The organism is Idiomarina sp. 28-8 (assembly GCF_000320945.2).
In the GTDB taxonomy this organism is placed as follows: domain Bacteria; phylum Pseudomonadota; class Gammaproteobacteria; order Enterobacterales; family Alteromonadaceae; genus Idiomarina; species Idiomarina loihiensis.
The window spans coordinates 811,328-868,998 of the sequence record NZ_DF266789.1; the positions used below are offsets into that span (position 1 = coordinate 811,328).

53 protein-coding genes and 1 tRNA gene (1 of these 54 cut by a window edge) are annotated in these 57,671 nt (G+C 46.9%); 20 read left to right on the forward strand and 34 right to left on the reverse strand.

Annotated features, from left to right (window positions below):
• The coding region (locus tag RJ32_RS04035) for a hypothetical protein (protein WP_034819285.1) at positions 1-2,415 on the forward strand (2,415 nt) is incomplete at its 5' end.
• On the opposite strand, the gene RJ32_RS04040 is transcribed toward RJ32_RS04035, so the two are convergent.
• Complete coding sequence (locus tag RJ32_RS04040; protein ID WP_145914811.1) at positions 2,402-3,661, reverse strand: hypothetical protein; 1,260 nt, start codon at positions 3,659-3,661, stop codon at positions 2,402-2,404. The genes RJ32_RS04035 and RJ32_RS04040 overlap by 14 nt on opposite strands.
• 400 nt (positions 3,662-4,061) lie before the next feature.
• The gene (locus tag RJ32_RS15345; RefSeq protein WP_268766507.1) at positions 4,062-4,190 is read right to left on the reverse strand and encodes a hypothetical protein; all 129 of its coding nucleotides are present in this window, start codon (positions 4,188-4,190) and stop codon (positions 4,062-4,064) included.
• A gap of 168 nt (positions 4,191-4,358) precedes the next feature.
• Here RJ32_RS15345 and RJ32_RS04045 point away from each other — a divergent pair, with 168 nt between their 5' ends.
• Entirely contained in the window at positions 4,359-5,552 is a 1,194-nt protein-coding gene (locus RJ32_RS04045; protein ID WP_034819289.1) for a hypothetical protein, read from the forward strand.
• A 114-nt stretch (positions 5,553-5,666) separates the two neighbouring features.
• Here the strand turns inward: RJ32_RS04045 and RJ32_RS04050 are convergent, their stop codons facing one another.
• The 7 genes from RJ32_RS04050 to RJ32_RS04080 all read right to left on the reverse strand — a co-directional run bounded on the left by RJ32_RS04050 (position 5,667) and on the right by RJ32_RS04080 (position 13,888).
• Positions 5,667-7,550 (reverse strand): UvrD-helicase domain-containing protein, encoded by a 1,884-nt coding sequence (locus RJ32_RS04050; RefSeq protein WP_034819291.1) that lies wholly within the window; start codon positions 7,548-7,550, stop codon positions 5,667-5,669.
• A complete protein-coding gene (locus RJ32_RS04055; protein ID WP_034819293.1) occupies positions 7,550-9,745 on the reverse strand; it encodes an ATP-dependent endonuclease in 2,196 nt (731 codons plus the stop codon). The genes RJ32_RS04050 and RJ32_RS04055 overlap by 1 nt, the downstream gene beginning before the upstream one ends.
• Positions 9,746-10,328: 583 nt before the next feature.
• Positions 10,329-10,859, reverse strand: a complete 531-nt coding sequence (locus tag RJ32_RS04060) for a hypothetical protein (RefSeq protein ID WP_034819296.1) — start codon at positions 10,857-10,859, stop codon at positions 10,329-10,331.
• 69 nt (positions 10,860-10,928) lie between these two features.
• Positions 10,929-11,456 (reverse strand): DNA-binding protein, encoded by a 528-nt coding sequence (locus RJ32_RS04065; RefSeq protein WP_034819298.1) that lies wholly within the window; start codon positions 11,454-11,456, stop codon positions 10,929-10,931.
• A 57-nt stretch (positions 11,457-11,513) separates the two neighbouring features.
• A complete protein-coding gene (locus RJ32_RS04070; protein ID WP_034819300.1) occupies positions 11,514-12,428 on the reverse strand; it encodes a hypothetical protein in 915 nt (304 codons plus the stop codon).
• 55 nt (positions 12,429-12,483) lie between these two features.
• The gene (locus RJ32_RS04075) at positions 12,484-13,662 is read right to left on the reverse strand and encodes an Arm DNA-binding domain-containing protein (protein WP_034819302.1); all 1,179 of its coding nucleotides are present in this window, start codon (positions 13,660-13,662) and stop codon (positions 12,484-12,486) included.
• Positions 13,655-13,888: a hypothetical protein gene (locus RJ32_RS04080; RefSeq protein ID WP_006954074.1), complete on the reverse strand. Its 234-nt coding sequence runs from the start codon at positions 13,886-13,888 to the stop codon at positions 13,655-13,657. Before RJ32_RS04080 ends, RJ32_RS04075 begins: the two co-directional genes overlap by 8 nt.
• A 116-nt stretch (positions 13,889-14,004) precedes the next feature.
• On the opposite strand from RJ32_RS04080, the gene RJ32_RS04085 reads away from it, so the two are divergent.
• Positions 14,005-14,208: a helix-turn-helix transcriptional regulator gene (locus tag RJ32_RS04085; protein WP_034819304.1), complete on the forward strand. Its 204-nt coding sequence runs from the start codon at positions 14,005-14,007 to the stop codon at positions 14,206-14,208.
• Between the two features lie 237 nt (positions 14,209-14,445).
• On the opposite strand, the gene RJ32_RS04090 is transcribed toward RJ32_RS04085, so the two are convergent.
• Complete coding sequence (locus RJ32_RS04090) at positions 14,446-15,546, reverse strand: bifunctional 2-polyprenyl-6-hydroxyphenol methylase/3-demethylubiquinol 3-O-methyltransferase UbiG (RefSeq protein WP_051018725.1); 1,101 nt, start codon at positions 15,544-15,546, stop codon at positions 14,446-14,448.
• A 2-nt stretch (positions 15,547-15,548) separates the two neighbouring features.
• Positions 15,549-16,673 carry a cysteine desulfurase DndA gene (dndA, locus tag RJ32_RS04095; protein WP_034819306.1) on the reverse strand — a complete coding sequence of 375 codons (1,125 nt, stop codon included), beginning with the start codon at positions 16,671-16,673 and terminating at the stop codon, positions 15,549-15,551.
• 136 nt (positions 16,674-16,809) lie between these two features.
• On the opposite strand from dndA, the gene dndB reads away from it, so the two are divergent.
• Genes dndB through dndE form a run of 4 tightly spaced genes read left to right on the forward strand, consistent with a single transcriptional unit; the run spans position 16,810 to position 21,871 of the window.
• Entirely contained in the window at positions 16,810-17,901 is a 1,092-nt protein-coding gene (dndB, locus tag RJ32_RS04100; protein WP_034819308.1) for a DNA sulfur modification protein DndB, read from the forward strand.
• Entirely contained in the window at positions 17,891-19,558 is a 1,668-nt protein-coding gene (gene dndC / locus RJ32_RS04105; protein WP_034819310.1) for a DNA phosphorothioation system sulfurtransferase DndC, read from the forward strand. Before dndB ends, dndC begins: the two co-directional genes overlap by 11 nt.
• Positions 19,548-21,506 carry a DNA sulfur modification protein DndD gene (dndD, locus tag RJ32_RS04110; protein ID WP_034819312.1) on the forward strand — a complete coding sequence of 653 codons (1,959 nt, stop codon included), beginning with the start codon at positions 19,548-19,550 and terminating at the stop codon, positions 21,504-21,506. The genes dndC and dndD overlap by 11 nt, the downstream gene beginning before the upstream one ends.
• On the forward strand, positions 21,506-21,871 hold the full coding sequence (dndE, locus tag RJ32_RS04115; protein ID WP_235598914.1) for a DNA sulfur modification protein DndE: 366 nt from the start codon (positions 21,506-21,508) through the stop codon (positions 21,869-21,871). Before dndD ends, dndE begins: the two co-directional genes overlap by 1 nt.
• A gap of 43 nt (positions 21,872-21,914) precedes the next feature.
• On the opposite strand, the gene RJ32_RS04120 is transcribed toward dndE, so the two are convergent.
• The 4 genes from RJ32_RS04120 to RJ32_RS04135 form a co-directional block, all read right to left on the reverse strand.
• Entirely contained in the window at positions 21,915-23,054 is a 1,140-nt protein-coding gene (locus RJ32_RS04120; RefSeq protein ID WP_034819314.1) for a potassium channel family protein, read from the reverse strand.
• Positions 23,055-23,056: 2 nt separating this feature from the next.
• A complete protein-coding gene (locus RJ32_RS04125) occupies positions 23,057-24,085 on the reverse strand; it encodes a hypothetical protein (RefSeq protein ID WP_201029209.1) in 1,029 nt (342 codons plus the stop codon).
• A gap of 421 nt (positions 24,086-24,506) precedes the next feature.
• A tRNA-Arg gene (locus RJ32_RS04130) sits at positions 24,507-24,583 on the reverse strand.
• 175 nt (positions 24,584-24,758) lie between these two features.
• Positions 24,759-25,703 (reverse strand): YafY family protein, encoded by a 945-nt coding sequence (locus tag RJ32_RS04135; RefSeq protein ID WP_034819316.1) that lies wholly within the window; start codon positions 25,701-25,703, stop codon positions 24,759-24,761.
• Positions 25,704-25,829: 126 nt separating this feature from the next.
• Here RJ32_RS04135 and RJ32_RS04140 point away from each other — a divergent pair, with 126 nt between their 5' ends.
• Positions 25,830-26,468: a glutathione S-transferase family protein gene (locus RJ32_RS04140; protein ID WP_034819318.1), complete on the forward strand. Its 639-nt coding sequence runs from the start codon at positions 25,830-25,832 to the stop codon at positions 26,466-26,468.
• Positions 26,469-26,513: 45 nt separating this feature from the next.
• On the opposite strand, the gene RJ32_RS04145 is transcribed toward RJ32_RS04140, so the two are convergent.
• The 4 genes from RJ32_RS04145 to alr form a co-directional block, all read right to left on the reverse strand.
• Positions 26,514-28,073, reverse strand: coding sequence for a serine hydrolase (locus tag RJ32_RS04145; RefSeq protein ID WP_034819320.1), 1,560 nt, complete (start codon positions 28,071-28,073; stop codon positions 26,514-26,516).
• Positions 28,074-28,221: 148 nt separating this feature from the next.
• Complete coding sequence (cydB, locus tag RJ32_RS04150) at positions 28,222-29,223, reverse strand: cytochrome d ubiquinol oxidase subunit II (RefSeq protein ID WP_034819322.1); 1,002 nt, start codon at positions 29,221-29,223, stop codon at positions 28,222-28,224.
• Positions 29,224-29,226: 3 nt separating this feature from the next.
• A complete protein-coding gene (locus RJ32_RS04155) occupies positions 29,227-30,615 on the reverse strand; it encodes a cytochrome ubiquinol oxidase subunit I (RefSeq protein ID WP_034819324.1) in 1,389 nt (462 codons plus the stop codon).
• A 132-nt stretch (positions 30,616-30,747) separates the two neighbouring features.
• Positions 30,748-31,839, reverse strand: coding sequence for an alanine racemase (gene alr / locus RJ32_RS04160; RefSeq protein ID WP_034819326.1), 1,092 nt, complete (start codon positions 31,837-31,839; stop codon positions 30,748-30,750).
• Positions 31,840-31,978: 139 nt separating this feature from the next.
• Between alr and RJ32_RS04165 the strand changes: the two genes are divergently transcribed.
• From RJ32_RS04165 to RJ32_RS04175, 3 genes are read left to right on the forward strand one after another with little or no spacing between them, the layout of a single operon-like run.
• Complete coding sequence (locus RJ32_RS04165; RefSeq protein ID WP_034819328.1) at positions 31,979-34,018, forward strand: S9 family peptidase; 2,040 nt, start codon at positions 31,979-31,981, stop codon at positions 34,016-34,018.
• The gene (locus RJ32_RS04170; RefSeq protein WP_034819330.1) at positions 34,015-34,836 is read left to right on the forward strand and encodes a prephenate dehydratase domain-containing protein; all 822 of its coding nucleotides are present in this window, start codon (positions 34,015-34,017) and stop codon (positions 34,834-34,836) included. Before RJ32_RS04165 ends, RJ32_RS04170 begins: the two co-directional genes overlap by 4 nt.
• Positions 34,836-35,486, forward strand: a complete 651-nt coding sequence (locus RJ32_RS04175; RefSeq protein ID WP_034819333.1) for an alpha/beta hydrolase — start codon at positions 34,836-34,838, stop codon at positions 35,484-35,486. Before RJ32_RS04170 ends, RJ32_RS04175 begins: the two co-directional genes overlap by 1 nt.
• 36 nt (positions 35,487-35,522) lie before the next feature.
• Here RJ32_RS04175 and RJ32_RS04180 read toward each other — a convergent pair whose 3' ends face one another.
• Positions 35,523-36,611, reverse strand: a complete 1,089-nt coding sequence (locus RJ32_RS04180) for an ATP-grasp domain-containing protein (protein ID WP_011233300.1) — start codon at positions 36,609-36,611, stop codon at positions 35,523-35,525.
• Positions 36,608-37,099, reverse strand: a complete 492-nt coding sequence (gene purE, locus RJ32_RS04185; RefSeq protein ID WP_011233299.1) for a 5-(carboxyamino)imidazole ribonucleotide mutase — start codon at positions 37,097-37,099, stop codon at positions 36,608-36,610. The genes RJ32_RS04180 and purE overlap by 4 nt, the downstream gene beginning before the upstream one ends.
• A 186-nt stretch (positions 37,100-37,285) precedes the next feature.
• Here purE and RJ32_RS04190 point away from each other — a divergent pair, with 186 nt between their 5' ends.
• From RJ32_RS04190 to RJ32_RS04200, 3 genes are all read left to right on the forward strand, one after another.
• Entirely contained in the window at positions 37,286-37,831 is a 546-nt protein-coding gene (locus RJ32_RS04190; protein WP_034819335.1) for a hydrolase, read from the forward strand.
• 183 nt (positions 37,832-38,014) lie between these two features.
• Positions 38,015-38,221: a cold-shock protein gene (locus tag RJ32_RS04195; protein WP_011233297.1), complete on the forward strand. Its 207-nt coding sequence runs from the start codon at positions 38,015-38,017 to the stop codon at positions 38,219-38,221.
• Positions 38,222-38,389: 168 nt separating this feature from the next.
• Positions 38,390-39,961, forward strand: a complete 1,572-nt coding sequence (locus tag RJ32_RS04200; RefSeq protein WP_034819338.1) for a PAS domain-containing methyl-accepting chemotaxis protein — start codon at positions 38,390-38,392, stop codon at positions 39,959-39,961.
• On the opposite strand, the gene cysE is transcribed toward RJ32_RS04200, so the two are convergent.
• The 4 genes from cysE to RJ32_RS04220 form a co-directional block, all read right to left on the reverse strand.
• Entirely contained in the window at positions 39,958-40,785 is an 828-nt protein-coding gene (cysE, locus tag RJ32_RS04205) for a serine O-acetyltransferase (protein ID WP_034819341.1), read from the reverse strand. The two genes, RJ32_RS04200 and cysE, sit on opposite strands and share 4 nt — an antisense overlap.
• Positions 40,786-40,794: 9 nt before the next feature.
• Positions 40,795-41,253 (reverse strand): DUF2489 domain-containing protein, encoded by a 459-nt coding sequence (locus tag RJ32_RS04210; RefSeq protein WP_034819343.1) that lies wholly within the window; start codon positions 41,251-41,253, stop codon positions 40,795-40,797.
• Positions 41,253-41,666 carry a GTPase-activating protein gene (locus tag RJ32_RS04215; RefSeq protein ID WP_034819346.1) on the reverse strand — a complete coding sequence of 138 codons (414 nt, stop codon included), beginning with the start codon at positions 41,664-41,666 and terminating at the stop codon, positions 41,253-41,255. Before RJ32_RS04215 ends, RJ32_RS04210 begins: the two co-directional genes overlap by 1 nt.
• A 610-nt stretch (positions 41,667-42,276) precedes the next feature.
• On the reverse strand, positions 42,277-42,903 hold the full coding sequence (locus RJ32_RS04220; RefSeq protein ID WP_034819357.1) for a cytochrome c: 627 nt from the start codon (positions 42,901-42,903) through the stop codon (positions 42,277-42,279).
• 195 nt (positions 42,904-43,098) lie between these two features.
• Between RJ32_RS04220 and yihA the strand changes: the two genes are divergently transcribed.
• Positions 43,099-43,719 carry a ribosome biogenesis GTP-binding protein YihA/YsxC gene (gene yihA, locus RJ32_RS04225; RefSeq protein ID WP_011233291.1) on the forward strand — a complete coding sequence of 207 codons (621 nt, stop codon included), beginning with the start codon at positions 43,099-43,101 and terminating at the stop codon, positions 43,717-43,719.
• On the forward strand, positions 43,706-44,617 hold the full coding sequence (locus RJ32_RS04230; protein ID WP_034819359.1) for a DMT family transporter: 912 nt from the start codon (positions 43,706-43,708) through the stop codon (positions 44,615-44,617). Before yihA ends, RJ32_RS04230 begins: the two co-directional genes overlap by 14 nt.
• A gap of 127 nt (positions 44,618-44,744) precedes the next feature.
• Here RJ32_RS04230 and polA read toward each other — a convergent pair whose 3' ends face one another.
• From polA to dprA, 7 genes are all read right to left on the reverse strand, one after another.
• A complete protein-coding gene (gene polA / locus RJ32_RS04235; protein WP_034819361.1) occupies positions 44,745-47,510 on the reverse strand; it encodes a DNA polymerase I in 2,766 nt (921 codons plus the stop codon).
• Between the two features lie 399 nt (positions 47,511-47,909).
• Positions 47,910-48,749 carry a shikimate dehydrogenase gene (gene aroE, locus RJ32_RS04240; RefSeq protein ID WP_034819363.1) on the reverse strand — a complete coding sequence of 280 codons (840 nt, stop codon included), beginning with the start codon at positions 48,747-48,749 and terminating at the stop codon, positions 47,910-47,912.
• A complete protein-coding gene (gene hemF / locus RJ32_RS04245; RefSeq protein WP_034819364.1) occupies positions 48,746-49,660 on the reverse strand; it encodes an oxygen-dependent coproporphyrinogen oxidase in 915 nt (304 codons plus the stop codon). Before hemF ends, aroE begins: the two co-directional genes overlap by 4 nt.
• On the reverse strand, positions 49,653-50,213 hold the full coding sequence (locus RJ32_RS04250) for an L-threonylcarbamoyladenylate synthase (protein ID WP_034819366.1): 561 nt from the start codon (positions 50,211-50,213) through the stop codon (positions 49,653-49,655). Before RJ32_RS04250 ends, hemF begins: the two co-directional genes overlap by 8 nt.
• 27 nt (positions 50,214-50,240) lie before the next feature.
• The gene (locus RJ32_RS04255) at positions 50,241-50,753 is read right to left on the reverse strand and encodes a type I DNA topoisomerase (protein WP_034819369.1); all 513 of its coding nucleotides are present in this window, start codon (positions 50,751-50,753) and stop codon (positions 50,241-50,243) included.
• Positions 50,753-51,226, reverse strand: a complete 474-nt coding sequence (locus tag RJ32_RS04260) for a DUF494 family protein (RefSeq protein ID WP_034819371.1) — start codon at positions 51,224-51,226, stop codon at positions 50,753-50,755. The genes RJ32_RS04255 and RJ32_RS04260 overlap by 1 nt, the downstream gene beginning before the upstream one ends.
• A gap of 3 nt (positions 51,227-51,229) precedes the next feature.
• Positions 51,230-52,267, reverse strand: coding sequence for a DNA-processing protein DprA (dprA, locus tag RJ32_RS04265; RefSeq protein ID WP_235598915.1), 1,038 nt, complete (start codon positions 52,265-52,267; stop codon positions 51,230-51,232).
• A 62-nt stretch (positions 52,268-52,329) separates the two neighbouring features.
• Between dprA and def the strand changes: the two genes are divergently transcribed.
• From def to trkA, 4 genes are read left to right on the forward strand one after another with little or no spacing between them, the layout of a single operon-like run.
• Entirely contained in the window at positions 52,330-52,854 is a 525-nt protein-coding gene (gene def, locus RJ32_RS04270; RefSeq protein WP_034819375.1) for a peptide deformylase, read from the forward strand.
• Positions 52,854-53,804 (forward strand): methionyl-tRNA formyltransferase, encoded by a 951-nt coding sequence (gene fmt, locus RJ32_RS04275; RefSeq protein ID WP_034819377.1) that lies wholly within the window; start codon positions 52,854-52,856, stop codon positions 53,802-53,804. Before def ends, fmt begins: the two co-directional genes overlap by 1 nt.
• A complete protein-coding gene (gene rsmB, locus RJ32_RS04280; RefSeq protein WP_034819379.1) occupies positions 53,801-55,129 on the forward strand; it encodes a 16S rRNA (cytosine(967)-C(5))-methyltransferase RsmB in 1,329 nt (442 codons plus the stop codon). The genes fmt and rsmB overlap by 4 nt, the downstream gene beginning before the upstream one ends.
• The gene (trkA, locus tag RJ32_RS04285; protein WP_011233279.1) at positions 55,126-56,502 is read left to right on the forward strand and encodes a Trk system potassium transporter TrkA; all 1,377 of its coding nucleotides are present in this window, start codon (positions 55,126-55,128) and stop codon (positions 56,500-56,502) included. Before rsmB ends, trkA begins: the two co-directional genes overlap by 4 nt.
• Here trkA and RJ32_RS04290 read toward each other — a convergent pair.
• Entirely contained in the window at positions 56,499-57,116 is a 618-nt protein-coding gene (locus tag RJ32_RS04290) for a YigZ family protein (protein ID WP_034819380.1), read from the reverse strand. The two genes, trkA and RJ32_RS04290, sit on opposite strands and share 4 nt — an antisense overlap.
• Positions 57,109-57,671, reverse strand: the end of a protein-coding gene (gene pepQ, locus RJ32_RS04295) for a Xaa-Pro dipeptidase (RefSeq protein ID WP_034819381.1). The gene runs 796 nt beyond the window's last position; 563 of the gene's 1,359 nt are visible here — the last part of the coding sequence; its start codon lies beyond the right edge, outside the window; it ends in the stop codon at positions 57,109-57,111. The genes RJ32_RS04290 and pepQ overlap by 8 nt, the downstream gene beginning before the upstream one ends.

Genomic DNA, 57,671 nt, shown 5'->3' on the forward strand with positions numbered 1-57,671 from the left:
CACACAACAAATTTTAAAACAGACAATGCGATGGCTCGGATTAAGGACTTCCTTGCTGAGATTCTGAACGACCGGGAACTTAAAAAAATCACCAACCAACGTCTCACCGACGCGCTATCACTGCTCTTCTTCCGGCGAGAAGGTGGGCGAGTTCCAGTATTCATTCAACATTATGCCGCCGGCCGAGCAAATAACGCATCGACGTTCGATGAATGCCTGCTGTCTCTGAATACACGTCATTGCATAACAAAACGCACGAGGCCAGTCACTAAGAAAGACGGGAAGATCCTAAATAAGCGTGATTTGCAAACAACCTCGGATGCTTTGCTTTATGAAATAGCCGATATTTATAAGCGTTTCATAGGGCGCGACGATGAAAGCGCACTTATCGAAAATGCTCTCATAAAACTACGAGACCAAGGCCAATTTAGTGCTAAAGCGGCAAAACCCATGCTCAGTTGGTTTATTTGGAAATTCCAAGCCGGCAAATGGACATGCGGAGCTTCTGGTAAACGCACGCTAAGCTGCCTTGGGAAGGTCTGGCTCTATTTAACCGAAAACATTGGAGCGGAGGGATTGGAAGGGTTAGATCAAACAGACTGCTCATTACTGTATACAAAATTACGAGCTTTTGAGTCTGGCGCGGATTCAACATTCCCATCCACCCTCAGGCATTTTTGGCTGTATATGCATAATCACCTGGGCTTCGAAATTCCTGAACAACTGGCTGACTTTGTCAGTGGTACCAAGTTTGTTCGTTGCGCAATTCCGAGTTGCCATCAGATAAGACAACTGCTAATTGACGTGCCTGACGCCTATAGTCACAGCACTCAACATGTCATCGAAACCGTAACCGCAATGACCTTGTTGATGGCCAGACTTGGCTTACGCCCCGATGAAGCCATAAACCTTGAAGTGTCGGATATTGACTTGAGAGGAGATGGCCTAGTTTTTATCAGACCCAATGAGCATTTCAATCTGAAAACATATAGCGCACAGCGTACACTGCCACTCATGCTGTTTCTGATGCCCGACGAGGAAGAGTTCATACGATATTACTGCCGGCGCCGACAGTTAGAAACGGTGGCGAGAACAAATGCGCTGTTATTTTCAGAGTATGAGCTCGCTGACATATTCATCAACTATGACACTCTCAGCACAAACATTACTCACTTGCTGAGCGCCTACTTGAATGTACATACGAATACCTACCAGCTGCGTCATTACGCGTTGACTACATGCCAATTAATTTGCTTTGCCAGCAGCGAGCGCGCTCAACAACTAACTGGCTACTCAGCTGAGCAGATAGAGGCTATTCGGAACTACTTTAACGGCGCTAATCATGACGATGTTCTATCCGAGATAGCAGAATTTGCAGGTCATTTAAATACCGAAACATCGACCAGTACATACTTTCACCTGACTGATCTGTTGCGTTTTGAGGCCGCAATGAGCGGATCTCAGAAGTACGACGTCTCGTTTATAACAAAACTAACATCGCTTCAAGGAGGAAGATTGAGACGGCTAGCCCAAGAAAACGGTGGCACTGAAATGCTCGATAATAAATCGTTGATGGCGGTGCTAGACGACGTATTCAAAACCGAACGCACGCATTGGGTTAAATACCTTCGCCCTCAAAATAGTCTGACAAAGAGCAAGATACCAACTTTCAATACAAACACGAAACGCCGTGCGGAGTACGTTGAAAAAATTCTGCACGCGCACGACAACGGAGTTTCCAACCATGAGTTAGCTGACGTTTACAATCTGGACATCCTTTGGATTAATGAGGTTATCCAAGCCGCTTATTTCTATCGTGATGACCCTAGGTTTCAGACAGGAGAGAATAAGCCCCGGCTCTACTCTGAGGAGGCATCAAGTGGTCTTACAATCGCTATGCCCGCTACAAATATTCAGAAATTGGAGTCCATTGATATTTTACAACGATTAAAAGAACTCCAAGGTGTCACGTCTAATCGAGCCGCCAAAGCGGCAAACATTATTTTAGAGAAAACGACTAATAATAGGACGTATATACGACTAAGCTCCAGAGCCGAACTGCGAAAAATCGCAAGAGGATTAGATGGTGTAGTATTGCCGGATCGTTGGCTACTCAAAGTTCACGTCAAACAGAGAAAAGAACCTGAAGACTCGGAAAAGCTCAACTATTGGCGAACAGCATTGCCAGCAGGAGCCACCATCAAAATAATTAACAGCAAGGACGCTAACGATTCGCGCTACGGAAAAGCTCATCTTTCATATCGTGATTCGACTCTCAGTGAGAAAAGAGCGGCATTTTTGAAAACAAGAGGTGTCGAGGATAGCAGCTCCAGAGCTTTGCTCTCAGCACTACATAAATACATGATTTTTATCCGGGCTGAGGAGGCGTATTTAAAGCTCCTTAAGTCCTCTTGAATATCTCAAACGCCATTCGGACCGCCTCTTCTGAATCATCGAAGCCGCGATGCCAACGCACCGGAATGGCGTTATGGTTCGCCCATGAAATAAGCTTTTTAAACTCACGCCACTTATTATTTTTTGCACAAGCTGCTGCGAAATCGTTCACAAGCAAGTATTTCTCTTTGCCGATCTGGTACTTTGAAAATTCAAATGCTCGCTTGTAATGTTCATATGCGGCATTGTGTTCATCACTTCTGCTGCAACGGGTTGCCAATAGCCACTCAACTAACCAGCGCAGCTCATCATCAAAACCATTTTCAACCACCAGAGCCTGGTAGTTTTCTAACTCAGAAGCTGTAAGGTCACGACGCTTCTGAAGCTCAAGTCCCTGCATATATAACGTTAAAAAAGTCAGCTGAGAATTGTCCGGAGCGTATCGCTTTTGCCGAATGGTCATTGAAATGAAAAACGGATCAAATTGGGTAAGCAACTTCTTGGCGTCTGTAATTGATAGGGGCTCTTCTGCCTGAAAGCACTCCATTTCTTGCATAACCTGCGAATCTCGTATGAGCTTCGTCGAGTAGTTGCTCCAGAAAGCACTCGCTTCATCACGCCAGCTTCGACGCGCATGGTTTTCATCTTTAAAAGCCACATTAGCAAGTCGGGCCTCAAGATCAATTTTGACTTTGCGGTGGAACTTTGTGAGTCGACGATTCTGAGCTTTCACTTGTTGAGTCAGTTTTTTCGCATAACCGGTACCGTAAGCGTCCGTGATCCGCCGAAATATATCTGTACTCATTCGTGCAAAAAACAACACAACTCTAAAACTGTTAATAAGTTCTGGGGCCAGTTCTCGCTGGTATTTTTTATTTCTGCAGTCTGCAAGAAGTTCAACTGACGTATTCAAATTGCTTTGAAGCCCACTCCAACTTGGAAGTTGATCAGTATGAAACCAATTTGAGGCATTCTCGGAATTCTGAGCTCCACGAGGGTCAATACCATCCGGATTATGGAAGCGGGTCTGAGTGGTATTTACCTGCTCATACACCCAACGCCAAGCTCTTTCCAAAGGAGTTACGACACGCTCGCCAAAATGAGGAAGCCACCAATCATTGTTCGTGGGGTAGTCCAGCCCCTCTTTATCTAAGCTGAACATTAGCGAGTATTTTTGGGCTGATTTAATAAACAAGTCCGGTAACCAACAATCCAGCATCCACTTTACGGTGGCTTCTTTTGAAAGGTAGGTACCTTCTTGCTTCAATGTGTTCTGATAAGCACCGTGGATATCTGCGAGCGTTTGGACACTTGCCGCAAGAACCGTGGGATTCTGAACCGCCTCCAGTAGTAAGTAAGAAAAGTCGCTGATTAACTCCGATATCGATTTATCAAGGTCGCCTTCGCCTTTAGCAAGTCGAGCCAATTTCGTTTGAATGCTTTTCTTCAGTCTCTCGTCAGTTAGCTTCTCCGACTGCCCGTGCTTCTGGGCTAGCAAACCCGATACGTCGAAAAGAAACTTAAATGCTTCACCAATAGAGGGAAAACTAGTGTTCGATGCCGCCATCCTACTTCTCAAATCCGTTTGATTATTAGGTAAAATCTATAATCGTTGACAAGGCAGTGGAGTGCAACAGCACTCCACGCCTTTTTACAGAATGTGGCAATCACTTGCCTTTTGCGTTCCCTCGGTTACCGCCGGAAACTTTACCTGGGTTTTGTGATGGCCAGTTCCCGCCCGGTCCAGGGTGAGTAGATGGGCCGCGACCGCCTGATTTGCCATTGCTTTTAGCCATATTCTTTCTCCTTGAAATTTAAAATTTAAAAAGCCAGCGATTGAGCTTAAAACCCAATCAACTGGTAAGGTAAAGATAGTGGAACTGAGGAATCCGGTCATTGGGCTTTTTGGCGACGTTAATTTAATAACTTGAGTTAAGCTGTCTAATAATGCAAAGGAGATAGCAATGACACCTAAAGATTTAGAACCAATAATTCTTAGCGAACAGGTTGGCGTCTGGGCATATGTGGATCCCGATTCAGAGTCATCCGTTATCGTCATAAAAGCTGCAGGTACTGCTGCTAAATCGATAAGTAGAGGAGCGGCCGTTGAGCTCTACTTAGGTGTCGCCGGTAGCAGTAAGTTGTTTTTAGGTGGCGGCTTAAAAATCTATGACACTCATGATAACCCCCTGTTGATCCCAATCTTTGCAAGAACAGAATCTGAAGTCGTTGGTTGGCGAAATATTGTGAACACAGACAGTTTTCGAGTTGTCGTCATGGATGAGTTTGATGCTCCAGTTCTTCGAGGGACTGGATACTTGAATAGAGTGAGTCACACGCTCCCCAAAGTATTAGCGACCGCGTCTTGGATATCTAATGTACAAGCACTAGCTCCGTTTATCGAAGCAATCTGCAATGCAATTGATCCACGTTATAAGCACTCTAGTTCAATGCCAGCCCACGTCCATGACCTAGAATTACAGCTTGAGCTGAAGCAGACGTTGATTATCTCGGCTTCTGAAAGCGGCACATTTCAGTATGATTTGAATGACATGGATGAAGGGACAACCCAAGAGAAGCATCTTCATCAACACCTACATCTAAGTTTTGGTGATAACGTATTTTTATCACCCCAAATTGAAAGAGGAAAAAAGATAAGAGAGCTTACCGATGTCCTTGTCGTATCGAAAGAATCAACTTTATTTTTTGAATCGAAAGCGCTTTGCTTAAATGACTCAAAAGATGAATCCGATTACGAACGACGAGTAGGAAAAGTGATTAGCCACGCCAAGAAAGCAGTAGGTCAGCTGGAAGGAGCAGTAAAAAGCTACCGCAAGACAGAATATAAAGTAATGAACAGTATGGGCATTGAACTACCCCATTCAGATTCACCAAATCAAACTGCTATTGTGGTTATCTCAGAGTTTGTGCCCCATGAAAACTGGGAGTCTATTCTTAAACTCATTCGCCACGCCTACCTGAAGTCTGATGTTCGAATCGTTGTAATAGATCTTACTGAATTAATGCGGCTGCTAAAAATCAGCAGCTACCGCAAAAGGAATTTAGGTTTTCTGCTAAATCAACGGTTTATCGCAAGCTTAGAGGGCGACACTTTAAACATACGCAGTGAGGATTCATCCCTACCGTTTAATTTGTAAGAATAGCTAGGCAATCGATAAGATGGCTACCAGCGACTTTCGCTTTCTACCTCACTCGCAAATCAGGGCTGTAGATAAACCTGCTTTTTGTTGATTAACATTATTATTATGTTGCTAGTCTAAGATATGAACACTTTCTGGTTCAAAAAAACCCTTATCCAGCAGTGCATCACGCATCTGACGTGTGTTCTCTGCAAATATCACCACAACAAGATCAGAAAGTGCCCGCGAGCAACAGACGTAGAATAAGCGCCGAGTTCGGTCAATCGTGGAATCTTTTCCGGTAGCAATATTCTCTGCGTCTGTATCCGATAGATCCGTCACACCAAAATACTTTCCATACGAGAAAGTAGTTGTTCGCCCTTCCTGGTCATCAACGACAACAAGCACCTTATCGAACTCTGCACCCTTTATACCCTGCTGAGTCGCAAAAGGAGACATCTTCTCTATATACTTTCGGTAACCCCAAAGTTCCGCTACTTCACATTGCATAAAACGAAGTGCGGCATTATTAGTTGTCTGGTCAACAACTGGCTCAGGCATTTCAACATAGACATTGATTAGCTCAATAAGGCGCTCATCTATGGTCATAAGATTGTGGTCTCTTACAAAGCGTAAAATATCGCCGATGCGCACCCCTTCACTAGCTTCCAGCAATTCTACCAGTTCACAAACCTGCGTTTTTAAGTCATTTAACACTACTACCACGTCAGTATTAGCCAAAGAGTCGGGCTGCAAAAGCGGACTATGCTGACGAAGTAAACGCATAACTTCAAACTCCTGTCCTTCACGCCGAGCCAATACCAACGGCAAAATGCTGGATAAAAAAGGACGTACCACCCATGCCGTTCCATCTATCAACCCGGAGCTAAGCTCTTCAGGGGAGCGATCATTGAGTGCACTGTACAAATTGGGAAATCCAAGTCGAGCTGCGGCCATCCTATGGACCAACACCAAGAGCCTTAGCGCCTTTTCATCCTCATCTTCCAGCCAGCTGTCATCGCCATCCTGTTCAGCTAGCCAAGAACGAGATTCTTCCAAGCGTTCCTGTCGACGATCATCCGCAGGCAAAATTAGTACTCTGGCCGATCCTTCGACAGGAGTTTCCTCCCCGTCGACATAAATGTGACGCCCTCGTGTTTGCTCTAGTCCATCGTCTTCTGCTCTGATTCTATTAATAACCCTGAGTACAGCTTGCGGACACCTGAAGTTCTCCGGTTTCTCTATCGTTTCCCATCCCTCCTCTGTGGGAATGGCACCGGCCCCTTGCATGTATATTTTTTGCATAGGATCACCAAAAAAACCAAGGCAAAAGCGTAACGGAGTCACCCGAGCCACCTTGCGCAGAGCATCAACAAATGCCGGATTAGTGTCTTGGCTTTCATCAACAAAAATGACCGGAAATCGGCGAGCCAAGACCGTCTGCATCAGTTCATGCTCTGCAATAAAATCAGGGCCAATCTTCAGTATGTCGCTGTGTCCGAGAACGCCGTTTGAATAGTCGCTACCAGTCCCGTACCGGAAGCTTCTTACCAAATCAATTTCCGCGTGCTGGCCACGATAGCGTTCAATGAGTTCAACCGCTCGCTCTTTTGTGGCCGCTCTAGTCCTCGGGTTCTCGATTTTTTCCTGCTGTTCTGTAATCTTCTCTTGCAACCGGTTACTGACCCATTCCCGGAGATTATTTTGAAACGGCTTAATGAGTGTCCAGAGAAAACTGTGAATCGTAGAGACGTGGAAAAGTTCATCATTACCAACATCACCTCGAATTTCCTTCTCAGCTACTTCGGTATAAGTGATGCAGGCGATTTGTTGCCCGTTTTTACGCAGGGCGCGCCCTTGAGTGAGTTCAATCTGTGCAAGGGCCTTCACCAGCGAGGTTGTTTTTCCTGAACCAGCTCCTGCAACCATTACAAAGTGCCGGCAGCCATCATCAGCGAGGCGCTCGTGTAGTGCTACGTCGGTATCTGTATTAGGCTTTCCGATACGGTTTGTCATTACTCTTCGCCTTCCTGCTTGTTATCGCCTACTGGTTCCGCTACGCCCAATGCAGTCTCGAGCCATTCCAGGCCTTCTGCAATGTATTTGGGGACATTCCAAGTTTCCGGATCCTTGGCGAGCAGTGCGAGCGCAAAGTCAGTTTTCTTATAATTTGAGCTATGCACCTTGTTGTGAAGCTTCTGTGCAAGATCTTCAACATCTCGCGGTGTACGCACCTTTAGCCTCAGCTCTTGATTAGCTGCATCTTGTGTCCACTCCAAGTTATCGAATGCGAAGGCGACTTCAAGCGTACGGCCAGCACGTTCAATTTGTAAACCGTCTTGCTCAATAGTCACGGCGCAGGGATAGGTCACGCGAATAGCTCCAAGGCCGAACTCATCTGCTGCTCTCGTCTTTGCCTCAGCGCCAGCATTTAAGAGTTCGTCAATTCTATTTATACCAGGTAGCCACTGCGCAAGCATTTGGTTTGATGTCACCGCGCCCAGAGTTTCAGGCGTGCAAGTGCTGCGTGGCGAAGCTTCATCCTCACCGTCATCTCCCTGTTCAGCTGGCTCGATTCCGTCATTGTCCCCCACTTGCCCCCTTACACTGTCTAGATCAGTAACGATGAGCGTTGTAATACTGAGAAATTCAATGAGTGTACGGAACAGGTGAGCGTACGCTCCACCGATCTCAAGCACGCTTAGGTAGCATGACCGGAGACCCGGCGCCGCTTTCTCAATCATCTGAGGCATAACCAGTCGCTCGACATTACCCTCAACGAGAACTGCTCCATCAGCAAAAAATATATCGCAGTGCGTTAGCCTTAAATACCGCTCAAGAAAATCTCGGCTCGGGTTCTCTGTCGTTTGATAGAACGTTGACAAGTTCCGAATCTTTGACGACTGCTCAATCCCCGCCCCCTCTCTCCGGAAATAACGAATAGGCTGAAAGCCCCGTTCATAGAGGATGTGCGGAGAATGGGTCGTCAAAATAAGCTGCGTATGGAAACCATCAGGCACTTCATCTTCCGACGCCAGAATTTCCAAAACTTTGTTGACGAAAACTTGCTGTAACTGAGCATGTAAATGGGCTTCTGGCTCCTCGACAAAGACTAGGTGTAGAGGTGGACGCTTTTCATCTGTTGCATGCCACTGTGCGTGAAGATCAAGAAGTTCAACGACCATGTAAATGAGGTTCTTGAAGCCTAGCCCGTTATATTTGTCAGGGAGCGTCAACCCATCATCGTCTAAAGCATAGTGAACATGGGTGCCATCTTGACTATTCATAACGGTGGCTGGATTAAGCGCTGATTTAATCATCAAGCGCGGATTGTTCAGACCTGGATATCCTAGTTGGCTTAGACGCTGAAGAGTGCTGGTGAACACTTGCTCTAGATGTTGATTAAGCAAGGCCTCCGACTCTGCAAGCACTCTGAGCGCGTAGTGGTCTTCACCACGACGCTCCAGATTTCGTTGGTAATAACGACTGAGATGTCGGGAAAGCTCCTCCGAGCGATTGCCACCCTCACTGTCTGACAAATGACGCTGGGCGTGCAAAAAGTCAACTTTAATCAGAGAGTTGACTATATCTCTCCCTGTTCGACCTTTGTCTCGAAGCAGCTCTTGAGGTTCGTACCCATCGTTGGGCTCAAGTTCATCATTGAACTCAGATTGATCGAGGACAAAATATTTAAATTCATATTCTTTTCGGATGTCCTCTTCGAGAAACTCACGTAGCGTCCTCGGAGGAGCAATGTAGGGCTCGTCGTCAGGTGTCTGCACCACCCCTGCGGCTTCTTGAGCCCGCGCATGCCGTTCTCGGAAGTGAGCCAATGTTTCATCTTCATTACGCGGTGCAAAGGCAATACGGACACCGACTTTCGAACCTTGCCAGTCAAGGTTAGGAAGCAGATCAACAACACGGTGAAGGTCTGCTTGTGAAACCTCAAACCACAGGTCAATTGATAAAACGGGAAGCGAAATTCCTTGTTGCCCTGCTTCAAATGCGTCAATATCGCTCCACCGGCATGCGCTGATGTCATGAAAACGAAAGCGATCCCTAGAGCCACCGATAAAGAAGTGCATCGCATTTGCGACAGACGTCTTACCGCTGTTATTAGAACCCACAAAGATTGAAATTTCGTTATCTAAATCGATCGTCACATCAGAAAGACGGCGGTAATTTTTTAACCTGATCGCACTTAAAAACATTCGTTTATTCCTATATGGAAATCATCTTTTTCAATGATTTTTCGGCACCCATTAAATAGTCGTAAGCAGATAAAACAAGATTAAACACGCCAATAAGATAAAGCCTAATTTTTTAGACACGGTTTGAGGGTGTCAGAGCGTTTTATTCTGTCCATGCCTACTTCTATGGTGGCTATGGAGACTGTCCTAAAACTCAAAAAGATCACTACTTTTTAGGAAGTAGAAGAAATTGAGCCTATCGCAAGTGTAGCTTCTATCCTTTTTCATCAAGCAGTGACTATGACAATTCCTTTACATAAGCGCAAATTGTCCTAGGCTGAATATGCCACTATCGGCAAGTCTAATTAAGGAAAATGATATGGCTGTGCGACACACACCACCAGACTCTGGAGAAAGCGTTGTTCATAAAGGTCAAAAAGGTGGTACAACGGGGTGCGGTGAGAATACGAACGACCATCCTTCACACTGGAGCAACACTACTGCACCGGTTACTTGCAAACGCAATGGATGTAAGAATTAACTAAGAAGGGGCTAATAGCAGTACCAGCCCCGTTTAACTGAATTAATGCCGAATCACTGAATTTCAGCTGTGTAGAAACTTCCCTCCGAATAATGACCGACCCGTCCCGCCTTGGATTGGCAGCGTTTTGAAATGAGAAATGATATCTGTCGAAATTGAGCGCGATAGAGCATACCGGTTGATGAAGTCGTTCATCATAAACCTATATCGTACGAATTCATTACTGTATTCAAACTCCCGAAAGGCGGTGCGTACACGGCCGTCATAATCTAGGTTTAGCCTCATTTCTGCCGCGTTGAGTGCATAATGATAAGACAGTTCTTCGGACTTCAGTGGCCAATCCTCCAGATTTTCGGGGAGTAGTGAATACGCAAGGCGGTATTGAGAGTAAACGCACCCCGAGTCCGAAAAATACTGCAATAGCGCCTGGACATCCGAACGCGGCCAAGCAAGGTTGTATCCGCGAAACGTTTGCTGACGGTAATGGAAAAGTTCGCCATCGGTTTGCTCGAGCTGAGCTTGTATTTCATCTTCAGCTGCTTTTAACAGGCTCATTGGGGCGAGCTTAATGAAGCTAATGGGCGTTAGAGTCATAAGAACTTCCTACTGATAGGTGAATACTGGAGTGACAAAAAAAGCAGCCGGCGCAAGGCTCTAGTTGGTTCAACTTTTAACTGCTTCAAGCTTACCCCGCATTTCCGCGTTTTCGATCAATAATTTTGCGTTTTGCTGAGCAAGACCATCGAGCTCGACCTGTAACTCATCAAGTTCAGCTTCCAATTTCTGAACGCATTCATCGGCAGCGTTTTCACTTTCTCTGTAATGTTTAAGCGTCTGCTCATGGGAATTTTCAAGACTTTTTAGGCGTCGCTCAAAGAGCTTCTGAGCATCAATGTAGCCGGCAATCGCCATCTGCTTCATTGCATGGACGACTTTATCAATCAGGGTTTGAGCGTTATCAGCGTAATGAGTAGGGAGTGAATCGAACGTTAGACTCTCTTTGCTGGATTCATAAAGTGGGTCATCTCGGTTGTCGCTGTACGCCTCCCAGATACTCTTAATGCGAGCGAGCCCGCCACGGTCGCCAAGCGCCTTGCGGATAGCGCCCGGATTCGGGCGCCTTCCTCGTTTTTCCAGTGCTAAGCCAGCATCGATAATTTCCTGCTCCGTGACTTCCGGGTGACGAGCCATAGCAGTCTCCTTTTACGAAATTAATTTAATTAATGAAATTAAAGTTTCGCAAAGCGTCTATGCGAAAGTAGGCGTATCAATATCGGCCTCAGCAAGAAATGCCATCGATTGCTGACTCACCATACTGCTTTTGACTGAGCGAGCGAGGACGTCATAAAGCAAGGCGTGGTTTTGACTGCATGTGTGCTCGCGAAAAACGCCAGACGTCCAGATATGACGCAATTGGTTAGCCAGCGATGGTGAGTGATACTCGAGGTTATCTAGCGCATCAGCACATACCTCGAGTGTCAGCAACTCAGGCTCGACCAGAGTACCCAGGGCGGTTCTCGTAGCACCAGCAGTCAGCGTTCGTGTTTTACCGACGGCATGCAGTAGCGCAGCGACAACCGCAACATCACGCTCAATATCAGTCAGCGCATGAACACCTGACACATTCCAGGCAACCTCAACAGCATGCTCAATTAGGCCTCCGACATATGCGTGATGCGACCTAAGGCTTGCCGGGCATTGCAGGAATGAGATCCCGATTTTGGGCTGGAGCAACACATCATCGATAAAGCGCCGCATTAACGTTGATTGGATGCGAGCATATAGCACCAGAAAGGCTTGAAACACCGCGGGCCGAGGGCATTGAGAAATTGGGAGAGCCGACAAGCTATTACCCAGACGCTTGCTGGCTGCAGCGCAAGTTAAATTCTTACATACCCGAACAGTTCCAACGCGAGTTGGTAGCGCTGCAACTTCAACATGGATCATGGTGTGCTCAAGAATCACCTCATCTGCAATTTGGTCATGTCGTGCAATAACTGTAAGGTCGCAAGAGCTATCAGAAAGCGTCAGTTCAAACACGTCATTGTCTCGCTCAGGCGAAACCGCCTTTAAAGCCGAAAGATAATAACGTCCGATAAAACGGCGGTAAGTGCTAGCATCAATCAAAAGCGGCTGTACAGTTTCACGAGTTGTTGTATTCATAGTCATTCTCCAAGAAATATTAAATCGTTAACGTGATGAGAGCGAAGCGCTGCGCTTACTCACCATCTGTCTTAAAGTCATTGAAATTTGATTTGAGCAGCCGCTCGAAAGCCGAGCCGTCGCGGCGCGTCAAATTGGGTACGTAACGTGAGTACACCCGAAACAACATTTCTGTTGTTGAGTGGCCCATTTGACGGGCAATCCATTCAGGGCTCTCACCTGCTGCCAGCCAGAGTGTGGCTGCGGTGTGGCGGGATTGATAAGGACGTCTTTTAGTTAGCCCCAAATGCCTAAGCAGTGGGTACCAGACGCGTTTAGTGACATTGTTATGCGACAGCGGCGAGCCATTGCGAGTACAAAAGACAAACTTCATATCTCCTGTTGCCTGGTGCTGTCGCCTAAGCGCATCGAATACCAAGTGGCTCATTTCGATCGCGCGGAACGAGCCATCGGTTTTGGTGCTTTGGATTTCACCATTGACGATAGTGCTTCGAACCATGATCTGCCGACGCTCAAAATCGACTGCGTCCCACTGAAGCCCATCGATTTCCGCGGTTCGCATGCCAGTGAAAAAACGCACCGTGTAGTAGTCGCGAAAATCGGGACGTACCTTTTCGATAATGAGACGAACCTCATCTAACGTGAATGGCTCAACATCCGTACGCGGAACCTTAAGCGATTTAATTCCTTGGTAAGGTGAGCTAAAATTGTAGCGGTTGGCTGCTTCATTCGAAATCATGCGCAATGGCGTCATGATGTGGTTTATCCGCGACGGCGATAACTGCTTGTTGCTTCGAGTCGTCACTTTGGCGAGGGATGCTCGAAACTCCAAGATGTCGGCTTTGGTGATGCGGCCAACCTCTTTATCTCCAAACGCTGGAAGCAAATAGCCATTCAGCGTTCTTCTAACCGTATCTGCGTGAGATGTCCGCCACTGAATACGCATTTCAGCAAACCAAGTTTCCGCGAAATCACTGAAAAGCGGCGTGTCTAAATGCTGACTGCGCACCTGCATTTCCTTGAATTGCTGCGCCTTAGTGCTGCCCGGAAAGTGCTTGGCATAATCAAAGGTGCCTAACGTAATCTCCGCTTCAATCCGGTCGAGGAACTTCTGAACTCGCTTGCGGTTCTCCTTGGTATCCTCAAGAGAAGTTTGTTCGCGACAGCGTTTGCCACGGTAACTGAAGTCAATAACCAAACGGTTATTTTCCTTCCGTGCGTACATTCTAGCCATGAGCAAGACCTCCACGCGCCATTGGGATAGCCAATGAGTTTGAGGAAGCCCCCATCATGTCCCGCTGAATAGCCTCCCAAATGAAGAGGAGTTTTCGGCCTCCGAAAGGACGAACGTAATGGATGCCCTCCAACAAAACAGAGTCTTTCAGCTGCTCTCTGATCGTTCTGGGATCGTATTTAATACGCTCAGATAATTCTTCAGTGGTCAGGTATGTTTCGTTCATGCTATTCTCCTAGTATCTTAAGAGAGCAATAATGATGCTCTAGAGATACATTATACACCTATTGATAACTTGTCAACGGTTTTTGTATCTCTAGAGAGTTAAAATGGGTCGCTAAAATGATAAAATGCAACTTTGCGGAATTATTGGGCGCGCGAAAACTGAAGGTCGCAGATGTCGTCAGGGATACCGGAATTAACCGCAGTACCTTGACTCGCCTGTATCACGAAACAACGTCACGAATTGACTTCGAGACGCTGGAAACGCTTTGTCGATATTTGGAGTGTGATGTTGGTGAGTTATTGGAGGTCGTTGATGAATAATAGTATTCCTAAATGTCACTATCTTAAATGGGCTGAGAAAATGGTTGATTTAAAGAGCTGAGATCACCTACCTAAATGTTTTCAACGATGATCGCAACGTTCAGATCAAGCGAGGTCTATCGCGAGCATTATTCAACTTGAATACTAAAGAGGCATCGAGACAGGTTATGGGGTCGAATTACACAAACTTTTATTTGCTAGCTTACGAAGAGAATGAGTGCAAGCTCCCTAGGGAAACTACTTAGTTATTTTGTACACCGTCCAATTGACTCCTTCCCTCTTTAAGAGATCAGTATTGCCATTCAGCTTCTCAGCCTTTGCACCAAATTCAGACAGAACCCTACTAAAATCAGGCGTTAACGAGCACACAGCATTATTAGTATCATCCGTTTTAATTGTAATAATAGCAGTCCCTCCCTCGTTAAGTAGTTTAACTATTGTTCGTATACTTGCACTTTGCTCTTCTTCACTTAACAGCATCAGTACCGCACTACACAATATAAAATCAAAGCTACCCAGTTCAGCTGTGCTTAAACTCTTTAAGTCAGGCAAAGAGTCAAGAAGCCAAAGGATTTTATTCTCGCCATGCTTTTGCTTAGCTAATCTCAACATTTCATATGAGCTATCTACAGCTACTACAAATTGCGCGCCTCTAGATGCAAAATAAACAGCATCTCTTCCACTGCCAGCTCCAATATCAAGTACTCTTTTATATTCAAAATTAAAAGATGATACCCAACTTGCATGCACATTTTCAGTATTTAAGGACTCATAGAGTTGAAAGTTTTGCTCAATATTACTTTTCTCAGTCAATACTTTTCCCTTAGATTTTGGTGATCCTATATCCAATCCAAACGGAAGTTTGGGCATATTTTGGAGACGTTTCCAACCACTATTGTAGTTTATATCCGATGGCTCAAAAGAGTTACTTTTTGCAGTCTCAAACATTTCCTCTAAAAAGCGCATTAAATATTGGCTCTCTTTCTCGTCCAAGGTTGGGTTATCCGCTCTCCTTGTTTTTTGAGCTATATTATTAAAAACACTATGGGCACGGCGGTGATATTCATCCTTTTTCCTTGCGTTTTGTACAAATCCGACCAAAGAAAAATATAAAGCTCCTAGTCCCCCAATCAAAGATAACAATACGTCCCAGCGACTAAAAAACGGACAACTTTTGGCCAAAATAGTAGATGCTATGGGCAAAATGATTAAAAAAGATATGATTATTTCGTAACGGACTACTTTTTTAGAGGCTTCCTCTGCAGCTTCTAAATTTGCTAAAGCGTTGTGACGAGCCCTAAGCCAAATATCACCAAACTTTTTATTGTATTTGTGCATATTTATCTTAATTGCCCCAATTTTTCGACAATCGCCTTAACTGGTAACGATTTAGTCATAGGTCCCCAGGATACCCTTATAGCGCCAGCAATGCGGTCGTCATCTAACTGCATCGCCGTCAAGACATGCGATGGAGTGTAACTTGATGACGTGCATGCCGATCCGTTTGAAACAGCTGCAATGCCTTTCAGCATAACCATAGCGGCTTCTGAGTTAATCCCCGGTATTGAAAAGTTGAGAACGAAAGGAGACGTATTACTGCCATTGTATTCAGCTCCCAAGTTATCTAGGCCTGAAATAAGTTCTTCTTTTAATTCTTGGGCATCCTTTTGCCAAGCATGTGTCTTCTTTTGAGCCAACTCACAGGCGAAGCCGAAGCCCGCTATCAGTGGCACAGCTAAAGTTCCCGGCCGTAAACCTTTTTCTTGACCGCCACCAAACATTATTGGTTTCAGAGGAGGCTTTATAAAGCCTCGTCTGCGCATAATGAGTGCTCCGATTCCTTTAGGGGCATAGAGTTTATGTCCACTAGCACTAATCAGATCTATTCTTTCGTTTTCTAACCCCTCCGGAAGCTTCCCAAAGCTTTGAGCCGCGTCAGTATGCAAGTATGCGGGATGCTCAGCTAAGACCTCGCAGATTTCAGAAATCGGTTGTATCGACCCGGTCTCGTTATTCACATGCATTATGGAAACAAGAATAGTGTCATCTCTTAATTCAGATTTGAGTTCTTGTATATCCACCAATCCGTTTTTTCCGACCTTTAGATAACTAACTTCGAATCCTTGCATTTCCAGATACTCGATGGGTTCTAATACAGCTTTGTGCTCTATCCCCGTAGTAATTATATGCTTTTTACCATGTTGCTCAGCATGCTCACGTAGACCTAAAAGAGCTATGTTGTTGCTTTCAGTCGCACCACTAGTAAAGATGACTTCTGATTTATCAGCTTTGACAACATCAGCGACTTGCTGACGAGCTTTTTCAACAGCCTTTTTCGCCCTCGCTCCAAATTCGTGAGTGCGGCTTCCGGCATTACCATACTCGTCAACAAACATTTTTTGTACTAATTTAGCAACGTCATCCATCACTGGAGATGTAGCATTCATGTCTAGATAGATGGTCATTTTAGTCCTGAAATAAACTTAGCCGATAAGCAAGACAGCTTTGTATTTTTGCTGTAAGATGTCCGCAAAATTGTTCGTACGAACAAATCCCTAGAAATTACGAACTGTACGTACTATAACCTAACTGAACAGTATAATGAATCCAATCGTGTCAGGAGCTTCTTTCCCAGCTATTAAAGGAAAGCAAGCTAAAACAGAGTATTACATAGTCATGTGCCCCCTAAAAAGGCTGAATAAAATTTTCAGTTTGGACGAGGGGCAACTCCCCGTTGATCAAAGAGCACAACGAATCCTTAATGAAGAACGCATACCGGATATAACAAACTATATTTTAGAGAATAGAGAAAAATATGTTTTTTCTGCTCTTACGGCATGCATCGACGGAGTTAGTGAATTTGTCGCTATCGGTGACTCTAAACATGAACAGAAAATAGGGACTCTTGTAATAGACGAAGACGCTGACGTCTACATCACAGATGGCCAGCACCGGAATGCCGCAATATCCGAAGCTCTGAAAGCAGATCCAACCCTCGCGGAGGAAACAATCTCGGTAGTCTTCTTTACCAACAAATCGCTTGAAGAACGCCAGCGCATTTTTAAAGACCTGAACTTATATCCAGTAAAGACAGATAGTTCATTAAGCATAACTTACGACGATAAAGCAGATGCGATTTTATCGAAAACGATAATCTTTAGAAGTGAGCAGCTAACAAAACTTGTCCACATGGAGAAGAGTAATCTCAGCAATCGGTCGAAAAAGCTTATAAGTCATAGTGCTGTGAACAAAGCGAGTAAGTACTTACTTGGTCAAATTACTAAAAGCAATTATGAATCTTTAATACCTGTGGCATATGAATTCTGGCATGAAGTACTGAAGAACATGCCCGCCTGGCAGTTAGTATGTGAGGATAAAGCATCTGGCGGAGAACTTCGTGATGAATCTATTCATGCCCATGCGGTGACCTTTCACGCGTTCGGCTTGCTGGGCGCGTACCTACTTAAAAACGATGACAATTGGCAGAGTACGTTAAAAGGCTTAAAAGAAATAAATTGGAGCCGCACTAACCCAGAGTGGACTGGTCGATGCGTGAATAATAAATCCATGACCAACAATCGGAATGCAGCTGAGCTAACCTGCATACAAATCAAAAATAACCTAAAAATTCCACTTACCGATAAAGAAAAAGCAGTAGAAAGATCTTTTTTAGAGGAACGTAATGGCCACTGATAATGACGTACAGCTCCATTCTGCATTTGGCGAAAGCGGCTTAAAAAGCTCCATTCGACAAAGCATTGAACATATAAAAATGCTGTATAAAAATGACTCTGTTCCGTGGGTCGTTGGCTACAGCGGCGGCAAAGACTCAACCGCAACCCTACAGTTAATATGGTATGCACTTCAGGAGCTTTCCCAAGAAGGTAAGTGTGAAAAAAAAGTGCATGTTATTAGTACAGATACGCTGGTAGAAAACCCTATTGTATCGATGTGGGTAGGTAAGTCTTTGCAACGTATGGAGGAGCAAGCAAAAACTCAAGGTTTACCTATAACACCTCACCGGTTAACGCCAGCGGTGAAAGATCGTTTTTGGGTGAACCTTATAGGTAAGGGCTATCCGGCTCCAAGGCATAAATTTCGTTGGTGCACCGACCGATTAAAAATATCGCCATCGAATACATTTATAAAAAATATGGCCGACAAGAACGGGGAGGCCATCTTGGTTCTAGGAACCAGAAAAGCCGAGAGCTCAGCTCGCGCAGCTAGTATGGATCGATTTGAAAACTCGTCAACTAATACCCGTAAGGCACTTGGGTTAACAGAGAATGGCTCTCTAGAGCGTGTATGGGTATACGCACCAATAGCCAGCTGGAGCAACGATGATGTGTGGATTTACCTAAATAGTGTTGATAATCCGTGGAAATTCCCCAATCAGGATCTGATGGGAATGTATCAGGGAGCCACCGAAGGTGGCGAGTGCCCGCTCGTAGTGGATAAATCAACCCAAAGCTGCGGTGACAGCCGTTTTGGCTGCTACGTTTGTACTATGGTATCGGAAGACAAATCCATGAACGCAATGATTTCAAATGACGATGAGAAAGAGTGGATGTATCCTCTCGTCGCGTTGCGACAGGAAATTGAAGTAAACGATCCAAAACGCGCAAAGAGAATAGAAAAGCTCTCACGAGACAAAGGAAATCGTGACTTTAGACGTATGAACGGTAGTCTTACGGTCCATGTATCTAAACATGGGGCTGACCTCGTTCCCGGACCTTACATACAGTCTTTTAGAGAGCATATGCTACGAAAGGTCCTTGAAGCTCAACAAGCCGTGCAGCAATTAGGTCCAGACGAAGTCAAGGATTTAGAGCTATTACCACTTGAAGATCTTGAAGAAATACGCCGAATCTGGTTAGAAGAAAAACACGAAGCCGAGGACAACCTTCCTCAAATTTACGAAGAAGTACTTAACTCTCCTTACCCAGGAAAACCGCGCGCGCATCATCCTATCTTGAATATGAATGTACTCAACAAACTCAAAGCTCATTGCCAAGAACAAGGTGACGAAGATGGTCTACTGTACCAGCAGATGAGAGCAGTAATAAGTATTGCTAATAAACATAAAAATCAGCTCCGTAGAGCAAAATTGGCGGATGAACTGGTACACATTCTGGATAGTGGTGCGTTTAATAATTTATTTGAAGCAAAGCAATTCGCCTTAGAGCGCGAGCGTCATCGTTTGCAAATCCAGTTAAACAACTCACCCAATTTAAGTGAAGATGATAAGACAGCTATTGAAGAAAAAATTATTATGATAACTAAATCGATAAAGGAAAAAGGCTATAGTTCTATGCTCATCGAGTTTGAAGAGGTACACGGTGATAATTAAGAGACTTTCTCTCGAAAACTTCGGTATCTACAAGGGTCGCCACGAGCTAGATCTAGCAATAACGAAAGACAAGCCAATTATTTTATTGGGTGGTCTAAATGGTGGTGGTAAAACTACGTTTCTAGATGCTTTACAGCTAGTGCTCTTCGGTAAACACGCAAAATGTTCTAATCGAGCCCATCAGTCATATAGTAGTTTCTTAACTAGCACCAGAAACAGATATGTAAGCGATAGCGATATTGTCGAAATATCTTTAACGTTCACACACACAACCGAAACGACAACTCACGAATTCACTGTCATTCGTAACTGGAGAACAAATACTAAAGAAGTAAAAGACAAGGTTTCTGTTTACCGTAACGGACTGCATGACACTCACCTCAGTCAGTACTGGGATGACTTTGTTAATGAGTTCATTCCATTGAGTCTTTCCGATTTGTTTTTCTTTGATGGTGAAAAAATAGAAGACCTTGCTCACCCAAATCGCAGTGCAGAGCTTATACAAACAGGAATCGAGAGTTTGTTAGGACTCGACCTCCTTACGCAGTTAAATATCGACTTAAGTAACGTTGAAAGAAAACGCAAAACAGACAATTTAGATAGCAAAGTTAAAGATAAAGTAGTGGCTTTGGAAGATGAACTCGATGAGCAGTCCGCGGCAATATCGACCCTTAAGAAAGATATAGCAAACTTAGAGAAAAAAAATAGCGATACTAAGGTTGCAGTCAATAAGGCACGACAAAAGGTGCGTAATGCAGGTGCTCACCTAATTGAAGAGCGTGATTCAATTAAATTTGAACTAGGTGCAATCGAACAAAAGCTCAAAGCAAACTTAGCTGATCGCGTGAAGCTTGATGCTGGTCCTGGGCCACTTGGTTTAATTCCCAAACTAATCACGTCGACTAAAAAGCAAATAATCAAGGAAGAGAGCGCTAAACAGGCTCGCATGATTCAAAGTGCAATTAATGAATACGAATCAGCTATCAGAAACGCTCTAGCAAAAGAAGGGATCCCAGAAAAGGCTACACAGACATTGAACACGACGTTCGCCAAACTGGCCAAGGATCGCGAAAATGCCTCAAGAATCGAATGCTATATAGGTGAAAGCCTATCGATTTTTGACGGCTTAGACGAAAAAATAAAGATTGATGCTAAAAAGCGAGAATCGCTGCATAAGCAACGAGAGAGTTTGCTTGCGGAACAGGCTTTATTTGAAAGAAAATTGGAGTCGGTGCCTGAGTACCAAACGGTACAACATCTATTAAGCGAACTAGCAAATCTTGAAACTGAGCTAGAGAACTCTTTTGCTCTACTTAATCAAAAGTATGACTTGCTGCAACAGCAAGTAGCAATAGAAGAGATGCTAAACACACGTTATGCCAACCTCTTGACCCAGCAAAGCAAAGAAACATTTGAGCAAAAACGCGCTATTCAAGTTGCAGAACACATTGCGAAATTAAAGGAAACAATGAAGTCTTTCTCTGAACAGCTTATTGGAGAAAATATTTGCGATCTTGAAACCTACATTACCGAAAAATTCTTAATCTTATCCCGAAAAAATAACTTAATTGAAGGTGTAAGAATTTGTCCAGATAACTTTCAACTTAGTCTTCTAGATTGCAATGGCAGTCCTCTTAGCCCAAGCAGGTTGTCAGCAGGTGAAAGGCAATTACTTGCTATATCCATTCTATGGGGACTCGCGGAGGCTTCCGGCAAGGAAATACCTACTGTCATAGATACGCCTTTAGGTCGACTGGACGGTAAACACCGCAGCAACTTAATCAATAATTATTTTCCAAAAGCGTCATCTCAAGTCATTCTATTATCTACCGATGAGGAAATAACAGGACAATATTACGATGAATTAAGGCCCGCAGTTTGTCGTGAATATAACATTAGTTATGATGAGCATAAACAAACCTCAACGTTCACTGAAGGCTACTTCTAATGGAAAAAAATATGTTACCGACGATTGACTCTGTCAGACTATCAGAAAAACAAAAGCAGCAATTAATACGTCTTAAAACTAAGACTGGTATCGAAAATTGGAATGTTCTTTGTCGATGGGCTTTGTGCATGTCGCTCGCCGAAGACAGCGTTCCTCCAATTGAAGAAATACCCTCAGATAGCAACGTTGAGATGAGCTGGAAGGTTTTTGCTGGTGAATACGCAGATATATATCTGGCAATATTGCGCGAGAGCTACCACAACCAGCAGACAATGCTTGAGGGCATTAGTATTACAAATTTTGCTAAGCTACACATAAATCGCGGTATTAGCTATTTAGTTGCTTCGCAAAAAACTACTATATAACGTATTAGATCAATAATTTAGATGGAGCTTTTACTAAAATCCCCTACCTGCCATACTTTCGTACCAATGCAACTAAAAATAGACTTGTTAAAAACAGTCCTAACAAAGACTCTAAATTTGCAACAAGCCTACTCACCCCAGTTCCGGGTGAGAAGTCTCCATATCCTAAAGTCGTAAAAGTAACTATACTAAAATATAAAGAGTCCCATAGAATTACATACCATGGTAAGCAACCTTCGAAGAGAGATTGAGTTTCAGCGTTAGAGCCAGATGGAACAATTCCCAACAGAGCATATAAGAGAGTGCATATGACTATTAGACCCATTGCCCATAATACAACTTTCCCTGGATTTTGTCCGTAATCCGAAAGACAATGTAAAAGCCCACGTTGTTTTTTTCCATTAACTTTCCTTTCTAATTTCTTCTCTGATAGGAAAGCTATTGACGCATTATCTTCGTCGCCAGCTAATTCATACTGAATACGCATCGACCGCGTTAACGTCAGCAACACTGTTGATGATTTTTGAGTCTTTTTCGCAGACTTTATAGCCAACTTAAACTGCTCTGCTGATGCATCGTGGTCGTAATTCTCTCGATAAATTTTTGCTGAGGTTTCGTAATATTTAAACCCCTCTCCGAGAGCTAAGTCATCAGCAATATTCCCTGCATTCTTTAGAGCTTTTAAGTAAACTCCGCCTTTCTCTTTAGAATATTTATAAGAGTCACACAACGTCTTAATGACTCGATATTTCTCATCATTAGTGCCTAATCTGGATACTTTCTGATCAAATAAAGTTAAGAGGGCTTCTCTTTCTCCATTTTCGAGCTCATCAAACGGTTTATTTAGTAAATTGGCTTCATCCTGACTTAGTTTTCTCTCTAATTCCGATTTATTATCTAGTCGCTCTTCACTTTTTCCTGCTTTGAACTTCCCATTATCGACAATTAACCAAGCGCCCTCATTTTTCTTTAGTCTTTCTTTAAGATCTTCTAGCTCCTTTCTAGCTCTTCTTTCAATTTCCTCTTTAAAAAACTCAGAATCTGGATCATCAAAACCATCAGGCGGGTAATCACGATAAAAATCAATCAATAACTCAAAATCATTAAGCTCCTGGTGATCAGAGGTTGCCAGTTCTGCTTTAAGATAATTTACAAACTCTTGATATTCTTGCTCGTCCAGCATAACTAGTCTTCCATCTTATTCTCTATTGACTCTTTAAGGTCATTTAATCTGTCGTACTCTTCTGGACTAAAGCTATTTTTCTCTACGAAAGATATAAAGCTCTGAATTCTTTTCAATTTCCCGGTTTCTTTTAAGTCTTGAGGCTCGGGCATACCATGAATAGATTCCCCTTGTTCAAGATCGCTAACATACTCTGTGTCTAATAATGATACAAATTTTCTGGCATCCCCAGGATTCTTTATTTCCAACTCGTCATCTACGGAAGGGGTGATTGCTTTATATACAGCTTTTAATCGTTCTTCATTTTCAAACGAGAACTTTGCGTCGTCCCATTCCAACCATTCTTTTCCTTTCTTTGAAGGAGATAAAAACTCTAAAAGTAATCCGTAATGTCTAGGTTCTACTTTATCTCTAAATTCGGGATGTGACCGCATCTGCTCGAAAGCCTTATATCCTCGGTATCTCCTTCCCGCCTCGCGGCTAGATATTCCAAGTATGTCCCCAATTTCCGTATAAGACTTACCATCTATATATAAATCATTTATTAGCTTAGCACTCTGGAATCCATCCCATTTTTTGGGGCCCGAAACATGCCTAATCCCCATTAGAGTTGCCGAATATAATTTTATCTCCTCTTTATCTCCTTCAATTAGGATTACGTTGAGATTTTTCATTTTCTCACTCAACGTAACGCCAGCATTTTTCTCTAAGCTTTTTAATGCAGCTGCACGTCTGTTTCCTTCAACAACTATAAATTTTTTCTTCGAATCGTCTTTTTGTTCTTTATTTTCTGTAGTATCCAACAGACGAACTACCATTCTTTCCATTTCGAGAAAACCATGATTCCTTATTGAATCTTTTAATTCCCCTAACCTTTGGCCTTTTAGTTTGTCCAAGGTAACGTCTTGTAAGCCTTCTGCGTCACTATCAGGTATGCTGGCTACCTCCTTTTCGCCAAATAATCGGTAATTATTTGGGTCAAGCAGGAGTTGTTCTATATGTACTTGTATATCTTTTGTCTTTATCATCATAAATTCTCTACAGACACCTTACTTAGACCTTTACTATTGGCTTACTTTCATACACTAGACTTGACCCAACTCACCTTCTGTTCTTGCATAAGCATACCTGTCACCACTCAATACCTCGAGTCAAAGTTCGTCAGGTAAGGCCCGTTGGTTACACTTTATATATCTCGTAACACCGGAAACAATATATAGATAACATTAATCTATCACGACTTTGGTTTGTAAAGGTAGAGTCAGCTAAAAGTCATTTATCGAGATGATCCGTCAGAAGCGAATTTTATATGGCACAAATCTGTCACAGATTTGTCACAGCCCTGATTCACCGAGAAATCAGCCACAACAGCTAGCGCTCAAAACGAAAAACATCAAAGAGAAAAATTTAGAATAGATATGAAAGGAAGAACATCATTGCAGGCCAAGGAAATGGCGCGCCCGACAGGAGTCGAACCTGTGACCTCCGCCTCCGGAGGGCGGCGCTCTATCCAGCTGAGCTACGGGCGCATTTCCAAATTTTGACTTCTAACCACTGTGCCTATTTACCGAATGACTCCTGCCTCCGGAGGGCGGCGCTCTATCCAGCTGAGCTACGGGCGCGTAGTTAGGAGTCTTCAGAGCAGGCGTGGATTTTAGGGAATATCCGCTGCAATGTCCAGTGCTGCAAACCGCGCATGTACCACTAACAATAACCTATAAGCTGCTCGGCTCGGCGCCGCAAGGCTTGTTTTAAGCTGTCGGGGCTTATAATGGTGAAGTCGAAAGGTAAGCGAACCAGCCACCAGGCAAACCATTCTGTGCTGTCTACCACGGTTTCAATAAATATCGCGTTGTCTTCCTGGGTTAAAATACTGGCGCTTGTGCCTAGCTCGCGGGTCGCTGTGTCCAGGTCCGTATGTAATAAAACTCGCACTTTCAGGTTGCCTGGCATGGCGCACAGGCTTTGTTTGAACTGCTCGGCAGCGTTGTAGTTTAAAGGCCTTTCAAAGGTTGCTTTAAGTAATGTCACTTCGGCTAAACGGTCTAATCGAAAGGTACGGAGCGCTCGGCGCAAATGGCAGAATCCGCCTATATACCAGTGTCCTAGCCTATAGAACATACCGTAAGGATCGAGCTCGCGCTGCTGCCCGGGCTCAGCTTTGCCAACATACACAACTTGTACCCGCCGCTGGCTCTCTATGGCTTCCATTAACGGCATTAATAACGACTGTTCCTGCGGCAGCCCAGAGTCGGGCAATAACAGGTTTGTATGCTGTGTAATGGAGCGGGCCCTTGCCTGAATATGCTCTGGCATAACGCGCTCAAGTTTCGCCTGAACGCTGGTCAACGCAGGCGAGGCATCGGTCAGCTGAAGACTCTTCGCTGCCAACAAGCCTAACGAGAGCGCCAGAGTTTCTTCATGAGTAAACATCATAGGCGGCAGCTTAAAACCGGCAACCAGCATATAGCCTCCATGAGGGCCATGCTCTGTGGTAACCGGAATACCCAACTCCTCAAGCGCACTGATATAGCGCCTGACTGTGCGTTTATCCACGCCTAGCATTTCTGCAATTTCAGCACCGCTCAAACGTTTGTGGGACTGCAATAACTCCAGTAAAGCGAGTACTCGTGTTGTCGGGCCGTTCATAATTTTCCTGATAAAAGGCGATGAAAATAAATTTAGATAAATATTTTTATATAGGACTAATTATGACCTATATAACCAATATAGTTCTTATCAGAAGTAAAACCCATAATAAAAAGGAGCTGAGCTATGAAAGAAAATATGTCTAAAAACAACAAAGAAATCGTTTTCTATACTAACCCTGAGTCCCGGGCACGCATTGTTCGTCGTATGCTGGAAGAGGTTGGCCAGCCGTATACGGTCAAAGTACTTAACTACAATGGCGAGATGAAAACGCCCGAGTATCTGAAAGTTAATCCGTTAGGAAAGGTGCCGGCAATACAACACGGCGATTTGGTTGTTACGGAAACCGCCGCCATTTGTGCCTACCTTGCCGATCAGTTTCCGGAAAAGAACTTAGCGCCACCGCTGGACAGCCCGGAGCGAGGAACTTACTACCGTTGGTTATTCTTTGCGGCCGGTCCGGTGGAAATGGCCAACAGCGCCAAAGCCTGTGGCTGGAACCTTGAAGATAACCTGCAAATGGTTGGCTCTGGTAGTCACGACGATGTTCTGAAAGCTCTTGAATTAGCCGTTTCTAAAGGACCTTATATTTGTGGCGAGCAGTTTACCGCGGCAGATGTATACGTTGGTAGTCATATTAGCTGGGGCATGCAGTTCAAAACGCTGGAGGAGCGCGACTCATTCAAACGTTATGTTGAACGAATTGAGAAGCGCCCCGCTTTCCAACGAGCAACAAAACTCGATGACGAATTAAGTAAAGGCTAGAGCGTCTGAAAATAAGCAGCCAGAAGGCTCTGGCTGCTGACTCTTTTAATCGCCGGTTTCCCGCTTCTGTTTTTTCAAATTCAGGTTATGGAAATCGAAGCTGAAATCGGTATAAGGCGCTACGGCTTCCAGCGTTGCACTGCGCACTTCATTATTGCGATTCACGCTAAAGTCGATAAACGCATCAGCCTCCAGTAAAGGCTCGTCCCAGCGCACGATAAAAGTGTCGTCGTTATAATGCTCTAAGGTGCCTTGCAGCATAGGAGTGTGAGTAAAATTAATGCGCAGTTCGTCCTGTTCGTAGCTAATATCCATGTCGCCATACCAGGCATCATTGTAAGTACCGGTGTAGCTTTCCAGCGGCAGCGCGGCTCGTATTTCTTCAGGCTCTTCTACCGCGAACTCGGCTTTTCTTTTCATAAAGTCCTGATATTTTTGCTGCTCTTCCTCCACCCAGTCGCGGTCGGGTAAATTCAGCAAGTCTTCTAAGGCTTCTTCGGTAATTGCGGTTAAACCACCAAAGGCCTGCTGGTTACTCAGAACCACCATGCCAAAGTTCTTTTCAGGTATCAGTGTGGTCAGCGACAACATACCCAGAATACCCCCGCTGTGATACACCCGCTTTACGCCCTGGTAGTCCTTTACGAACCAGCCCATACCGTAGCCACCAAAATACGTGCCTTGTTCAGCAGCTTCAGGTGAAGTACCCAACGGTGTCGTTAACTGCCACATGGCCTGTTGCGAGGCTTCTGAAAAGAGGCGTTCACCCGATGGACTCACGCCGCCCTGCAACTGAGTGATCAGCCAGTTACCTAAATCATCCACACTAGCGGCGGTGGCTCCGGCAGCCCCAAAGTCCTCGAGAAAATCCAGAGGGAAACGATGCAACTCGCCGTTCATTTCAATAGTGCCTACCGCGACGTTGTCATTGCTTTTTGGTATGTGCGAAAACCCAACCACGCTTTCATTCATGTTCAGCGGCTCAAAAAAGGTTTTCTCAATGTAATCACGATACGGCATACCGGTAACACGGTGAATAACTTCACCGGCCGTTACGAACATCAAGTTGTTATAGGCAAAACGCTCGCGCAAACCGTGGTCAATAGGTACGTGCGCCAGCCCGGCAATAATATCGCTGGTGGACTTATCGGTGTTAGGCCAGATCATTAAGTCACCCGCTCCCAGACCCAGCCCTGACCGGTGACTGAGAATATCGCGAATTGTTAAAGATTGAGTAATAGCGGGGTCGGCCAGACGAAACTCAGGAATGTAGTCTATAACTTTGTCGTCCCAGTTTAGTTTGCCCTGTTCTACCAGCGTTGCCATAGCTGCTGCGGTAAAGGCTTTGGTGTTTGAGGCAATACCAAACAGTGTATTGGCATTTACCGGCTCACCGCTGTCTATATCACGCACGCCGAAGCCTTCAGCTAAAATCACTTCGCCGTCTTTAACCGCAACAACGGCCAACCCCGGAATGTTAAACGCCTCCAGCGTTTCCTTGGCGGTATTACGAATGCTGTCTGCGCTTTGCGCCCAAACAGGTGCACTGGCCAGCAAAGTAACGCCAAGCGAAACTGAACTTAATATTTTAAATAACGGTTTCATTTTAATTATCCCGGGCAGTAATTTTCCTTTAGCCTAGCGCAAGCTTAGAGTAAAGCCCAGCGGATAAGGCCACCCACTAAAGTGACCGCCAGTACGCCCAGACACCATAAGCCCACAAACCACAGCCACTTTTTAAATACAGGCTTCATCAGTCGTGGTATCCGCTGTCAGGGTCAACCTTGCCGCGGAACACCCAGTAGGTATAGCCGGTGTAAGCGAAGATCATCGGCAACAGGAACACAGCGCCCACGAGTAAGAACTTCAGGCTGTTGTCCGGTGCAGCGGCTTCCCACAGGGTAATGCTGCGTGGCACCAGATACGGGAATATGCTGACCGCAAAGCCAGCGTAAGCCAATAGAAACATGCCCAAACCCCAAAGGTAGGGGCGTCCTTCCTGTTTTCTATGCAGCGAGCGCAGTAAACCAATGGTCATCACCGCCAGCAGTACCGGCAAAGCCCACAGACCAACGGAGGCCGGGTAAGTGAACCAGCGCTCGGCAATAAACATATCGACATAAGGTAAGTAAAGGCTCACAAAGGCTATGCAGGCCACCAACAATATCGTGGTGTACCAGCCGGCACGGTAGCTTTGACGCTGCAGGTCGCCGCGGGTTTTCATCACCAGCCAGGTCGCACCCAGCATCATGTAGCCGATAACCACTGCCACACCGCAGAAAAGAGTAAAGGGTGTCAGCCAGTCGAACCAGCCTCCGGAGTATTCCCGTCCGGTTACCTGAATGCCCTGCAACATAGCGCCCAGCATAATACCCTGGCTCATGGCCGCTATCAGCGAGCCGGTAATAAAGGATAAGTCCCAGATGCCTTTGGCGCGTTTGGTTTTAAAGCGGTACTCAAAAGCCACGCCACGGAAAATAAGTCCCAGCAACATGGCAATAACCGGCATATAAAGCGCCGGCATCAGCACCGAGTAAGCCAGCGGGAACACCGCCAGCAGACCACCACCGCCCAGCACCAGCCAGGTTTCGTTACCGTCCCAGACCGGCGCCACGGTGTTCATCATCACGTCACGGTCTTCTTCTTTTTTAAACCAGGGGAACAGCAGCGCTATCCCCAGGTCAAAGCCATCGAGTGCGACGTAAGCAAATACGGCGACCGAAATTAATATTGCCCAAATCAGTGCGTAATCCATAGCTTACACCTCCTCATCGTAGATGCGCTCAGCGGCCATGGTGGCTTTATGCTTCGCGTAGTCGGGAATAGTAACCTGCTCCGGGTTCCCCGCCATTTTGCGCAGGATGTAGAAGGTGCCCGCACCAAAAACGAGGAAATACACCACAATAAAGGCTATCAGGCTGCCCGCCACACCGGCTTTGTCGATGGGCGATGCCGCATCGGCGGTGCGCAACAGGCCATAGACCACCCAGGGCTGACGCCCCACTTCGGTGACTATCCAGCCGGCAATAACGGCCACGAAGCCCATGGGTCCCATCAATAAGCTAAAGCGCAGCAACAACTTATTGTCGTACAGTTTGCCGCGCAGGCGCTGGAAGCCCGACCAGAGTCCGGCAAGTACCATCAGCATGCCCACGCCGACCATTATCCGGAAAGCCCAGAATACGGTTGCCACCGGCGGCCAGTCTTCCCGCGGGAACTGGTCAAGACCGGTCACTTCTGCGTCTATGTCGTGTTTAAGAATGATGCTGGCAAGACCCGGAACTTTCAGGGCGTAGTCCACTTCCGCGGTTTCTTCATTCGGCATACCGAATAAATACAACGGTGCCCGGGCTTCGGTATGAAAGTGCCCTTCCATCGCCGCGACTTTCGAGGGTTGATGCTCCTGCGTATTCAGTCCGTGGAAGTCTCCGACAAGAACCTGCAGCGGTGCCACAATGAGTGCCATCCACATGGCCATGGAGAACATTTTACGGGCGGCGGCGTTGGTTTTGTCTTTCAGCAAATGCCAGGCACCCACTGCGCCGACCACAAAGGCCACTGTCAGATAGGCTGCCAGCAGCATGTGCGCCAGCCGATAAGGGAAAGACGGGTTAAACACCACCTCAAACCAGTCGGTGACCACGAACTGCCCTACGTCATTCATAGCGTAACCAGCGGGCGTCTGCATCCAGCTGTTTACCGATAAAATCCAGAAGGCTGAAATAGCGGTGCCCACCGCGACCATCAGGGTAGCGAAGAAGTGTAACTTCTCGCCCACCTTATTCATGCCAAACAGCATGACGCCAAGGAAACCTGCTTCAAGGAAGAACGCAGTGAGAACTTCGTAACCCATTAGCGGGCCGATAACCGGACCGGCTTTATCGGAAAATACCGACCAATTAGTGCCGAACTGGTAGCTCATAACGATACCGGAGACCACGCCCATACCAAAGGCCACAGCGAAGATCTTCACCCAGTAACGGAACAATTGCTGGTACACCGGGTTGCGGGTTTTGAGGTACAGGCCTTCGAGAACCGCCAGGTAACTGGCAACCCCGATAGTAAAGGCAGGAAAAATAATGTGAAACGCGATGGTAAACGCGAACTGGAAGCGCGCTAAAAACAGTGCGTCAAAACTTTCGAACATAGCAAGCACCCTTAATTAAGGTTTGTCTCAAGTATACGCTTTTGTTGACAAAGATCAGGGGTGCCGATGTAAAACTTGTAGGATAAATACTAATAAATGCCATACTTTTTGTATGGCTAATGAACGAAAAACTTATACAAGTACTCTGGGAACCCTGCCGCTAACGCCGGTCAGCAAGTGCCAGGAAATAGTATCAGCACAGGCGGCGACTTCTCGCACATCAATATTAGGGCCCCAAAGCTCGACATCATCACCTAATTGCAGATTTTCAATACCGGTAACATCAATCGTCAGCATGTCCATAGACACTCGTCCGGCCAAACCCACACGCTTTCCACGAACCATTGCCGGTGTGCCATTTTCCGCCTGCCTTGGGTAACCGTCAGCGTAACCCATAGCAACTGTCGCTATAACACTGGGTTTATCGGCACTCCAGCCGCTGCCGTAACCTACCGACTCGCCTTTTTCCAGCTGGTGCAATGCAATAACCGGAGCAACTAAGCGCATTGCAGGCTTCAGTTCTGCCTGCACTTCAGTCACCGTAGACGGATTCACACCATAAAGCAGTAAACCCGCTCTGGCCCAGTCATTATCCTGAAGTGACCACTGAGTATCCGGGTTTAAAAGTCCGGCTGAGTTGTGGAAGCTCCGTGCCTGATAGTCTTTAAGGGTTTCCGACAACTGGCAGAACTGCTGTTTTTGACGGGCGTTTAAACGATGCTCGGCATCGGCGTTGGCTAAGTGCGACATTAAGGTCACACCGGCGACATTCTTGCTCGCACGCAGGCGCTTTAATGCTTGCGGAGCCTGCTCTTCAGACCAGCCAAGCCGGTGCATACCGGTGTCCACTTTTAACCAGACCCACAAAGGGCTAGTCAACTGCGCTTGCTCAATACTCTCAAGTTGCTGTTCGCAATGCACCACCGGGCTCAGCTGATGTTCACAACACAGGTTCAGTTCAGTAGCTGAGAAGCAGCCCTCCAGTATTACCAAGGGCCCTTTATAACCGCTTTCCCGCACCGCCAAGGCCTCTTCCATAAAACCCGCAGCCATACCATCAACCAACTCTGTCAACGCCTGAACGGCGGGAGCTACACCGTGTCCGTAACCGTCAGCTTTCACTACACCCAGAAGTTTTCCACCCGCCATTTTACGACGTACCCACTTAGCGTTGTGCTGTATAGCGGAGGAAGAAATCTCAGCGCGAGTTTGCCGGTAATGCATGGGGTTTCCTTTTTAATTTTCGTCCAGCCTTTGGAAAAGGCCTTCAGTTTACCGTATTTTCCAACAACTTGAACGGAACTCTTTGCATCGCTCCGCAAGCTTGAGTAACGTAAAGCCATAACCCAAAAGGAGAATAACAATGTGGTTAAAGCACTCAGTCATTGCCGGTAGCTTAGCGCTACTTTTCACTTCCGTTCCAGCCTTATCACAAGAAACATTCCAGGCGGACGATATTTTCCAGCTTGAATACGCTAATCAGGTCAGTATTTCACCCGACGGCAAATACATTGCGTATATCCGCAACAGTTTTGACGACATGAAAGACAATACCCGGCGCTCATTATGGCTAATTGATACCGAAACCGGTCAACATTTACCGATTTTTGACGATCAGTTTAACTACGGCAGCCTCGCCTGGTCGAATGACGGTACTCGCCTTGCCTTTGCCTCTAACCGTTCTGAAAAAAACCAAATTCATGTGCACTGGATTAAAGAGCAACGCACCGCCAAAGTCACTCACGTAAGCGAAAGCCCCGGCAGTATTAGCTGGTCTAACGACGACACCCAACTGGCTTTTACTATGTCGGTTAAAGCCGAGCCTACGCCTTTTGCTAAAAGTGTGAAAAAGCCAACAAAACCTAAAGGCGCTAAGTGGTCTGACTCTCCCATTATTGTTCAGGAAGCCTATTATCAACGCGACGGCACCGGCGTTTTAGAGCCTGCGCACACACAAATTTTTGTCGTACCTGCAGACGGCGGTAGCGCGCGCCAGTTAACCGACGGCCCTTACCGACATGGCGGCCCACTTACCTGGGCAGCCGACGATAAGCATTTGATTTTTTCTGGCAACCGCTCTGAAGACTGGGCCTATCAGGTGAATGAAAGTGACCTTTACAGCGTAAGCCTGAGTTCAAAAGAAGTGACTCAGGTAACTAACAAACCCGGCCGCGAGTCATCACCACAGTTCTCACCAGACGGCGAACATTTAGCTTACTTACACAGCTCTAACGAGCCGGTGCCTTACCATAAGTCACAATTATGGATAATGGACTGGAGTGAGAGGTCGGAAACAGAGTTACAGGCTGACTTCGATCGTTCTTTCAGCTCGCCACAATGGACAGGCAATGAGTCGCTTGCGGTTTCATACGCCGATCAGGGCAAAACCGTAGTTGCTGATGTCACCTTGAGCAATAAGCTGACGAATCGGGTGGATGATGTTTCCGGTGTTTACGTCAGCCGTCCTTATACTATGGGTTCATTTACCGCCTCTCAGACCGGCGCAATTGCCTACACCAAAGGCTCCGAATATCGTCCCGCCGATGTCGGTTATCAGCCTCAAGGGGGAGAGTCGGTTCAGTTTACTCAGCTAAATGAAGACCTGCTTGGCCACCGTGAACTGGGTGAAGTTCACGAAATTCGCTATGAGTCGCGCTACGACGGGCAGGAAATTCATGGCTGGTATATTACTCCGCCGAATTATGATGAAAACAAAGAGTATCCTCTGCTGTTAGAAGTGCATGGTGGCCCTCATCTGTCTTACGGTCCACACTTTGCCGCAGAGCACCAGCGCTACGCAGCCGAAGGCTATGTGGTGCTGTACGTGAACCACCGCGGCAGTACGTCTTACGGTAAAGACTTTGCCATGCTGCTGGACGGCAACTACTCATCACCTTACGACTTTGCTGATCACATGAGTGGCATTGATTTGCTCATTGATAAGGGTATTGCCGACTCAGACAACCTCTTTATAGCTGGCGGCTCTGCCGGCGGTATTGCAACCGCCTATGCGGTAGGTCTGACTAACCGCTTTAACGCCGCGGCAGCCACTAACCCCGTTATTAACTGGGTGAGTAAAGTACTGACAGCTGATAGCTCTATTGGTCAAATTACAAACCAGTTCCCGGGTATGCCATGGGAAGAATTGGAGCATTACTGGCAACGCTCCCCGCTGTCTATGGTGGGTGACGTTGAAACACCTGTACTGCTGTTTACAGGAGAGAAGGACCGCCGTACGCCGATATCGGAGACCGAGCAGTTCTACCAGGCGTTGAAGCTGCAAAAAGTCGATACCGCAATGGTACGCGTGCCCGGTGCTTTTCACGGTGTTACGGCTCGCCCTTCTAATATGATAGCCAAAATTGAACACGCTCTGGCGTGGTTTGAGCAGTATAAGAAATGAGAATAGCGACACTGGGCCCTGCCGGCACCTTTTCAGAGGTTGCGGCGGGGCTGTATCAACCCGAAGAACAACACCAAATTCAGTTACTGGACAGCTTGGTAAGTTGTCTGGACGCAATTGGTAATGACTGCGACGCTGCGGTTGTGCCTATCGAAAACTTAACCGAGGGCTTTGTCTCTCCTGTTGTCGACTACCTGGTTCAGCGTCCGTTACATATTCAGGCGGAAATTCGCATTCCGGTTGGTTTTCAGTGCCTGGCCAATAGTGCTCAGCCGCAGCAAATATGGGCACAGTTCGTCGCCGCCGGTCAATGCAATCAGTATCTGAATGGATTGGGGCTTCCGGTTATACACACCGCAAGTAATGCGTTGTCGCTCGATGCGTTGCTGGCCACTGAAAAGCCATCTGCGGCGGTGGTTCCCAAGCACGTAAACTGCCCCGCTTCATTACAGATTCTGAACAGCAACATTGCTGACAACCCACGTAACGAAACGCGCTTCGTGGTATTATCTGCAACATCTGAAACGCCGGAATTTGATAAAAGTACGCATTGGAAAAGCAGTTTACTGCTCATTGACGACAACGACCATCCGGGTTTATTGGTCGACAGCTTACAAGTTTTTGCGAAACAGCAAATCAACTTAACCTCCATTGTTTCAAGACCGGCGGGCAGTCAGTTTGGTGACTATCATTTCTTTATCGATTTTGACGGGCACCTCAGCGAGCCAGGTGTAGCAGCCGCTTTGCAGGAACTGGCTAAAATGAACAACATTCACTGGCTGGGTTCGTACCCGGCCGCAGCTATAGGGAATCAGTAATGTCTCTGGAAGTTATTAAACATGAGCCGGCGGGTAACGCCGATGCAGTCATAATTTGGCTTCACGGTTTAGGTGCGTCCGGTAACGACTTTGTACCCATGACAGAGCATATAAAAATCGCTAATGCGCAGATTCGCTTTTTATTTCCGCATGCTCCGCAAATGCCGGTCACCATAAACCAGGGCATGGTCATGCCAGCCTGGTATGACATTACGGACATGAGCATTGATCGCCAAATTGACAGCCAGCAACTGCGCGAGTCAGCAGCTAAAGTGCACGCCATGATCGACGAACAAGTTGCTCAGGGCATAGACAGCAAACGCATTATTATTGCCGGATTTTCACAAGGTGGCGCGGTGGGTTATGAAGCGGCTTTGACTTACCCTAAACCACTGGCGGGTTTAATGGCGCATTCAACTTACTTTGCCACTGCGGGTGACATTGAGGTAAATGAAGCCAATGCGCAACTGCCTATTTTGGTTCAGCACGGTACGCAGGACCCGGTAGTACCGGAAGTTCTGGGACAAAAAGCCTGTGCGGTATTAAAAGAAAAAGGTTTTACAGTTACTTATCAGACCTACCCAATGCCACATTCACTGTGTATGGAGCAGGTTCAGGATATGCAGAAATGGCTGAATGAGCGGTTTTAGCCGCTCATTCGCAGAATTATTAACGCCCTAAAAAGTTTAGCCAACCAGTAGTTGCAGCTTTTCAGCCCAACTGCTGGCCAGGTTCTCGCCGCGTTCAAACGAATCAATCATGATATTAACGTGACCCACTTTACGCCCGTGACGTGCCTCTTTACCGTACCAGTGACAGTCGGCAGCGGCGGCTTCCCACAAAGCTTCCGGAATACCGGCAACACCAATTACGTTCACCATTAATGTCGGCGCGATCAGCAAGTCCGGCAATGGCAAGCCGGTAATAGCACGTATATGCAAATTAAACTGATCGCAGTTAGCACCGCTCATCGTCCAGTGACCGGAATTATGAACCCGCGGTGCCACTTCGTTCACCAGCAAGTGTTGGTTGTCACCTTCACCGACAACGAAGAACTCAATAGCTAATACACCGACGTAGTCCAGCGCATTGGTCAGTTTCTGATGATGTTCTTTGGCTAAGGTTTCCAGTTTTTTTGAAAAATGCTCTGCACCCGCCAGGCTATACGACAAAATACCCTGGGTATGCACGTTCAACGTCAGCGGGAAACAACGCTGTTCACCTTTATGTGAACGCGCACCGACAACCGACACTTCATCGGTAAAATCGATCATGTCTTCAACAATACCCGGGCGTTGCCCGGCGTCTTCCGCAACGGCCGCAATGTCGTCACCCGGACGCCAGCGCCACTGACCTTTGCCATCGTAACCGCCTTTTGCCGATTTAATCACAACTGCATGGTCGCAGCCGTTTAAAATAGCGCTTAACTCAGCTGCGTTTTCGTATGCCTTCCAGGCCGATGTAGGTATATCCAGCTCATCGCACAAGGCTTTTTGAGAGCGACGGTCAACCAGCAGATTAAAACGTTCAGGTTGCAACAGAAATTTGTCGGCAGCTTTAGCCACCAGCTCTTCACCTAAGTGCTCGTGCTCCCAGGTTGTCACATCAGCCCATTCATTCGCTTCCGCTAACGTCATCGATAACGGCTGCTGGCTACCCAATGCCATGACCTGATCTTGCCGGTCGCTGTATAAAACACATTCATGGCCCTGCTGAATAACAGCTTTACCCAGCATTTGCCCTAACTGGCCGTTACCAAGGATCAGGATTTTCATTTTGGTAATTCCAAGTCTGAGTTAGCCATCACTTTTTCTTTTTGTGCAGTGCGGAATTCGTGTACCCGTTTGCGCACGTCACTGTCAAAGCTGCCAATAACCTGTGCCGCCAGTAAGCCTGCGTTTGCCGCGCCGGCATCGCCAATAGCCAGAGTACCAACAGCGACACCCTTAGGCATTTGCACAATAGACAATAAGCTGTCTAAACCTTTTAACTGCTTGCTCGGAACCGGCACACCAAACACTGGAATAGCAGTATAAGCCGCCAGCATACCCGGTAAATGAGCAGCACCACCGGCTCCCGCAATAACCACAGGCACACCATCTTGTTCCGCTTGTTCCATTGTCGATTTAAGTAAGTCCGGCGTGCGGTGTGCAGAGACCACTTTCGCCTGCCATTTAATGCCCAGGGACTCGAGCATTTCTGCCGCTTTTTGCATTACCGGCCAATCGGACTGGGAACCCATTAGAATCAATACCGGAGCCATGGTGTCACCTTTTATTTACTGTTTGGATGTGCATCTGCATTTGGAAAGGCGGGGATTGTAGCCATTGACCGCCTTAACTGCAAATTTCACGCATAATTATTAACCAAGTTTAGACTTTTTGCTGATGGTAGTGTTAATCAGCTAGAGTTAGTATCTGTTATCACTTAGTACCAACAGGAATACATCATGCTACTTTCTGCGAAAGACTCTTTACTACTGATTGTTGATGCTCAGGAGAAGTTACTGCCAGCCATCCACCAACGCGATGTGGTTACTTCTCGTATGCGCTGGCTAGGTGAAATTGCCATGCAACTGGATTTGCCTATTCTTATTACCGAACAGTATCCGAAAGGCTTGGGCTACACCGTTGATAGCCTGCAGGATATTATTGAAGCCGCGCGTGTGGTGGAAAAAACACACTTTAGTGCGCTGCGCGACGACACCTTTCGCGACGTACTTTCTGAATACAATAAAAAGCATGTGGTTATTATGGGCATGGAAACCCACGTCTGTGTCTTGCAAACAGCAATAGAGCTTCAGGCTTCGGGTTATCAGGTCTTCTTACCCGCTGACACAGTAGGCTCGCGCCGCCCTACAGACAAGGACAGTGCCATTGAGCGCATGCGAAACGCCGGCGTTGAAATTATTACTTCAGAGATGGCGGCATTTGAATGGTTAGAGAAGTCCGGCACCGATACTTTTCGCCATATCAGCCGTAACTGGTTAAAATAACGCAAGGTATTGTTGACTCGGGTTATATTAAGCGTATACTCGAAACCGCTGAGAAAATTTCGGCTATTGATTTGAGATTTTTTACGAAGTCCTTTTTGCTGTACCTCGTTTTGTAAGTCCAAGTAATACCTAAGTTTTTTGAGCAATACATTGATTTCAACATGCACTACGAGGAATATCAGCATGTCTACTACTACTGGTAAAGTAAAATTCTTTAACGAAGCTAAAGGCTTCGGTTTCATCGAACAAGAAAACGGCGCAGACGTTTTCGTACATTTCAGCGCTATTCAGTCTGACGGTTTTAAAACTCTGGCAGAAGGCCAGCAGGTTTCTTTCACCGTAGCTCAAGGCCCTAAAGGTCCACAAGCTGAAAACGTAGTTCCTATGTAAGGAACCTTCGTTGCCCTTACGGGTATCGAACGTTTACACAAAGAATTTCAAAAACGTCGCTTTTAGCGGCGTTTTTTTATGGCTAAATGCCTACTTCGCTAAACTTTTTCTAGAAAATCACGATAACCTTACTAATATTGATGTTAATCAAACAACTTTAAGGCGCTTATGAAAAATAATGGTCCGGTAACAGGAAAGGAAAGCCGCTTTCCAGACCACTATCGGTTGATATCTTCAACCGATCTAAAAGGGGTCATCAGACACTGTAACGAAGACTTCGTTAATATTAGTGGCTATACTCGCGACGAACTAATTGGTTCACCGCACAACCTTTTGCGTCACCCCGATATGCCGGCCAGCGTTTTCGAGCATATGTGGAAAACCATTAAACGCGGCAAACCCTGGATGGGCTTAGTTAAAAACCGCTGTAAAAATGGCGACCACTATTGGGTCAGTGCTTATGTTACGCCAATAATGGAGAACGATAAGCCGGTGGGTTTCGAATCGGTGCGGGTTGCCACCTCAGATGAACTCAAAAAACGCGCACAAGGCGTTTATGACAGGCTTAACGCCGGTAAACATGCCGTTCCACTTGGCAAACGTATATGGCTAGGCTGTAAAGATTTAATACCCGTAATAGTTCCCGGTGTGATAGCCAGTGCCATTATAGCCTTACTAGGTGACCCCGTAGCGGCACTTATCACTTTAGCAGGTACGGCGGTATCAACGCTTGCTTATGGCGCCTATGTTGGCCGTATGCTGCAAGGGCTATTAACTTTGCGCACAGATGCTTTCGACTCTGAGCTGGTCGGTATGACTTACTTCGACAAGCAGGGCCGGGAAGCCAGGCTTGCTATGCAGCTCATTAGCGAAGGCGCTCGTAACCGAACCGCTTTAAGTCGCATGAAAGACGCGGTCGGCGGTCTTCTGAAAGTTACCGAAGATACATACAATCAGGCACAGTTAAGCAGTCAGCACGTCGATAAACAGACCGCTGCTACCCAGCAGACTGCAACCGCAATGAACCAGATGGCGACCGCTATTCAGGAAGTGGCCGACACAATAGAGCGTAATGCGGAGCAGGCCGAATCAGCCAAAACCAACATTGACGAAAGTGTCGGGCTGGCGAGAGAAGCCAGTGAAGTTATTATCAGGCTGCATGACGCAGTAAAAGAAATAGCCAAAACGGTGGAAGAGCTTGATCAATCTACCGGGGCTATCGGCGAAGCCGCTGATTTAATCTCGTCTATTGCTGACCAAACCAACTTATTGGCATTGAACGCCGCAATTGAAGCCGCTCGTGCCGGTGAACACGGCCGCGGATTTTCCGTGGTCGCTGACGAGGTTCGCTCTCTGGCCTCAAGAACCACTCAGTCCACCGAAGGTATTCACAAAGTTATTCAGCAACTGCGCGATCGTGCCCGTAATGCCGTAGAAGTATCGAAACAAGGCGAGCAGGCAGCATCGGAAGGGGTGGAAAAAGTTCGTTTAGCGGACAGCGCGCTGGGTGAAATTTCAGTGGCAATTCGGGAGATTTCTGACATGTCAGCGCAAATGGCGTCTGCTGTCGAAGAGCAAAGTGGGGTTGCCGACCATATCAGCGAACAAATCACTCAGATTGCCGATACTGCTCGCGAGACTCAAAAAACGGCAGATCAAACTCAGCACTCAAGCAACGAACTGCAAAATACCAGCAAAGAGCTGTATTCATTGATTGAGCGCTTTAACTTGAAAAGTTAATGGTTCTGCTCATCTGATGCAGAAGCATCATCTTTGTGGGCGCGTCGTTTAGCGGCGCGTTCGCTTTCTTCCAGAAACTCGACGTCATCCATATCAACTTCAGGGATCTCTCCGCAGACATCGCCACCTAGCTTATTAACCGCCTGGCATAGGTCAGACACTTTGTTATCCAGCACCTGCACATGATCCAACATCCGGCCTATTGCTGTTGCCACCGGATCAGGATTATCTGCCGAGATAGCGTAAGCATCAAAACCGTATTCCTGAGCCATTTTCTTGCGCCGCTCAGTCGTTTCTTTATCAACACCAGACTGAGCCACGCGAGCCGGAATGCCTACGACCGTTGTTAACTCGGGTACATCGCGGACAACGACGGCATTAGAACCAATGCGAGCAGACTTTCCCACCGTAATTGGACCCAGTACTTTAGCGCCGGCTCCAATAACTACTCCGTCCTTCAGGGTCGGGTGCCGCTTACCTTTATTCCAGCTTGTACCACCAAGAGTAACACCATGGTAAAGAGTGACATCATCACCAATTTCCGCAGTTTCACCAATAACCACACCCATACCGTGGTCGATAAAGAAACGACGACCAATTTTAGCCCCGGGATGAATCTCAATACCGGTAAGCCAACGTGAAATATTAGAGACAAAACGGGCAAGCCAGTACAGTTTCCAGCCCCAGAGCTTATGACTTACGCGATGAAACCAGGTAGCATGAAGCCCGGGATAGTGAAATAACACTTCCATGGTATTGCGCGCAGCCGGGTCTCTTGCAAAAACGCTGGCTATATCTTCTTTTACACCTTTAAAAAACGCCATGCCGCCTCCTCAGGCCGCCGGAAATTGCTTTAATAGCTTATCAACGTCAGCAAGAATAATATCGCGCATGGACTTCTCATAGCCTTCCCGCTCGTCGTCCATTTCCTTCACTTTCTTCTTAGGAAACTTCTTACGCGATTCATGCGTTGGCATATGCTTAATTTTCTCGTACATATCGTGCATTGCAGGGTAGTCATTAGAGTAATCGTAATCGACCGCTTCAGGTCGATGATCAAGCAGTACCACAATTCTCAGGCATCCTTCAGACAGCGGGCATTGCTCCTGCTGCATGGCTTTGGCTATGGTAATAATGCTTTCATCAATACGGTCAACGCGTTTTTGCACCGCGGCTTCGCGAACTTGAGTCTGAGTGCGTAAACGCAGCACCAAAGTGGCTGCGTACCAACCCAGAGCGACAATAATCGCTATGCCTACAATGGCGATAATCCAATAGAGTTCGCTGGACATTAGCTCTCCTCGTCGTCCCATTCTTCATCGAGTTCATAACCCAGTTTGGCAATCAGCTGCTCGTAACGCTCAGATTTCTCGTCCAGGTAGCTTTGCTCTTCTGCTGTCAGAGACTCATCGTTTTCAAAGCGTTCAGCTAGTAGCTGCAGTTTGGTATCTTCCTGCAACTGCTTCAGCTCCTGTTCAGGTGTCATCACCAAAGCTATTTTACGACGACTTCCGTGCCGGGGATCTTTCTCATCCCCTTTTGTTTTGCTTTGCTGCAGAACTTTAGCCGATGAATGTCGCTGACCAGGCGCTTGTCCCTTTCCTTTTTTCTTGCCCTTGGATGCCGCATCTGTTGCCCGTGCATCTCTCGGAGTTTTAGGCTGTGCCAATGGTCCGGCCTTACGTGTCTTTTTCTGGCGAGTCATGGTCGCTCCTGAATAACAACTAATGTGGTCTATTGTAACGCAATAACGTGGATTACGTCAGTGGGGAGCAACGAATTACAAGTCTGAGATGATTTTTAGGCAAGAAAAAAGGCGATGCTTTCACATCGCCTGATTCTCTCATAAAATTGGCAGCGCACTGCAACTATGAGAATGGTTGTCACTGTTTCCGAGTTTTTATTGCGGTTTTCCGTAACCTGTCTGCTTTTTATTATTGTTATTATTAAGTGGAGCAACCGCGAGCCTGTTGGCTTTACTCCCTGGATTATCGAGAAATAAGATAACATCTGACTTTTCGATAACCTCTCGACCTCTTGTTATTTTTTTGTGTCGAGTCAGCTGTATTTTTACAGTCTTTTTATTATTTTCTCAAGGGCTTTTAACATCTTTTTTTGTTTTTTTCTGTCTGGAAGCTCCCCGAGCGTTGTTAAGACTACTTGAACCAAATATTAATTCAATGATTTTATTGATCTAAAAAACCACTTTTTTATTACTTTTTGTTAACAAGGTATGAAAAGATACGTTACTCATAACATTTTTCATAGCTATAAAAAAAGCGGCCGAAGCCGCTTTTCTATTCGCAAATACGAATTTAATACAAGCCACTCAAGAACTTAGACAGCAGCTCAATTTCTTCATCTGTCATTTTCTCTGTAACGCCCTGCATCATTCCATTCGGGTCGTTTGCACGCTCCCCACTACGGAACATTTCTAGCTGAGACTTGGTGTATGCGGCATGCTGACCTGAAATGTCAGGAAAAGCAGCTAACCCCATACCGTTTCCACGAGGGCCGTGACAACCCGCACATGAAGGCATATTGGTTTCAGGGTTCCCGCGGCGGAACAAGTCTTCACCTTTGGCAATAAGATCTTTAGGTGTTTCGCCTTTCGGTGAGTCCTTCGATGCATAAAACGCGGCAAGATCGGCCATGTCTTGTTCTGACAATGAAGCGACCTGCCCCATCATAATCGGGTTATTACGGCCTTCTTCACCGCCTGTTTCGGAGGCCCGTTTGAAATCTTTCAGCTGTTTCAACAAATATTTTTCGTGCTGACCGGCCAAATGCGGGTACATATCGGTCGGAGATTCACCATTGGGTCCATGGCAAGCCGCACAAACTTGCGATTTCTCTTTTCCGGCTTCAGCGTCGCCGCTTTGTGCTACTGCGATACCGGCGGTACCGAAGAAAAGTCCCAAAAAGATTGCGAATTTTTTCATGTTTGCTTCTCTTCTGTTCTGGATGGCGCCACGCGCCCCAATAAATCACCTTAAGCAGGTTGCTATTTTACACAAAACTTGTGTGGATTAAATGATTAAAACCGAATCAATTGCTAAATGATCATTGGAGATACTGTCCGGATACTTCATAATGCGCGTAGATGTTCCGTTTTTTCAATAAAAGTGACCTTAATAGTGGCAGATCAGCAATTAGATTACGCATCGGCAAAATTTGTGACCAGTGCACCCGATATCAGCAAACTGCCGCCGGACTCAGGCATTGAAGTTGCTTTCGCCGGCCGCTCTAACGCGGGGAAATCCAGCGCGTTAAACACTCTGACGCGTCAAAAAGCGTTGGCCCGCACCAGTAAAACGCCTGGACGGACTCAGTTAATTAACGTTTTTGAACTTACCACAGGTCAGCGACTGATAGATTTACCCGGCTACGGATTCGCTAAGGTTCCATTGGCTGTTAAAGAAAAGTGGCAACGTTCTTTAAGCGAGTACCTTCAGCAAAGGGACAGTTTAAAAGGCATCGTGGTATTAATGGATATTCGTCACCCTTTCCGCGAAACCGATCAGGAATTAATTTACTGGGCTGTCGACTGCGACCTTCCGGTACTGGCTTTATTAACTAAAGCAGACAAACTCAAACAAGGCGCGCGCAAATCAACCGTTTTAAAAGCCAAGCAAGCGGCAATTGCCTTCAACGGCGACGTCCAGGTTGAAGCCTTTTCCTCATTGAAGCGCATAGGTGTCGAGCAAGTCGAAGAGAAACTCAACCAGTGGTATAGCAAAGAGTATGACGACGAATAACACGCCACCACTTAGTGCCTGGTTATTATTAGGGTTACTCGCATTAATTTGGGGTAGCTCTTTTTTGTTAATAAAAAAAGGCTTACTGGCCTTTGGTCCAATGGAAGTTGGCGCACTACGCATCAGCTCAGCAGGACTTGTGCTTGCCCCTTTCATTGCCCGCCGACTGAATAAAATTACCCGCAAACATTGGTTAAAGCTTGCCAGTGTCGGGCTGGTTGGCAGTCTTATTCCGGCTTTTATGTTTGCCATTGCCCAAACACAGCTGGCAAGCGGCGTTACCGGAGTTCTAAATGCGTTAACCCCTATCGCAACACTGGTTATTGGTGCATTGTTCTTCCATCAGAAAGCGCGCTTAGCACAGGTTATTGGCGTAGCCATTGGCTTGTTTGGTACTTTGCTTCTGGTTACCGCCTCAGCTAATGGCAGCTGGGACTTTAATCTGTACGCCTTGTTAGTCCTGGCCGCAACCGTTTGTTATGGGCTCAACCTGAACCTCATCAAACACAAAATCAGTGACTTATCGCCATTAACCATTACCGGCATATCTTTGCTTATGGCTGCCGTTCCGGCAACAATCTACTTGTTCGCAGGAACGGAGTTTATTACTCAGGTTCAGCAGCCGGGCGCAATGTTGTCGCTGTTTTCTGTTCTGGCGCTGGGTATTGCAGGAACCGCCGGCGCTTTGGTTATTTTTAACCATGTTGTGCAGCTCACCAATACCGTTTTTACCAGTTCGGTCACCTACCTAATTCCCATTGTCGCTCTTATATTGGGGATACTTGATGGCGAAGACTTTTGGTTGCAGCAAGGGTTTGGAATGCTTGCCATTTTAGTTGGGGTTTGGTTCGCTAACCGCAGAGGCCGCTCCGGTATGGCGGGCATACCACAGAAATAGACAGAAAAAAGCCCGACTAAAAAGCCGGGCGAAAAGTAATCCAGGGAGAACAATTTTTTGAGGGAGGATTAATGCCCTCACTTGTTGTGACTAGACCCTTTATAAAAAGTTCAGACAATTCTTAAAATTAATGAGCTTCGTCCCAGTTATTACCTTTACCAGCTTCCGCTATTAAAGGCACATCAAGGCTTGCAGCCTTTTCCATTACTTCAGTTAATTGTTCAATATAATCCGTTAATTTCGACTCTTTTATTTCAAACACCAGTTCATCGTGAACTTGCATTAGCATGCTCACATCATCCTGACAGTTATTACGGTCAATCCAGTCGGCAACCTGCAGCATGGCTTTCTTAATGATGTCGGCTGCAGTGCCCTGCATTGGTGCATTGATAGCCGCACGTTCCGCTCCTTTTCTACGGGCTCCATTACTGGCTTTTATATCCGGCAAGGGTAAACGACGTCCAAACAAGGTTTTAACGTAGCCCTGCTCTTTTGCCTGCTTGCGAGTGTCTTCCATGTAACGCAAAACTCCAGGGAAGCGTTCAAAATACTTGTCCATATAGTGCTGAGCTTCGTGACGGGCAATACCCAGTTGCCGCGCAAGCCCAAAGGCTGACATACCGTAAATTAGCCCGAAGTTCACCGCTTTTGCCTGACGCCGCTGGTCATTAGTGACTTCATCAGCCTTACAGCCAAACACTTCAGCCGCTGTCGCACGGTGAATATCCAGGCCTTCGGCAAAGGCTTTAAGCAAAGACTCATCTTGCGACAAGTGGGCCATAATACGCAGTTCAATCTGGCTGTAGTCGATAGCGACAATCTTGTAGCCTTGCTCAGGAATAAAAGCCTGACGCACTCTGCGCCCTTCAGCAGTACGAATTGGAATATTCTGCAGGTTAGGGTCTGTTGAGGACAAACGTCCGGTTGCGGTTACCGCCTGCTGATACGAGGTGTGTACGCGTCCCGTATTAAGGTTAATCATCTTCGGTAATTTGTCGGTATAGGTTGATTTAAGCTTAGACAGGCCGCGGTGCTGCAGGATCACATCCGGCAGGGGGTAGTCATGTGCCAGCTCGTGCAAAACTTCCTCAGCCGTTGACGGCGCGCCTTTTGGTGTTTTCTTCACAATTGGCAACTCAAGCTTTTCAAAGAATATGCGTTGCAGTTGTTTCGGCGAGCCCAGGTTGAACTCCTCGCCTGCAATCTCAAACGCCTTTTTCTCCAGCGCATCGAGCTTTTCCGCAATTTCCTGGCTTTGCTTACCCAGCAAGTTTGCGTCAATACGCACGCCGTATTGTTCCATATCGCACAAGACAGGCACTAACGGCACTTCGATGTCGGTCAGAACACTTTGCAGCTCGCTGCCGGTTTCTTTTACTTTATTCCAGAGCACATCATGCAATCGGTAGGTAATGTCGGCATCTTCAGCCGCGTAGGGCCCGGCCTGCTCTAAAGCAATCTGATTAAACGTTAGTTGCTTCGCGCCCTTACCTGCAATGTCTTCAAAGCTAATGGTTTTATGGTTCAGGTAATGAAGGCTTAAGGTATCCATATCGTGTCGCGATCCAACGCTGTTAAACACGTAGGAGGCAAGCATGGTGTCATTTAAAATTCCCGCCAGGCGAATTTTATAGCGACGCAGAATATGCGAGTCGTATTTCAGGTTTTGCCCCACTTTTTGGGGCTTTTCAGCTTCCAGTAAAGGCTTTAACTGCTCCAGTAACCAGTCCCGGCCCACCTGCTCCGGCGCTTCCATATAATCATGCCCGACAGGTATATACACAGCCTCGCCCGGCGCCATTGCTAAAGACACTCCAACCAGTTCAGCCTCCATATAATTAAGGCTGGTTGTTTCGGTATCAAAAGCAAAGTAATCGCATTTTTTCAGTTGCGTTATGTAATCGCTGACGTCTTTTTCAGTCATCAATACACGGTACGCGTCTCTGTTGATATCGCTGGTCGGCTTTTCGCCATCGGTTTCGCCCAGCGCCTGATCCGTTGCCGCCCCAGTTTCCATCAGCTCACCAAGCCACCGGCGGAATTCACAACGACTGTAGAGCTCCTGCAGTTTTTCGCTGTCTGCCGTCTGTATTTTCAACTCTTCCGGTTGTAAATCCATTGCCACATCGAGCTTTATCGTTGCCAGCTCACGCGACATCAGCAGCTGTTCTTTATATTCATTAAGCTTAGCCGGCATAGACTTCGCACCACGAAAAGAGAGCTCAGTTACTGCATTCACATTTTCGTAAATAGCGTCAATGCTGGGAATACTTTGCAGCAGCGCCTGTGCTGTCTTTTCGCCCACTTTGGGCAAGCCTGGAATATTGTCCGAGCTGTCACCCATAAGCGCTAAATAATCGATAATTTGGTTTGGCTTAACCCCGAACTTTTTCTCAACCCCTTCAGGATCCATTAAAGTATCGGTCATGGTGTTAATGAGCATGACATGTTCATTGACCAGCTGAGCCATGTCTTTATCGCCGGTACTAATCAGCGTAAAGCGACCCTTGTCGCCGGCCTGGCGCGCCAGCGTGCCAATAACATCATCAGCTTCAACATCGTCAATGCAAAGCAGCGGTAAACCCATAGCCCGGACAATGTCATGCAAAGGTTTGATCTGACTTCGCAAATCGTCTGGCATAGGCGGACGGTTTGCTTTGTAGTCCTGGTAAATGTCGCTACGAAAGGTTTTGCCTTTGGCATCGAAAACTACCGCCATATGGCTGGGTTTATAGCGCTTTAGCAGGCTTCGGAGCATATTAACAACACCGTAAATAGCTCCGGTCGGTTCACCTTTTGAGTTGGTTAAATGCGGCGGCGCATGAAAAGCGCGGAACAAATAAGAAGAACCATCGACAAGGATAAAAGGATTTTCTGGAACAGATGTGGCCATAGTTAAGAACCTAAATTAAGCGTTACCTATAGGATGCCACAGAACGGCAATTCAGGCCACTGAACAGAGTGTGCATAACCTGTTAGTAACTCTGTTAACAACGAGTCATGCCACAGCCGGAAGTTTGAATTTCCCCGTGTCCAAAATTTACTTAAGTTATTGATAGTATGGGATTTAAAACGGCAGGTTTCCCGAAATACCTAGTACTTTTTATTGTTATGTTTCACTGTGGAAACTATTCTGCTTTTGTCCTGAAATGGAAGGAAATGCCTCAAAAGCAGGTCAGACAGATTACCATAAAATCAGCAATGATCTACTGACAAATTCAGTTTTTTTATAACCTTTTGTTCCTCATTTTTCTTTACTTATAAAAAGCAAAGAAAACCCCTTTTCAATCAATCAACTAGGAGTTCGCATTTCAGCCATAACAAATGCAGTATCGGGGCGTTCATCTCCCATCCAAAGTTGGTAAGAGGACGCAGCCTGCTCAATCAACATGCCAAATCCATCGCTGACATTTTTGCAGCCAGCCTGCGTCAGTTGCTCCATAAATATTGTTGGCTGGTCGGAATACATTAAATCATAGCCAGCAGCATTTTCGGACAGCAGAGTAGGGAGTGTTAAGCGCTGTCCATTCAAACTGCTGCTGGTTGCGTTAATTAACAGATCTATGGGTTCGTCAATTGCAGACGCAGACGAACGTACCTGAATTCGGTTAGCTGCAACCAGCCCCAGTGTCTCTAGCTGAGATTTAAGCATTTCGGCTTTCTCTGCCGTTCGATTAACCAAATACAGACACCGCGGATTTTGCTCCAGCAGAAGAGGTATTATCCCACGTGCTGATCCTCCGGCACCAAAAACAACAAGTGAGCGCTCACTTACGCTAAAACCTTTGTTTTCAAGGTCAATAATCAAGCCTTCGCCGTCAGTATTATCACCTAACAGCTGGCCATTGCCGTAAGGAATTAAGGTGTTCACCGCCCCCGCTAACCGCGCACGAGCGGACAGTTTAGTAACCAAGGATGCGGCCTGCTGTTTAAATGGTAAGGTGACATTGGCACCCTGCCCGCCATGGCGGAAAAATTCAGCAATCCGGCGGGGAAAGTGCGAAGGCGTGGATAAATAGCGTTGATAGTTAATTGAGTCCTGCCGGGTCTGCGCAAACAGCGCATGAATACGCGGCGACAGGCTATGCGCTATGGGATTCCCGAATACGCCCAGGCTGGTCACGGATTTCATACGGACAGCCAATCTCTGGGTTTTAAATAATACTCGGTAAGCTGCTCTTCTGCAGAGCCTGGCTCAGCTTGCCAGTCATACTCCCAACGCGCCAGCGGTGGCATCGACATTAAAATAGACTCGGTTCTGCCACCGGTTTGCAGGCCAAACAAAGTTCCCCTATCCCAGACCAGATTAAACTCCACATAACGCCCGCGGCGATATAGCTGGAAGTCTCTTTGTTGCTGAGTATAAGCCAGGTTTTTGCGACGTTCGACAATAGGCAGATAAGCTTTGGTGAACGCATCACCCACCGCTTTTATAACCGAAAAGCACTCGTCAAATGAACGGTCGTTAAGGTCATCAAAGAATATGCCGCCCACACCGCGCGCTTCATCGCGATGCTTAAGGAAAAAGTAATCGTCGCACCAGGCTTTATATTCCGGATAGAGCTTTTCATCGACGCTATCGAGCGCATTTTTCGCCTGTTGATGCCATTCGATAATGTCTTGGTCAAAAGGGTAAAACGGCGTTAAATCAAAGCCGCCGCCAAACCACCAGACAGGCTCTTCACCTTCTTTTTGCGCAATGAAAAAACGCACATTCATATGGACCGTCGGTACCATAGGGTTTTCCGGATGCATTACCAGAGAAACACCACAAGCATTGAAGTCGCGACCTTCCAGCTCTGGTCGGTGTGCCGTTGCCGAGGCAGGCATTTTCTCACCATAAACGTGCGAAAAGCCTACACCACCCTGTTCAAAAACCGCACCGTTTTTCATGATCCTCGAGCGACCACCGCCGCCGCCCGGCCGGTCCCAGCTGTCTTCCTGAAAGCTCTGCTCACCGTCCGCCTGCGCCAACTGCTGACAAATAGCATCCTGCAACGACATCAGGTAGCTTTTTACCTGCTTCAAGTAATCATTATGCATCGTCTCTGAAAACCTGATTATTTAGTGGGTTTATGATTCGAGTCGGGTTCGCAGCTCCACCGGTGCTTTCATCCATTATCCAGTCCACACTGTCACCAAATTGCTGACGAACTTCTGCCGCAGTTCGGGCGGGTTCCTGCCCGGTTAAATTGGCGCTGGTAGAGACTAAAGCATGACCCAGCTCGCGGCACAGCGCTCTGGCAGGTTCATGCGCGGTCACGCGCACAGCAATGGTATCGCGACCGCCCGTCAATAAGGTGGATACGCCCTTTCTTACCGGCAGAATTAATGTAACGGGCCCCGGCCAATGCGACAAAACGCTGAAACGTTTGTCCTGCGCAATAGCGGAGTCTTCAACATAGGGAAGTAACTGACTGTAATCGGCGGCAATTAATATAAGACCTTTCTCGGCGGGTCGCTGTTTCAGGCTTAACAGCCTCTGCACAGCCACTTCATTGCGAGGGTCGCATCCCAGTCCAAATACCGCCTCGGTCGGATAGGCAATAATGCCCGTTTTTATAGCGCTGTGCGCTGCTTCCCATGTATCTGCCATAATCACTCCTCAACTCAATGAGCCGGATTATAACGCGTCCGACTTATAGTCGCATTGCTTTTGCGGGCAGACTTTGCGAATTCCGGCGGCAGTTTTCTTTTTCACCAGCAGCGGGTACTGGCATTTGGGGCAGACTTCATCAACCGGAGGCTGATTCACGGTAAATTCACATTTCGGGTATTGGTCGCAAGCATAGAATACGGTACCGCGCCGCGATGTTTTTTGGTGTAACTGGCCTTTATCGCATTCAGGGCAGCGAATCGTCTCTTCTTCCTCAACGTTCGGTTCAGTAACGAACTCACATTCAGGAAAGCCGCTGCAGCCAACAAATAGGCCATAACGACCGCTCTTTAACTGCAATTCTTTACCACACTCAGGGCAAGGAACACCGAGATCTTCGGGCTCAATTTCAGATTGCTCCCGAAGGCCTCGCTTATAATCGCAGTCCGGATAACCGGTACAGCCTAAAAAGCTGTTATGCCCAACATGTTTAATAACCAGTGGTCGCTCACAACGGGGGCAGCGCTCATCTGATGACATTAATGCAGGGGTCCTTCAGCTTCCTCAAACAGCAAACCTTCCATTTGGTCGTACGCAGCTTCCTGGCCGGGAACATTAAACAGCACCATAAGTACAACCCATTTCAGGTCATCCAGAGTAAAGTTCGGCGTTTCCAGTTCCATCACACGGTCAACAACCACTTCTCGTGTAGCAAAATCAAGTACACCCAGGTTTTCCAGGTACATCAGAAAACCCCGGCTCTGGCTGTCCAGACGAGTCATCTCTGCCGCGGTATAAATACGGGTAGACTGCTGCGGAGCAACATCCAGATAAGACTTGGTTTCCATTTGCTGCAAATCGGCCAGGCGTTCTAACCACGCCAAAGCCTTCTGGATTTCCTGATGACGGAAACCAGCCCGGGTAAGTTCATTGGTTAACTCATCGTGATCAACTACAACTTCCATTTCCGAATGAATGTAGTTTTCAAACAAGTACATGAGGATATCAAACATACTTTAGCGCCTCCCCACTTTGATATAACCGCCTGGTACGGCTGCTACTAGCCCTTCTAATTCGAGTAACACTACTTTCTCCATGACTTCAGCAACCTCGAGTCCGGACAATTGTACCATGTCATCAATTGTTCGTGGCTCTGAACTCAGACTAGCGAACAATCGATTGTTTGCCAAGCTTTCATCGCGACATTCTGTATCACCTTCTATGGCAACCTCAGTATCGTCAACCGAGAACCAGTCGAGAATGTCCTGCGGCGTATTAATTAACTTAGCACCCTGTTGGATTAACCAGTGGCAGCCCTGATGCTCCGGCAACAACACCGACCCCGGAACAGCTCCAACTTCACGACCTTCGTTCAAAGCGTGTATTGCCGTTGAAAGCGAACCGCTTTTGCGCGCCGCTTCAACCACCACCACGGCCTGACTGATACCACTAATAATACGATTACGCCGGGGAAAATGATCGATTCGCGCGGTTTGCCCGGGCGGAAATTCGGAAATCAGCAACCCCTGATGTGCAATAAAGTCCTGTAAGGCTTTGTTTCTTCTGGGGTAGTACTGGTCGATACCAGTACCTAAAACCGCTATGGTTTTTCCTTTATCGGCTGCGGTTTTATGTGCTTGAGCGTCAATGCCCATCGCCAGACCGCTAACCACCACAACACCCGCCGCGACTAAGCGCTCGCTAAACCAGTCAGCAATTTGTAAACCACTGTGAGTGGCTTTGCGGCTGCCAACAATAGCCACACTAACTCCTTGCAAAAGCTCTTTACGACCCCGGTAATAAAGTAACCAGGGCGGATTAGCTATGGCTTTTAACGCAGTTGGATAATCATCACTAAAGTAAGAAATAACGCCCTGGTAGTCACTACGACACCAATTTTCAGCTGCATTTAACCAACGCGCCTCGACCGGTTTTAGCGATTGCCCCCATCGTTCAAAAATGGCCTCCCAGCCGGTACATTCCCGAGCAGCTTTCTGTACCTTGTTTAATGCGCGTGTCATCCCCATTAATACACATAGTTCCTGTGTGTTCACAGACTGTCCTTGACCTACCAATTTAAGGTAAACTAAGGGTAGATGAAGAATTGGAGGTTCTAATGGCAAAAATGACGGTTCTGCAATATCCGGACGAACGTTTGCGCAAAGTCGCACAGAAGATTGAAAAGGTAGATGACAATATCCGCTCGGTTATCGACGATATGTTCGAAACCATGTACGAAGAACAAGGTGTAGGCCTTGCGGCAACCCAGGTTGACGTGCACAGACGGCTGTTTGTTTCTGATTGCAGCGAAGATCAAAACGAACCGCTGGTGTTCATTAACCCGGAAATTACCGAAGCAGAAGGCCACTTTAAGAACGATGAAGGCTGTCTGTCATTTCCCGGCGTTTACGCCAAAGTTGAACGCGCCGAGAAAATTACCGTTACGGCACTGGATAAAAACGGCGAGCGTTTCTGCCGTTCCGCTGAAGGGCTACTGGCCATTTGTATTCAGCATGAAATAGACCACTTAGACGGTAAACTCTTTGTTGATTATTTATCGCCGCTGAAACGCGAACGCATTCGCAAAAAGCTTGAGAAAGAGCAACGTTTAGCCGAGAAGCAAGCGGCGGAAGCACAATAATGCGAATAGTCTTTGCCGGTACTCCGGACTTTGCAGCACAACACTTACAACAACTGCTTGATGGATCTCATCAGGTAGTGGGTGTCTATACCCAGCCCGACAGGCCTGCAGGACGAGGCAAAAAGCCACAACCCAGTGCAGTTAAGAAGCTTGCGCTCGAACACCAGCTTCCTGTTTATCAGCCCGAGTCCCTGAAATCAGAAGAGGATCAGGCTGCACTAGCCGATCTAAAACCTGACGTTATGGTTGTGGTGGCTTATGGCTTACTGCTTCCGCAGGCAGTATTAGATATTCCTACAAAAGGCTGCCTGAACGTGCACGGTTCTTTGTTACCCCGCTGGCGAGGTGCCGCTCCAATTCAACGCGCGATATGGGCTGGCGACTTAGAATCCGGTGTCTGCATTATGCAAATGGAAGCCGGCCTGGATACCGGTCCGGTGCTGCACGAAGAGCGCTGCGCCATCAGTCCGGACGAAACCTCGGCTTCGCTTTATCACAAGCTTGAAAGCCTGGGGCCTGAGGCGTTAACTAAAGTATTGAAAGATCTCGACGGCTATCAGAGCCAGGCTAAGCCGCAAAGTGACGCCAATGCCACTTATGCGAAAAAGCTGACCAAGCAGGAAGGTAAAATAGACTGGACACAACCGGCGGCCTTTATCGAACGCTGCGTACGAGCGTTTAACCCCTGGCCAATGAGCTGGTGCCAGTCAGAACATTTAAAAGCCGGACAGAACACAGTAAAAATTCACGCAGCTGAACTTATTCAGGGTGCCAGCAATAAAGGCCCGGGCACGATTATTAATAGCACCCACGAAGGTATCGACATAGTGACCGGGGACGGTATTTTACGTATCACTCAGGCGCAGATGCCGGGGAAAAAGGCTCAGCCAGCCAGTACATTGGTTAACGGCTATAGCAATGTCTTTAGCCCGGGACTGGAATTACAATGAGCCAGCCAAAACAATCAGAAAGCAGTGGCCAGGGAGCAAATAGCCGGGCCGCCGCTGCAACCGCCCTCTTTCATGTATTAGAGAAAGGCGAATCGCTTTCCGCCGCCTTACCCCACGCCACCGGCAAGCTCTCCGACGCGGACAAACGTCTTGCCAGTGCAATTAGCTATGGTGTTTTAAGGGTTCTGCCCAGCCTTAACAAGCTGGTTGGCGCTAAACTGGATAAGCCACTTAAAGGTAAGCTTAAAGTATTGCACTACTTGCTACTGGTAGGTGCCTATCAGCTTTATTGTCTGCGCATTAAAGACCACGCTGCCGTTAGCGCCACAGTAGAAGCGGCGCGTATTCTGGGCAAACGTAATCACAAAGGCCTGGTAAACGGTATACTGCGCCAATTACTGCGCGAAGCACCAATCGCAGATGAGTCACAGCAGCGCGATCTTCCTGTTGACGCGATGCAAAATCATCCGCGCTGGTTGTTTGATGCGATTCAGGCAGACCACCCACAACAAGCCAGCAACATTCTTTTAGAGAACAACGCACACCCACCCATGTGGTTACGCGTGAACCGTCGTTTTTTCAATCGCGATGACTATTTAAGACAACTGGAAGACAGTGGTATTGCTGCCGAAGGCGACACTCTGGCTGACGATGCTATTCGGCTGCATTCACCTGTTCCGGTTGAAAGGCTTCCGGGATTTGACCGGGGCCACGCATCGGTGCAGGACCGCTCGGCGCAGCTGGCTGCGGATTACCTGAACGTAAAAGCGTCCCACCGCGCACTCGATTGTTGCGCCGCTCCGGGAGGCAAACTGCTACATTTGCTAGAGCGAAACGACTTTGAACAACCGGTTCAGGCTATTGATATTGATGCTAAACGCCTTGAGCGAGTGGACGAAAACCTGGAGCGCGCCGGTTTAAGTGCCATAGTTCATTGCGCCGATGTTGCTGCAACTGGTGACTGGTGGGACGGCGAGCAGTTTGACCGCATACTTTTGGATGCCCCATGTTCTGCAACAGGCGTAATACGCCGCCACCCTGATATTAAATGGCTGCGTCGCGCTGAGGACATTAATGAGCTCGCACAATTGCAAAACCAAATACTAAATTCGCTTTGGCCTTTACTTAAAAACGGCGGAGAGCTGCTTTACGCAACCTGCTCTATTCTAAGCCAGGAAAACCAAACTCAAATTGAGTCTTTTCTAAAACAGCAATCGAGTGCTAGTCTGATACCTATTGATGAAAAGCAGAAAACTCTGCAACTGCTCCCGGGTGAACATAACGGGGATGGTTTCTTTTACGCGAGATTGAAAAAAGTCGAATGAAAATTATCATACTCGGTGTTGGCCAGGTTGGCGGCACATTAGCAGAAAACCTGGTTGGCGAACGTAACGATATCACCATAGTTGATACCAACAACGATTTACTGGACGATTTGCAGGATAAATATGACCTGCGGGTCGTCGTTGGTAACGGAGCCCATCCTGATGTTTTACGTCGCGCGGGTGCCGACGATGCCGATTTGCTCATTGCAGTAACCAGCAGCGACGAAACCAATATGATTGCCTGTCAGGTTGCTTACTCCATATTTAATACGCCAAAGAAAATAGCCAGAATTCGCTCTGAAGAATACATCCGCTATAAAGATCAGCTTTTTCATAATCAGGATGCGCCAGTTGACCACATTATTTCACCGGAACAACTGGTAACCAGCTATATTCGCCGGCTTATTGACTACCCAGGCGCTCTGCAAGTTATGGAGTTTGCCAACGGACGAGCCAGCCTGGTGGCGGTAAAAGCCTACTACGGCGGAAAGCTCGTTGGGCATGCTATTTCAACACTGCGGGAACATATTCCCAATATAGACACCCGGGTTGCGGCTATTTATCGTCAGGGTAAGCCTATACGCCCTACCGGAACCACAATCATCGAAGCCGATGATGAAGTTTTCTTCATTGCAGACACCCGCCACATTAGTACCGTAATGCAGGAACTGCAAAAGCTGGAAGACAAGTACCGCAGAATAATGATTGTCGGTGGCGGGAACATCGGTGCCGGTCTGGCGAAACAACTGGAAGTTGACCACCGGGTTAAGCTGATAGAGCGTTCAGAAACTCGCGCGGAAGAGCTTTCGCAAAGCCTTGAGCATACCTTAATTTTCCGCGGTGACGCGTCCGACCAAAAATTGCTGGAAGAAGAGCACGTTGAAGACATCGACGTGTTTATTGCGGTTACCAACGACGACGAAGCGAATATTATGTCCGCCATGCTGGCTAAACGTATGGGCGCCCGTAAAACTATGGTACTCATTCAGCGTAGCGCCTACGTTGACTTAGTGCAGGGAGGCGAAATTGATATTGCCATTTCACCGCAACGTGCGACTGTTTCAGCTCTACTAACTCACGTACGCCGTGGCGATATTGTTAACGTTTACTCACTGCGAAAAGGTGCCGCCGAAGCTATTGAGGCAATTGCACATGGTGATGAAGACACGTCCCGAGTGGTGGGTAAAGCCATTAAAGATATCAAGCTTCCGCCGGGAACAACCATTGGTGCCGTTGTCCGGGGACAAGAAGTGCTTATGGCGCACAGTGAAACCATTATTCACTCCGACGACCACGTTATTCTTTTCTTGCTGGATAAAAAGTACATTGATCAGGTTGAAAAAGTCTTCCAGCCAAGTGCGATGTTCTTTTAGTCCAGTTCTTTCAACTGCACCCGGCCACGGGTGGCAGCTTGTAGCTTCTTCTGCAACGCCCCAACATTCACGGGGCGTAGCAACACCTTAAGCCGCACGCTCTCTTCATACTCCGAAGATTCCATTTCAGCATTGGCTTCAAGCAAAAGCGGTTCAACATCGCCCTGGTCGGTATAAGCAAAATTTAACTGAAAGCGTTGTTTAAAAACCCTTTGCTCTTTTTCAAGTTCAGCTAATGCGGCGACTGTCGCGTCAGTATAGGCTCGCTGAAGTCCGCCCGTTCCCAACTTCACCCCACCAAAATATCGCACGACTATAGCGGTAACCTCGCCTACGCCGCTATTTTGTAGTGCCATAAGCATAGGTCTCCCCGCCGTTCCAGAGGGTTCACCGTCGTCGCTGTAAGCCATACTCTGGCTGTTATTAGGTGCGGAAAAAAGCGATGCAGAGCAATAGTGAGAGGCCTTAGGCCAGCGTTTTTTTACAACAGTCAGAAACTCAGCGGCGCTGTCGGTGTTTGGCGTATGTGCCAGGCAAGCAATAAAGCGGCTGCCTTTAACTTCTATTTCGACTTCCGTTTCCGAAGCCGGAATGTCGTAATCCTGATCATGCAAGACGGGTAACCTTTTTCACGTAAGCATCTAATGCGGTTTGGCGTGTAAGGTTATCATTTCGCTCCCGGTAAACCACAATATTATCCTCAATTCGCACACCACCAAAGGGTTTAAACTCATCCACTCTGCGCCAGTTAATTAAATGCTTATTGCGTGAATTCGCCAGTTTTTGCAGCAAAGGCTCAATAAAGTAAATTCCGGGTTCAATGGTATAAACCTGTCGGGGCTCTACGGTACGAGTGGTTTTTAGCGTAAGGTGACCACTGGGAGGAGCTATCGGCGTGCCTCTTTCATCAGCCTGCGCAGCACCAACGTCGTGTACCTGCAAGCCCAGAGGATGGCCTAAGCCATGCGGAAGAAATACCGTGGTTATACCGTCTTCAATCATTTGTTCAGGACTGCAACTGACAAAACCAAAAGCAAAAAGCGCATTAGCAATTTGTTCATGAGCCAACTGGTGCAACGCCGGGAATTCGACGCCCGGCTTCATTTTATCAATTAACGCCAATGTAATTTGGTCAAGCGCAGCTATCAGCTCTTCGTATTCATTGTGTT

What these genes read in the sequence shown, in the direction of transcription:
- cydB (WP_034819322.1), bottom strand. Translation starts at nt 29,223, where the DNA reads ATGGATTACGCACTGATTTGGGCAATATTAATTTCGGTCGCCGTATTT.
- RJ32_RS04135 (WP_034819316.1), bottom strand. Translation starts at nt 25,703, where the DNA reads ATGAACGGCCCGACAACACGAGTACTCGCTTTACTGGAGTTATTGCAG.
- RJ32_RS04075 (WP_034819302.1), bottom strand. Translation starts at nt 13,662, where the DNA reads ATGGCTAGAATGTACGCACGGAAGGAAAATAACCGTTTGGTTATTGAC.
- fmt (WP_034819377.1), top strand. Translation starts at nt 52,854, where the DNA reads ATGCGAATAGTCTTTGCCGGTACTCCGGACTTTGCAGCACAACACTTA.
- polA (WP_034819361.1), bottom strand. Translation starts at nt 47,510, where the DNA reads ATGGCCACATCTGTTCCAGAAAATCCTTTTATCCTTGTCGATGGTTCT.
- cysE (WP_034819341.1), bottom strand. Translation starts at nt 40,785, where the DNA reads ATGGCGTTTTTTAAAGGTGTAAAAGAAGATATAGCCAGCGTTTTTGCA.
- RJ32_RS04170 (WP_034819330.1), top strand. Translation starts at nt 34,015, where the DNA reads ATGAGAATAGCGACACTGGGCCCTGCCGGCACCTTTTCAGAGGTTGCG.
- RJ32_RS04050 (WP_034819291.1), bottom strand. Translation starts at nt 7,550, where the DNA reads ATGACAAACCGTATCGGAAAGCCTAATACAGATACCGACGTAGCACTA.
- purE (WP_011233299.1), bottom strand. Translation starts at nt 37,099, where the DNA reads ATGGCTCCGGTATTGATTCTAATGGGTTCCCAGTCCGATTGGCCGGTA.
- RJ32_RS04230 (WP_034819359.1), top strand. Translation starts at nt 43,706, where the DNA reads ATGACGACGAATAACACGCCACCACTTAGTGCCTGGTTATTATTAGGG.
- dndB (WP_034819308.1), top strand. Translation starts at nt 16,810, where the DNA reads ATGAATCCAATCGTGTCAGGAGCTTCTTTCCCAGCTATTAAAGGAAAG.
- RJ32_RS04125 (WP_201029209.1), bottom strand. Translation starts at nt 24,085, where the DNA reads ATGATGATAAAGACAAAAGATATACAAGTACATATAGAACAACTCCTG.
- RJ32_RS04120 (WP_034819314.1), bottom strand. Translation starts at nt 23,054, where the DNA reads ATGCTGGACGAGCAAGAATATCAAGAGTTTGTAAATTATCTTAAAGCA.
- RJ32_RS04090 (WP_051018725.1), bottom strand. Translation starts at nt 15,546, where the DNA reads ATGCACAAATACAATAAAAAGTTTGGTGATATTTGGCTTAGGGCTCGT.
- dndC (WP_034819310.1), top strand. Translation starts at nt 17,891, where the DNA reads ATGGCCACTGATAATGACGTACAGCTCCATTCTGCATTTGGCGAAAGC.
- dndE (WP_235598914.1), top strand. Translation starts at nt 21,506, where the DNA reads ATGGAAAAAAATATGTTACCGACGATTGACTCTGTCAGACTATCAGAA.
- RJ32_RS04140 (WP_034819318.1), top strand. Translation starts at nt 25,830, where the DNA reads ATGAAAGAAAATATGTCTAAAAACAACAAAGAAATCGTTTTCTATACT.
- RJ32_RS04060 (WP_034819296.1), bottom strand. Translation starts at nt 10,859, where the DNA reads ATGACTCTAACGCCCATTAGCTTCATTAAGCTCGCCCCAATGAGCCTG.
- RJ32_RS04255 (WP_034819369.1), bottom strand. Translation starts at nt 50,753, where the DNA reads ATGTCATCAGATGAGCGCTGCCCCCGTTGTGAGCGACCACTGGTTATT.
- RJ32_RS04215 (WP_034819346.1), bottom strand. Translation starts at nt 41,666, where the DNA reads ATGACTCGCCAGAAAAAGACACGTAAGGCCGGACCATTGGCACAGCCT.
- alr (WP_034819326.1), bottom strand. Translation starts at nt 31,839, where the DNA reads ATGCATTACCGGCAAACTCGCGCTGAGATTTCTTCCTCCGCTATACAG.
- trkA (WP_011233279.1), top strand. Translation starts at nt 55,126, where the DNA reads ATGAAAATTATCATACTCGGTGTTGGCCAGGTTGGCGGCACATTAGCA.
- RJ32_RS04080 (WP_006954074.1), bottom strand. Translation starts at nt 13,888, where the DNA reads ATGAACGAAACATACCTGACCACTGAAGAATTATCTGAGCGTATTAAA.
- hemF (WP_034819364.1), bottom strand. Translation starts at nt 49,660, where the DNA reads ATGCATAATGATTACTTGAAGCAGGTAAAAAGCTACCTGATGTCGTTG.
- RJ32_RS04200 (WP_034819338.1), top strand. Translation starts at nt 38,390, where the DNA reads ATGAAAAATAATGGTCCGGTAACAGGAAAGGAAAGCCGCTTTCCAGAC.
- RJ32_RS04210 (WP_034819343.1), bottom strand. Translation starts at nt 41,253, where the DNA reads ATGTCCAGCGAACTCTATTGGATTATCGCCATTGTAGGCATAGCGATT.
- dndA (WP_034819306.1), bottom strand. Translation starts at nt 16,673, where the DNA reads ATGACCATCTATCTAGACATGAATGCTACATCTCCAGTGATGGATGAC.
- rsmB (WP_034819379.1), top strand. Translation starts at nt 53,801, where the DNA reads ATGAGCCAGCCAAAACAATCAGAAAGCAGTGGCCAGGGAGCAAATAGC.
- RJ32_RS04260 (WP_034819371.1), bottom strand. Translation starts at nt 51,226, where the DNA reads ATGTTTGATATCCTCATGTACTTGTTTGAAAACTACATTCATTCGGAA.
- RJ32_RS04065 (WP_034819298.1), bottom strand. Translation starts at nt 11,456, where the DNA reads ATGGCTCGTCACCCGGAAGTCACGGAGCAGGAAATTATCGATGCTGGC.
- RJ32_RS04165 (WP_034819328.1), top strand. Translation starts at nt 31,979, where the DNA reads ATGTGGTTAAAGCACTCAGTCATTGCCGGTAGCTTAGCGCTACTTTTC.
- RJ32_RS04070 (WP_034819300.1), bottom strand. Translation starts at nt 12,428, where the DNA reads ATGAATACAACAACTCGTGAAACTGTACAGCCGCTTTTGATTGATGCT.
- RJ32_RS04155 (WP_034819324.1), bottom strand. Translation starts at nt 30,615, where the DNA reads ATGTTCGAAAGTTTTGACGCACTGTTTTTAGCGCGCTTCCAGTTCGCG.
- RJ32_RS04190 (WP_034819335.1), top strand. Translation starts at nt 37,286, where the DNA reads ATGCTACTTTCTGCGAAAGACTCTTTACTACTGATTGTTGATGCTCAG.
- aroE (WP_034819363.1), bottom strand. Translation starts at nt 48,749, where the DNA reads ATGAAATCCGTGACCAGCCTGGGCGTATTCGGGAATCCCATAGCGCAT.
- def (WP_034819375.1), top strand. Translation starts at nt 52,330, where the DNA reads ATGGCAAAAATGACGGTTCTGCAATATCCGGACGAACGTTTGCGCAAA.
- RJ32_RS04055 (WP_034819293.1), bottom strand. Translation starts at nt 9,745, where the DNA reads ATGTTTTTAAGTGCGATCAGGTTAAAAAATTACCGCCGTCTTTCTGAT.
- RJ32_RS04180 (WP_011233300.1), bottom strand. Translation starts at nt 36,611, where the DNA reads ATGAAAATCCTGATCCTTGGTAACGGCCAGTTAGGGCAAATGCTGGGT.
- RJ32_RS04085 (WP_034819304.1), top strand. Translation starts at nt 14,005, where the DNA reads ATGATAAAATGCAACTTTGCGGAATTATTGGGCGCGCGAAAACTGAAG.
- RJ32_RS04045 (WP_034819289.1), top strand. Translation starts at nt 4,359, where the DNA reads ATGACACCTAAAGATTTAGAACCAATAATTCTTAGCGAACAGGTTGGC.
- RJ32_RS04195 (WP_011233297.1), top strand. Translation starts at nt 38,015, where the DNA reads ATGTCTACTACTACTGGTAAAGTAAAATTCTTTAACGAAGCTAAAGGC.
- RJ32_RS04175 (WP_034819333.1), top strand. Translation starts at nt 34,836, where the DNA reads ATGTCTCTGGAAGTTATTAAACATGAGCCGGCGGGTAACGCCGATGCA.
- RJ32_RS04220 (WP_034819357.1), bottom strand. Translation starts at nt 42,903, where the DNA reads ATGAAAAAATTCGCAATCTTTTTGGGACTTTTCTTCGGTACCGCCGGT.
- RJ32_RS15345 (WP_268766507.1), bottom strand. Translation starts at nt 4,190, where the DNA reads ATGGCTAAAAGCAATGGCAAATCAGGCGGTCGCGGCCCATCTACTCAC.
- RJ32_RS04145 (WP_034819320.1), bottom strand. Translation starts at nt 28,073, where the DNA reads ATGAAACCGTTATTTAAAATATTAAGTTCAGTTTCGCTTGGCGTTACT.
- RJ32_RS04250 (WP_034819366.1), bottom strand. Translation starts at nt 50,213, where the DNA reads ATGGCAGATACATGGGAAGCAGCGCACAGCGCTATAAAAACGGGCATT.